Source organism: uncultured Rhodoblastus sp., assembly GCF_903903185.1.
Classification (GTDB): domain Bacteria; phylum Pseudomonadota; class Alphaproteobacteria; order Rhizobiales; family Beijerinckiaceae; genus Rhodoblastus.
On sequence record NZ_CAIUXT010000081.1, the window covers coordinates 1 to 57,671 of the forward strand.

The following is a 57,671-nucleotide window of genomic DNA, read 5'->3' on the forward strand; positions in this document are numbered from 1 at the left end:
CGCGACGATCGCCGCCTCGTCCAAAGCCTCTCGCATCACCAATCCCCCGATGCGCCGCCGCCGCCCGACCAGCCGCCGCCGCCGGAAAAACCTCCGCCGCCCCCAAAGCCGCCGCCGCCCAAGTTGCCCCCGCCGCCGCCGAAAGAGCCCGGGCCGGGCAGGATGATGAACGGGCCGCCGCCTCGCCTGCCTCGCCCGCCGCCACTTCCGCCGCCACGATTGCTCCAGATTATGAAAATGACGAAAGCGACAATGAGGAAAGGCAGAAGGGACTGAAAGACGGCGTCCGGATCGTCGGCGCGAACTTGCGGCTTCCTGGTCCATTCGTTGGCGTCGGTGGTCAGGATAGTGATGACGTCATCTACGCCGCGCGTGATCCCGCCGGGAAAGTCGCCTGCCTTGAATCGCGGCGCGATGGCGTGGGCGATGACAACTTTCGACAAAGCGTCGGTCAAAGTGCCCTCAAGGCCATAGCCGACCTCGATCCGCACTTTTCTTTCCTTGGGCGCGACCAGCAGCAGCACGCCATTGTTCTTGGCTTTTTCGCCCAGTAGCCAATGACGGAACAATTCATTGGCATAGGGTTCGATCTCCTGGCCCTGAAGGGAGGAGACCGTGGCGACGACGAATTGAATGCCGGATTTATCCTCGAGCGCCGCCAATTTTTGCTCCAGCGCCAGACGCGTGTCTGCGGGCAGGAGATTGGCCTGATCGACGACGCGCCCGGTCAGGGCGGGAAAGGTCAAGTCCTGGGCGAAGGCCGAGGCGGTGAGTGTCAAGGCCAGCGTCAGAAAAAGCCACAAAAAAGGCAGCCAGCGCCTCAAGGCGCCGGCTGCGAACCGGCCTGGGAATTGGGCTTGAGCCATCGGCGCGCCCGGAAACCTTTCAGAACTTGACGGCGGGCGGCGTCTGCGCGCCTTCGGCGGCGGTGAACGACGCCATCGGCTTCTTGCTGCGAAACACCGTGGAAGCCCAGAGGATCGATGGGAAGGTCTGCAGCGTCAGATTATAATCGCGCACCGACGCGATATAATCGCGCCGGGCGACGGCGATGCGGTTTTCGGTTCCCTCAAGTTGCGATTGCAGGGCCAGGAAGTTCTGATTCGACTTCAGATCCGGATAGTTTTCGCTGACCGCCAGCAACCGGCCGAGCGCGCCGGTAAGCTTGGACTGCGCATCCTGGAACTGCTTGATCTTGTCGGGATCGGTGAGGTCGGCGGCGTCCACATGGACCTGGGTCGCCTTGGCCCGCGCCTCGATGACGCCGGTCAGCACGTCTTTTTCCTGCTTGGCGTAGCCCTGGACGGTCGCCACCAGATTGGGAATGAGATCGGCGCGGCGCTGGTAATTATTCTCGACGTCGGCCCAGCGCGCCTTGGCGGTCTCCTCCGCGGTCGGAATGGTGTTGTAGCCGCAGGCCGACAGGCTCAGCCCGAGCAGGGCGACGGCAATGAAATTTCGCAGGCGATTCGGGAAAGCCATTGCAGCGCATCCTCAAATGGAGGGGGTTGCACGCGGCGCGGCACGCGCGCTGCGTGGGTAACGCCACAATTTAGGCAAGCTTTGGACGCTAAGCTAGAGCAAAAATGCGCTCACGGAATGGAAAGCAGAATTTTTCCCTGCGCCTTTCGGCTCTTGATCGCTTGCAACGCTTGCGCGACCTCGGCCAGCGGATAGACGCGATCGACATGGGCCGAAAGGATTTTCCGCGCCGTCCAGTCGAAAATCCAAGCCATGTTTTCAAGATGAAGCCGCGGCTCGCGCTGGACGAATTCGCCCCAATAGACGCCGATAATGGCGCAACCCTTCAGCAAAGTCAGGTTGAGCGGAATTTTCGGGATTTCGCCCGAGGCGAAGCCAACCACCAGAAAACGTCCCTTCCAGGCCATGGCGCGCAAGGCCGCTTCGCTCCACGCGCCTCCAATCGCGTCATAGACGCAATCGACGCCCTTGCCGCCGGTGCGCTGTTTCAGTCCTTCCTTCAGATCCTCGACCGAATAATCAAGCCCTTCGTCAGCGCCATAGCCTTGCGCGAAACGCAGCTTTTCGGGCGAGGAGGCGCAGGCGACGACATGGGCGCCCATGGCCTTGCCGATTTCCACCGCCGCCAGGCCGACGCCGCCGGAAGCGCCGAGTACTGCGAGGGTTTCGCCCTCTTTCAGATCGGCCCGCTGGCGCAGCGCATAAAGCGTTGTGCCATAGGTGATGAACAGGCCGGCCGCCCGGTCGTCGCTCAAGCCGTCTGGAACGGCCAGCAGGCTCGTCGCCGGGAGGACGAGTCGCGAGCGCGCGGCGCCAAAGGAGCAATAGCCGGCGACGCGTTGGCCGACGGCGAAATCCTGCACGCCCGCGCCCAAAGCGACGACGTGGCCGCAGAATTCACCGCCGGGCGAAAAGGGCAGGGACGGTTTGAGCTGATATTTGTTTTCGATGATCAGGGTGTCGAAAAAATTCAGCGCGACCTTCGATGGCGCGACCATGACCTCGCCGGGGCCGGGCGCGGGATCGGGCAATTCCCGCAAAACGAGGCTTTCGGGCGGACCAAATCGTTCACAAAGCAAAGCGATCATTGCGTTTTTTCCGTTTCAACGGCTATCTGACCTCTAGTCACGGCGACTATAATGCGCCGTCGCTTGTCTTGTCAGCGGTCCGATTTTCGCCGGGATCGAGGCATAATGGCATGCGGGGCCGCATTCCAGCCTGAGGCGGATTGGCGCTATTATCCGGGCGACGTGATTCGTTTCCTGTCCACTTGAACTCACGGTTGCTTCATGAATCCTCCTTCCGCCTCTCGCTTGCGCGCCGTCCTGACCGGCGTCGCCATGGCCGTCGTCTTCACCTTCGGGCCGATGGGCGGCGCATGGGCGCAAGCCGACGGCGCCAGATCCGACAAGGCCAAGGCGGACAAGAAGAAAGGACACGATGACGCCAAGACCAAGGACGCCAAGGCCGGGAAAGAGTCCGGCAAGGCTGCGTCGATCGGCACATTTGGCGATTGGGGCGTCTATGAGACCCAGGGCAAGGCGAAAACCTGCTATGCGCTCGCCCAGCCGAAAAACCGGGAGCCCGGCAAGGTGAAGCGCGACGCCGCCTATATTTTCATCTCCTATCGCCCGGCGGAAAACGTCAAGAACGAAATATCGATCATCATGGGCTTCGCCATGAAGGACGGCGGCGAAGCGCAGGCCACGATCGGCGATGACGAATTCGGCCTGATTTCGAAGGGCTCCAACGCCTGGATCAAGAATCCGGCCGAGGAAGGCCACTTCATCGAAGCGATGAAGAAAGGATCGAAGCTGGTCGTCAAGGCGGCCTCCACCAAGGGCAAGGTCACTACCGACACCTATCCCCTCGCCGGACTTTCCCAGGCCCTCGACAAGGCGCGCAAGCAATGCCAATGATGCGGGAGCTAGCCGCCAAGGGTTGCGCGCCCGGCGCCATTCCCCGCTTCAAGGTTTCCTTGCGGCCTCTGAGGAAGGCTTGAGCGAAAAAAACCTGCGGTTTGTTGTCTATTTGAGGGCTTCCCCCAAGGTCGCAGGACCAAAGTGTGACGCCGTGCCTGCTTGTGAGCCTTCGAGCCGTTGGGCCATAATGGTTTTAGATCAAACGGCGCGCGTTGCACGAAAGCAGCGGCGTCGATTTTGGCCGGGAGGAAGTAATGTCGGAAAAAATTTATCCCGTTCCGGCGGAGTGGGAAAAGCGCGCCTTTATCAACAACGCGAAATATAAGGAATTATATGCGCGGTCCGTTGCCGACCCGGAGGGTTTCTGGGCGGAGCAAGGCAAGCGCATCGACTGGATCAAGCCCTTCACCAAGGTGAAGCACACCTCGTTCGATCCGCATAATGTGTCGATCAAATGGTTCGAGGACGGCACGACCAACGTCTCGCTGAATTGCATCGATCGCCACCTCGCCACGCGCGGCGATCAGGTCGCGATCATCTGGGAAGGCGACGACCCGGCAGAGTCCAAGAAAATTACCTACAAGCAGCTGCACGAGGAAGTGTCCCGCTTCGCCAATGTGCTGAAGTCGAGGGGCATCGGCAAGGGCGACACCGTCACCATCTATATGCCGATGATTCCCGAGGCGGCCTACGCCATGCTGGCCTGCGCCCGTATCGGCGCCGTCCATTCGATCGTGTTCGGCGGCTTCTCGCCCGATTCGGTCGCCGGACGCATCGAGGGCTGCAAGTCCAAGGTTCTTATCACCGCCGATGAAGGTCTGCGCGGCGGCCGCAAGGTGCCGCTGAAAGTAAATGCCGACCTTGCCATCGAAAAGACCGGCGGCATCGTGCAAAGCCAGATCGTCGTCAAGCGCACCGGCGGCGATGTCGCCTGGAAAGAGGGTCGGGATTTCTGGTGGCATGAAGAAGTGGCGAAAGCCTCTCCCGACTGCCCGCCTACCGAGATGAACGCCGAGGATCCGCTTTTCATTCTCTATACCTCCGGTTCAACTGGCGCGCCCAAGGGCGTCGTCCATTGCACCGGCGGCTACCTCGTCTATGCGGCGATCACCCATCAGTATGTGTTCGACTATCACGACGGCGATATCTACTGGTGCACCGCCGACGTCGGCTGGGTGACCGGCCACAGCTATATCGTCTACGGCCCGCTCGCCAATGGCGCGACCACCCTGATGTTCGAGGGCATTCCGAATTACCCTTCGATCTCCCGCTTCTGGGAAGTTGTGGACAAGCATCAGGTCAATATTTTCTACACCGCGCCGACCGCGATCCGTTCGCTGATGGGCGCGGGCGCGGAGCCCGTCAAGAAGACCTCGCGTAAGAGCCTTCGCCTGCTCGGTTCGGTCGGCGAGCCGATCAATCCGGAAGCCTGGGAATGGTATCACCGGGTGGTCGGCGAGGACCGCTGCCCGATCGTCGACACCTGGTGGCAGACCGAGACCGGCGGCATTCTCATCACGCCGCTGCCCGGCGCGACGGCGCTGAAACCCGGTTCGGCCACCAACCCGTTCTTCGGTGTGCAGCCCCAGATCGTGGACGCCTCGGGCAATGTCATCGAAGGCGCCTGCGAAGGAAATCTGGTCATCGCCGATTCCTGGCCTGGACAGATGCGCACGGTCTATGGCGACCATGAGCGCTTCCAGCAGACCTATTTCTCGACCTATCCAGGCAAATACTTCACCGGCGACGGTTGCCGTCGCGACGCCGATGGCTATTACTGGATTACCGGTCGCGTCGATGACGTCATCAACGTTTCCGGTCATCGCATGGGCACTGCGGAAGTCGAAAGCGCGCTGGTCGCCCACGCCGCCGTTTCGGAGGCCGCTGTTGTCGGCTATCCGCACGACATCAAGGGCCAAGGCATTTATGCCTATGTCACGATCATGGAAGGCATCGAGCCGACCGAACAGTTGCGCAAGGAGCTGGTCGCCTGGGTCCGCAAGGAAATCGGCCCCATCGCCTCGCCGGACGTGATTCAGTTCTCGCCCGGCCTGCCGAAGACCCGGTCGGGCAAGATCATGCGCCGCATCCTGCGCAAGATCGCCGAAAACGATTTCGGATCGCTTGGCGACACGTCGACCCTTGCCGATCCGACCGTTGTCGAAGACCTGATCCAGAATCGCGGCGGCTGAACCCGCATCTTAGAAAATGAAATGCAAAAGCCGGGCGGAAAAATCCGCCCGGCTTTTTTTTGCGCCTGAAACAAATCAACGAGAAGTTTACCATTCGGGCGAATTTTGGGCGAGCTGTGGCGCCGTTACGCTAGTTTTGGAAAGTTTTTGCCGGCAATTTTGAAGCATCGCCGTCAGATGACGACGTTCTTCCGTCGGAGTAAGTTGTCGATGCGCAGTTTCAAGAACTTTCAAACCGGCGCGCTCATTGGCGCGTGCCTCTTCGGCCTGTCCGCTCCCATCGGTCCCGCCCAGGCCAATACCCACGTCGTGAACTTCCGCTCGGCCTATGACGCCGGGACGATCGTCATCAGCATGAGTCAGCGCAAACTCTATTATATTCTTTCGGATGGAACGGCCATCCAATATCCGGTCGCCGTCGCCAAACCGGGCAAGGAATGGCTGGGATCGGCCCATATCCAGGGGAAATATTTCCACCCCGACTGGACGCCGCCGGCCGTGGTCAAACACGATCACCCCGGATTGCCCAATTTGATCCGGGGCGGTTCGGCGCGCAATCCAATGGGCGTCGCCGCCATGACGCTCGATCGCGACCAGATCGCCATTCACGGCACGTCGCCGACCATGCGCGGCTCGATCGGCACCCGGGCCTCCTATGGCTGCATCCGCATGCTCAACGAGGACGTCACCGACCTTTACGGTCGCGTCAGCGTTGGCACGCATGTTGTCATGCAACCTTGAAATAAGACGCCTGATTGTTTTCGCGGGCAGGCCTTTCCGGCATGGGGGAGTCCTGTCCGTCGGTTTTTTCAAAAGTCCCGGCCCATCTCCAAAGCCAAGAACGCTCGCAAGGCCTCCGGCGTCGTTCCTTTGGCGCGCAACTCCCGCAGAGGGACCGCCGACTTGCTTTTCGCCAGTTTGCGTCCGTGTTCGTCGCGCACGAGCCGGTGGTGACGATAATCTGGCGTTCTCAAGCCAAGAAGAGCCTGCAGCAGCCGGTGCAGACCTGTCGCCGCCTCAAGATCGACCCCGCGCACCACGTCCGTGACCCCCTGGAGGTGATCGTCGAGTGTGCAGGCGAGGTGATAGGAAGTGGGCGCGTCGCGTCGTCCGATCGGCGCGTCGCCCCAAAGCGCCGGCGCCGCGCCGACGACTGCGCCGTCTGAACCTTCGTGGAATTCCCGATAGATCAGCGGCGCGGCGGCCTCCGCCAAGGCCTTCTCCATGTCGAGCCGCAGCGCGAACCGCGCGCCGCCAGCGATGCGGGACGCGCGCTCCGCCATCGACAAATGACGGCAGGCGCCCGGATAAAGTGGCGAAAAGTCGGGATCCAGCGGCCAATCCTTGCGGTCGGCGCAGGCCTCGGCGATCTCCTTGCGCGAGCAGAAACAAGGATAGGCGAGGCCGCGTCGCGTCAATTGGTCCAGCGCGGCGCGATAGTCGGACATATGCTCCGATTGCCGGCGCGGCGTCTGTTCCCAGGCGAGGCCGAGCCAGGCCAGATCTTCGATAATCGCCGCCTCGAAATGGGGGCGCGAGCGCTCAGGATCGATATCCTCGATGCGCAACAGCAGCCGGCCGCCGCTTTCCTCGGCGAGCCGCCGATTGAGCAAGGCCGAAAAGGCGTGGCCGAGATGAAGATAGCCATTGGGCGAGGGCGCGAAACGGAAAACCCGCCGCACGCCGGCCCTGGCCGAAGCGATGGTTCCCCGCGCCGGTTTGAGATCGGCCATTTTATGGTCCGCCAGCCTTCAAAAGTCGCTGGCTATGCCCTTGCGCTCCCAATCGCCATAGCGGATCGGCTCCGGACCCTTCGGGCCGTTGAATTCCGGCGGCAAGGCGGGAACCGGCGGGGCCTCGCGGCGACGTTCCTCGGCCTCGTCGAGCGCGCGTTGCGCCGGTGGGCTCAAGGTTTTGGTCAAGGTTTTGGCAACGGCCGTGGACCGGGCCTCGTTTTCGCTCTGGCTGTCGAGGCGATCTGATTGCGTCATGCCGGGGCCTTTTCCTGTTCGCGTTCGCTTCCCGCCGGGGCGCGCATGGCTAACGACGCTCCGCTGTGGTAAAAAAATTCACGCCGATTCATAATCGAAACCCGCGTGCGCGCAACTCCCACTTGATTACGGGGCGAATGACCCAGAATTTCGGCAAGTCGTCCGGCGGCAGGTCGTCCGGCGGCAAATCTGTCGGCCGCCCCGGCGGACCCGCGAAGCATGGATCGGCTGCGAGGCCCTATTCGCAAGAGCAAGCTTCGATCGAAGCCCTGGCCCATCCCGGCCTCGCCGCGCGGGTGGCCGCCGCCGCCGTGATTTCCGACGTGGTGCAGGGCGGCCACGCGCTTGACGAACGTTTCGCCGTCGAAGCGGCGCCTTCGCGCGTCAACGGCCTAGACGAACGCGATCGCGGTCTGGCGCGCTCTATCGCCACCGTCGCCTTGCGCCGCCTCGGCACCATTCGCCTCGCCCTGAGCCAATTGGTCGAAAAGGGCCTGCCGCGCAATTGCGGAGCGCTCGAATGGATTTTGATTGCGGCGAGCGCGCAAATTCTGTTTCTCGACGCGCCCGATCACGCCGCCGTCGATCTCGCCGTGCGCGCGACGCGGCTCGACTCCAAGAGCGCGCCCTTCGCCAATCTGGTCAATGGCGTGTTGCGCAATCTGATTCGCCGCCGCGAAGAATTTCTGGGTCAGTCCGACCCGCTCGAGGACGATACGCCGCATTGGCTTTCCGCCCGTTGGCGGCGAGTCTACGGCGAGGACCGCGCGCACGCCATCGCTACGGCCAATCGCGACGAGCCGACGCTCGACCTGACCGTCAAGGCCGATCCGGCGGGCTGGGCGGAAAAACTGGGAGGCCGCGTGCTGCCGACCGGCTCCGTTCGTTTGCAAACCCATGCGCCGATCCGCGAGCTGGAGGGCTATGAGGCCGGCGCGTGGTGGGTTCAGGACGCCGCCGCCGCTTTGCCGGCTCGCCTGCTTGAAGCGCGGCCCGGCGAGCGGGTGCTCGACATGTGCGCCGCGCCCGGCGGCAAGACCGCGCAACTCGCCGTCACCGGCGCCGATGTGACCGCGCTCGACCGCTCCGCCGAACGCCTGAAAATACTTTCGGCCAATCTTTCGCGGCTACGGCTCGAAACCGTCATCGCCGTCGGCGACGCCGCCAGCTTCAGGTCCGAGCCGTTCGACGCCATCCTGGTCGACGCGCCCTGTTCGGCGACCGGCACGGCGCGGCGCTGTCCCGACGTGGTCTGGACCAAGAAGCCCGGCGACATCGCCGCGCTCGCAGCCGTCCAGACGCGAATTCTCGACCGCGCCCTGAGCCTGCTCAAGCCGGGCGGCCGGCTGGTTTACGCCACCTGCTCGCTGGAGCCGGAGGAGGGCGAGGCGCAGATCGCCGCCATGCTTCGCAGAAATCCCGACATCATTCGCGAAAAGATCGATCCAGGCCCGCTGGGCTTGCCCGAGGAGGCGGCCACGCCGGAAGGCGACCTGCGTCTTCTGCCCTGTTTCCTGCCCCATGAAGACCCGCGCCAGCGCGGCCTCGACGGATTTTTCATCGCGCGCCTCAAGCGAGTTAATTAGCTGTTAATTAATAATGTTGAGCCATTCTCCCAAGGCTGGGGACGCCTTCGCGCCGAGGGCGGCCTGTTGCCGGGGCAGCGGAGAATGGGTCGCCATTGACGGTTTCAAGCTTCTCGCCTCTCGCCGAACGTCTGCAAATCTTCCGCCTGCTGGCCGCGCGCGGCGCCGTCAAATTGCGAGTGGGCCTGACGCGTCCCTTTCTGGCGCTCGGCCAGTGGCGCGCGCGCCAGCCGGAAAGACTGCTGATCGCGCCTCCGGACATTCGCACCGGCGATCCGACCACCGCAGCCGATATTTACGCCGGCTATTATGCTTTCGCCGGCAAGATCGTCAATTCGCATGGCCGCTCGCCTTTCTCGATCCATCCCCCGTCGCCGGAATGGGCGCGAATTCTCCACGGCTTCAGCTGGCTGCGGCATTTGCGCGCCGCCAATTCCGCCTTGGCGCGCGCCAACGCCCGATCCTTGGTGAAGGAATTCATCGCGACTTCGGGCAGATCCCGCGACTGGCCGGCCTGGGAGCCGGGCGTCGTGGCGCGGCGCACGCTCTCGTGGCTCAGCCAGTCGCCCATGTTGCTCGAAGGCGTCGATTACGACGATTACCGGCGTTTCATCCGCGTGCTTTCGCGCGGCTACTGGCTGTTGCGACGGCAGGCCCACGACGAGCTCGCCGGTGACTTGCAATTGACCGCCGCCATCGCCATGACCTCCTTCGCCCTTTGCGCACAGGGCGGCGCGCCGCTGCTCAAGGGCGCCGTTTCCGCGCTGAACGCGCAATTGCTAAGGCAGATTCTGCTCGACGGCGGGCCGATCGGCCGCAACCCACAGACGCTGGTCGACCTGCTGTTCGACCTCCTGCCCTTGCGCCAGGCCTTCGCGGCGCGCGGCATGTCGCCGCCGCCGGAACTGCTCAACGCAATCGACCGGATGACCCCGGCCTTGCGGCTGTTCCGCCATCCCGAAGGCGCCCTTGCCCTTTTCAACGGCATGGGCGTGACCGCGCCCGACCGAATCGCCATCGCCTTGTCCTATGATGACGCGCGCGGGCGGCCTGTTTTCAACGCGCGCTATTCCGGTTACCAGCGGATGGAGGCGGAGCAGGCGTTGGTCATCGTCGATACCGGGCCGCCGCCGCCGCCGCTGTTCTCAGGCGGCGCCCATGCCGGCTGCCTGTCCTTCGAGTTTTCGCTCGGCATTGAGCGGATTGTGGTAAATTGCGGCAGTCCCGGCCCGCGCCGCCCTGATCTTCGCGCCAGCGCCCGCACCACGGCGGCGCATTCGACCCTGACAATCAACGATGCCTCCTCCTGTCTATTCAGCGCCCGACTTGGCGTCGAGAGCTGGTTCGACGGTGAAATTCTGGCCGGTCCCGTCCATGTCCCGGTGACCCGGGTGGAAAACGCCGAAGGAACGACGGTCGGCGCTTCGCATGACGGCTACCAGCGCCGGTTCGGCGTGATCCACGAAAGAAGGTTGTCCTTGCCCGCCGAGGGCCAACGTTTGCTGGGCCGCGACCGGTTGGTCGCGCCGCGCGGCGGTGAAATGACGGACGTGAATTACGCCATCCGCTTTCACATCGCCCCCGGCGTCGCGTTGGCCCCGATCTGGGAGGGGCAGGGGGTGCTGCTGCGGACCGCCTCGGGCGCGACGCTGACTTTCGAGGCGGGCGGATTGCCAGTCGATATTGAGGAAAGCATCTATTTCGCGGCGCCCGAAGGCCCGCGCGCCTGCGAGCAGATCGTGGTTTATGGCGTCGCCGCTGACATTGATGAAGTCGCCTGGTCTTTTTGCGTCCCGCCCCCGCAACTCGCCGCCGCTCTGGCCGTCGAGCAGGCTCCTTGACTGCGGGCGCCCGGGCGACTTGTCACAATCTCGAAGAGTTCGACGAATCGAAAGGCGTCGAACAGGCATGGGCGCGCATTTCCGTTTTTCCTGAAACATGCTAAGGGCGGCGCGCATCCATACGCCTTGGCTGGTTTTCCGGCCATCCGGCGAACCGTCCTGCCTCGGAACCCTGCCGCCCCCGATCCTTCTTGCCTCCCATCCTCCTTGCCCCCGGCGAAGGGCGGCATGTTCCGGGGCCAAACCACAAGACCTCAAGAGTTCAAGCCATGTCCGATATACGCGCCCTCGAACGTGCGCTGCTTTCCGTTTCCGACAAGACCGGACTGATCGATTTCGCCCGCGCCCTTTCCCAGCGCGGCGTCGCGCTCGTTTCGACCGGCGGCACCCGCAAGGCCCTCGCAGACGCCGGACTTCCGGTGCTGGACGTCTCGGACCTGACCGGCTTTCCCGAAATGATGGATGGGCGAGTCAAGACGCTGCATCCGAAAGTGCACGGCGGCCTGCTGGCGATCCGCGAAAACCCGGAACATGAAGCGGCCATGCTGGCGCATGGGATCGAGCCGATCGATCTCCTCGTAGTCAATCTCTATCCCTTCGAGGCGACCATCGCCAAGGGCGCCGACTGGGACGAGGCAATCGAGAATATCGACATTGGCGGCCCGGCGATGATCCGGGCGGCGGCGAAAAACCATCAGGACGTAGCGGTTGTGGTCGATGTGGCCGATTATGCGACCATTCTGGAAGCGATGGACTCGAACGGCGGCGCGCTCGATCTACGTCTGCGCCGCAAACTCGCCCAGAAAGCCTATGCGCGCACCGCCGTCTACGACGCGACCATCTCGAACTGGCTGGCGCAGGAGATCGGCGCTGAGAATCCCGAATTCCGGGCCGTCGGCGGCAAACTCGCCGAATCCATGCGCTATGGCGAAAATCCGCATCAGACGGCGGGTTTCTACAAGACCGGCGATGAGCGGCCCGGCGTCGCCACCGCGCGGCAGGTCCAAGGCAAGCAACTCTCCTATAATAATGTCAACGATACCGACGCCGCCTTCGAACTCGTCGGCGAATTCGACCCTTCCCGCACAGCCGCCGTGGCGATCATCAAACACGCCAACCCCTGCGGCGTCGCGGAAGGCGCCGATCTAAAGCAAGCCTATCTGCGCGCCCAAGCCACCGATCCCGTCTCGGCCTTTGGCGGCATCGTCGCCCTGAACCGCAGGCTCGACGCCGCCGCCGCCGCCGAAATCGTCAAAATCTTCACCGAGGTCATTATCGCGCCCGACGCAGATGAAGAAGCCATCGCCCTGATCGCCGCGAAGAAAAATCTCCGGCTTTTGCTGACCGGCGGCCTGCCCGATCCGCGCTCGCGGGGCCTCGGCGTGCGTTCCGTCGCAGGCGGCCTGTTGTTCCAGTCGCGCGACAACGCCGTCGTCGATGACATGGCCCTCAAAGTGGTCACCCGCCGCGCCCCGAGCGAAAGGGAGCTCGCCGATCTCAAATTCGCCTTCCGCGTCGCCAAGCATGTCAAGTCCAACGCCATCGTCTACGTCAAGGATGGCGCGACGGTCGGGATCGGCGCCGGCCAGATGAGCCGCGTCGATTCGTCGCAAATCGCCGCCTGGAAAGCCGCCGAGGCGTCGAAAGCGGCGGGCGCCGCCGAAAGCTGGGCCAAGGGTTCGGTCGTCGCCTCCGACGCCTTTTTTCCCTTTGCCGACGGGCTTCTCGCCGCCGCCGAAGCGGGCGCCACCGCCGTCATCCAACCCGGCGGTTCGATGCGCGACGACGAGGTGATCAAGGCCGCAGACGAGGCCGGCCTCGCCATGGTGATGACCGGCTATCGCCACTTCCGCCACTGAGCCGGCGCAAAACTTTTCGGACGCGCCCGTCGCGCGGGCGACTCCCGGCGCTCATAGCGCGTGGAGATAATCGCTTTGCTCGGCCAGGCGCGCGAGGCGGATTTCCGGACGCGCGCCGAAATGCTGAATGATTTCGCTGGCCGCCAGGGCGCCGAGGCGCGCGCAACGGCCGAGCGGTTCGTTGCGGGTGTAGCCGGTCAGGAAGCCGGCGGCGAACAAGTCGCCCGCGCCGGTCGTGTCCACCAGTTTTTCGATCGGAGCCGCCGGCACTACGTGGGTTTCGGCGCCCTTGACGATAATGGCGCCCTTTTCGGATCTCGTCACCGCCGCGAGAATATTCTCCTGGCGCAAGGCGGCCAGCGCCACGTCGAAATCCGCCGTTTGATAGAGGGCGTGAAGCTCCGATTCATTGGCGAACAAAATATCGACGACGCCGTCGCGGATAAGGCTCAAGAATTCCTGCTGGTGGCGATCGACGCAGAACAGGTCGGAAAGCGTCAGCGCCACCTCGCGCCCGGCGTCATGGGCGATGCGCGCCGCCTCGACAAAAGCCTTTTTCGCTTCCGGCGGATCCCACAAATAACCTTCGAGATAGAGGATTTTCGAGGCCGCGACATCGGCGCCGTCTATATCTTCGCAGGTCAGGTTCTGGCAGGCGCCGAGAAAAGTATTCATCGTCCTTTGCCCGTCCGGCGTCACCAGAATGAGGCAGCGCGCCGTCGCGGGCCCCGCCGGGGTCGCCGGGGTCGCAAAATGCACGCCCGCCGCCTTGATGTCATGGGCGAAGGCGTGGCCGGCCTCGTCGGCGCGAACCTTGCCGACAAACGCGCCCCTGCCGCCGAAACTCGCCACTCCGGCGATTGTATTGGCGGCGGAGCCCCCGGAAACAATCGTCGTCGCGCCCATGGCGTCGTAAAGCGCCTCCGCCTGCGCCTCGTCGACCAGTTGCATGCCGCCCTTGCGAAGGCGGGCGGCGATCAAAAAATCCTCGTCGACCGGGGCGATGACATCGACAATCGCATTGCCGAGGCCCAGCACGTCAAATTTATACGCAGCCATGGGAGTCCCCCTGAATGGTCCGATCCGCCAAATGCCCGCAAGGGCCGATCCCGTCAAGACTTTCTTCAAACCGGCGGGCGCCGGCGCAATCGAACATAAAGCGCGCCCGATCCGCCGTGCGGCCGACCCGCCTCCTCGACGGACAGGACAATAGAGCGAAGCGAGGAATCGCGCAGCCAATGCGGCGCATGGCGGCGAAGCACGCCGGTTTCGCCGCCGTCGAAACCCGCACCCTGCATTTTTCCCTTGCCGGTGACGACCAGGACGATTTTCGCGCCCGATTCCGCCGCCCGCCACAGGAAGGTGTTCAACGCCCGGTGCGCCTGCGCCTGAGTCATGCCATGCAGATCGATCACGTCGTCGATTTCCGCCCTGCCTGAGGACAGACGTCTTTTCAGCCGGCGATCCAAAGGCGCGAGCGGCGCCGGGGTCGCCGGCGCTTTCGCCTGCCGCTGCGGCGCCGCGACGACGGCCGGCGAAGGGAATTTTCGCGCGGCTGCAGCCGGTGGAGATTTAGCGGCGAGCGGAGTTGGAAGCTCCGCTTGGGAATCGGGCCGGTTCTCTGGCGGAGCTTTCCTCCCCCGCGGCTTCACATCGGCGGTCGCGTGGCGCCACAGAGCGATCTCCTCCCATGACAGGAGCCGCTTGCGAGACGGGCGCTTGTTGTCGCCGTTTTTCATCGCCCTCGATCCATGGCGTCTCGTTGGCTTTCAATCCTTGGGCAGCAGCAGGAAGAACTGGCCATGATGGCGCAATTCGCCGGCGCGCGACCCGGCCTCGTCGCCCAGCCCGAAAAAAATATCCGCGCGCGCCGCCCCGACGATGGCCGATCCGGTGTCCTGCGCGATCGTCAGGCGCTGGAACGGCTCAAGCTCGACGCTGCGCCAGGGCAGGCGGGCGTCGATATAAAAAGGCAGGCCGTAGGGCCAGATATGGGCGTCGATGGCGATGGAGCGCAATGGCGACAGCCCTACGCCGCTTCCGCCCGCCGGTTGCCGGGCCGCGTCCTTGTCGATGCTTGCGTCGAAAAACACAAAGGACCGATTGAGCCGCAGCAGATCGTCTCCGGCCTGGCCGCGCTCCAGGCCGTTGCGGCGGAGCCAGTTCACGAGCCGCCGCATGGTCATTTCGGCGGGAGGCGCCACCCCACGCTGCACCAGAACGCGGGCGATCGCCGTGTAGGGCTGGCCGTTTCGCGCAGCGAAAGACAGATGCAGGATGCGCCCGTCGTTGAGCCGCACCCGAGCCGAACCCTGCACCTGCGTCAGAAACAGATCGGCCTTGTCACGCAGATAGACTAGTTTGCGCACGCTTGGCACATGATCCAGAGCGCCGTCCTCGATGGCGGCGCGATCCGGATAGGGCGTCAGGCCGCCATCGGGTCCGCGCCGCGCGGCGGTCAGTTCGGCCAGGGCGCCGACTCGCTTGCCCTCCGGCAGCGCCGTCAAATCCGGCGGCGGGGCGTAGACCGGCGTCGGAAACTCCGCGCTCTGGACCAGCGAGCCGGCAATCTCCGGCTGATAATAGCCGGTAAAAAAAGCCTCCGGCGTATTTTCGGCGACGATGCGGAAGGGCTGGAAATTTTGTTCGAAAAAGGCGCGGGGATTTGTCGCGCTTTCTTCCGACGCCGCCACAACGCAAGCGTTCTTAAGAGCGCCTGGCCGGAGAATGGAGGTCGCGGCCGCGCGATGCGCGGGCGCGGCGCAGGATTTTAAAAATGCCCGCAAGGCTTCGCCATGCCGGTCAGCGGCAAATCCCGGCAGCGCGGCGAAGCTTGATGCCTCCAGCCGGTAGCGGGTCTCCCCGGCCTTGCAGGGCGCGACCGAAATGGCGCCGACGAGGCCGAACAAGGCCCATAGGGGGGTGAAGGCGCCGGCTATCCGGACGCCCTTGGTCCTTGCGTTCAATTCTGGCCTGCGCCGCGCGATCATTGGGCCGGCGTCGTCGCAACCAGGGTCCAATTCGGTCCGCTCGCGTCGTTGCGCCGGGCGAAGGTCCAAATGTCAACGATGTTGGATGGCTGGGTCGGATCGCCTTCGATCACCGCGCCATTGGAGGCGCGCGTCACGGTGACGAATTGCGAATCGAAACGCACGGCGATGAGGGCGTTTGGCCGCTCCACCCGCGCCTCGACGAGTTTGACCGAATTGAAGCCGACGAACGTCGTCTCCATCGTTTCGCCGCGACGCGTCCGCTCTTCGAGCGCACCCTTGAAACTGTTGAAAACCTCCTCGCTGGCGAGGGAATGTAGAGCCGCTTCATCGCCGCGCGAAAAAGCCTGCACCACCATTTCATAGGCTGCGCAGGCGCCGTCGAGGAAGGAGCGCGGCGCAAAATCGGGCTGAGCGCGCGCAATATCGTCGAGGCCGGCCCAGACCGGGCTTCCGCGGTCCGCGAATTCGGTCCAGCGCGCGTCATTGGCCGACGGCGGCGAAAGCGGCGCGGGAATCGGCGACGGGCCCGGATCGCGCTGGCCCTCCAGGCCGGTTCGTTCGCCGAGGACCGAGCGAAGCTTCCAAAGCACAAAAATCGCCAGGAAAGCGAAAATGATCATGGCCGGGTCAAGTTGCATGTCGTCGCCTCGTATTGTGGTTGGGACCGCTATTGCGCGAAAGGTCCGATCCAACCATATTGTTTGCGTCGATGGGTAACATCGTCGCGTGGCGCCAGCAAGGACGGCGCTGCAACAGAGGCCTTGGGCAGGAATCGCCGGATGATTTTAACGTCTCGATTCATTTTCGGGTTTTTCGCCTGGCTGGGGCTGGAATTCGCCGCTTTCGTCGCCGTCGCCGAGAATATAGGCTTCAGCGGCGCTCTGTTGCTCGGGATGGCGACATCGCTGGCGGGATTTGTGCTGCTGCGCCAGACCGGACAAGGCGCCATAGAACACCTGCTCGCATCCATTTCCGGGGCGCGGCCGCGAAGGGGCGACATGGTCGACGGACTGATTCGCGCCCTCGCCGCTTTCTTGCTGATTATTCCCGGTTTCATTTCCGATCTGGTCGGCCTTGCCCTGGCCGCCCCCTCTGTCCGGCAGATTCTGGCGCGCCGGTTCGGCGGGGAAGGCTTGTCAGGCGCGCCCCGCCGTCGCGAAAGCCCCGGAATCATTGATCTGGCGCCGGAAGAATGGGTTTCTTGCGATCGGCCAGTAGAGACTTTGAGGCGTTAGCGCGAGGCAGAGACGGCGTCAGCAAGGCGATCTGGCTTTTGGACCCAGCTTGCGGATTGGTTTTAGGCCATGATCGGAGCAAGTCGCTCGTGCGTCACGGTAATGATCAAGCCGCTTCCTCCGAAGAGAATTGCCGCGCCCGAGCGCCGGCGCGGCTTGTTTTCAGGTGGTGTTTCGTGCTACCGGGCGTTCAGGTTGTTGTTCGGGTCGAACATGGTATTGGTTTGCGATTGCTCGCAAGCTGGCCTTGTCCGCCGCGATTTATGACGCCGCCATCCATTACAAAGCCGAGGCGGTCTTTCGGGCCGCCGACCGGAAGGTACTCAGGAGATTTTCATGACCGATACCAACGGCGGACAGGGTAACGCCGCGCCGGCGCTGAATTGTCTGGTGCAATATTGCAAGGATCTTTCGTTCGAAAATCCGAATGCGCCGCGTTCGCTCGGCCCGCAGGAGGCCGGTCCGAACATTTCGATCCAGGTCAATGTCAACGCCAAACAGTTGGCCGAACAGGAATTCGAGGTCGAACTGCTGCTCGAAGGCTCGGCCGGAGAAGCCCCCAACCTGCTGTTCAAGTTCGAGTTGACCTATTCGGGCGTGTTCCGACTGGTGAATATTCCCGCCGAGCAGACCCATCCGGTTGTGATGATCGAATGCCCGCGCCTGCTGTTTCCCTTCGCCCGCCAGATCGTGGCGGATTCGGTGCGCAACGGCGGCTTTCCGCCACTTTATCTCGATCCGATCGATTTCGCGGCGCTCTATACGCAGCGCGTTCAACAGGCTCAAGCCCAGCCGCCGCAGCATCTTTCCTGAGTTTGGCTGATCGGACACGAAAAACCCGCCTTCCGGCGGGTTTTTTTATTTGCGCTTCACGCGACTTTACATGGTAAATCTTCCGGCGCGCCAAAATATTCTATATATCGCCCTTCGATTTCCTGGATCGGCATGACGACGAAAACGTCGGTCACGCCGAATTGACGGTCGATCACCGCGCCTTCGCCAAATTTAGCGCCAACGCGCATGTAACCCTTGACGAGCGGCGGCAGGGCGGCCAGCGCCCTTTTAGCATCGACTTCGGCCGGCGCAAGCCGATCCATCGGGGTGAATCTACCCGGCAAGGGCCGCACCCGCCATTGCGGTTCGGCTTTGGCGTGATGAAAGAGAAAACTCAATTGCGGCGCCAGTTTCGCGGGATCGGTCCCCTCCAGACTGGCGCAGCCGATCATTGCGTCGATGCGGTAATGTTTGACATAAGCCCAGATGCCGCGCCACAGCATTTCGATGGTCCGCTTGCCCCGATAATCGGCCAGAACACAGGAACGACCCAGTTCGAGGAAACGGGACTGCGGGTGCTGCGCGAGCAAGGGTCCGATATCGAATTCCTGCGCGCTGTAAAAGCCGAAATTCGCCTGCGCCACCTCTTGACGCAATAACCTGTAGGCGCCCACCACGCGCGGTTTGATCTTGCCGAAACGATTGCGCGCCGCATGGTCGATGACCAGCAGATGGTCGCAGACCCGGTCGAAGCGGCAGATATCGCGTCGCACCAGCGCCGTCGCGCCGTCGGCCGCTGCGCCGCCCTCCTCGAAGAATACTTTGAAGCGCAGTTTCTGCGCCTTGCGGATTTCGGATTTCCTGGTGGCGAGCCGGAGCTCGAGGGAGCCCGACCTGCCCAGCGACGGGCCGAGGCCGGAATGTGAAATCTTCGGCGCCCAGCCGCCGAATGGCCGCGAATGGCGCGGAGCGCTTTCCCTGGACTTCTTGGGAAGCCAGTGAATCTTCGCCGACAGACCCGCAAGTACGGTCAATCCGCTCATGCAAACACTTCCTCGAAGAGTAAAAACCCTTGAACGCCGGTCCGTTGGTATGACGTTTAATGATCGTCATGTTCGGATAGGCCCTTTATAGGGGAATTTTGAGAAAATATAGCAATCTCGATACGAAAATATGACAAATGGTCGGGCGGGGAGGTCATGACCGGTGAAATCCCGACGGGCGCGAAAGCGGGCGACAGATTTTCGCGCGACTCGAGACTTTCGACTCGCTATTTGCGCGAGTGAAGGATTGCCCGATCGCGACGGGTCGCGATTTCCGGAACGATTGCGTGGACCATCGCCTCCAGATCGATTGGCTTGGTCAGGAAGTCGTCCAGTCCCGCGCCAAACGCCGCCTGCCTGTCTTCGTCGAAGGCATTGGCGGTCAGGGCGATCATCCGCATTGGCGGAGCGCCTGCCACGGCCTCGGCGGCGCGCACCAGCCGCGCCGCTTCAAGGCCATCGAGCTTCGGCATCCGGATGTCCATCAAGACCGCATCGAATCGCGCGGCTTTGCCTTGGATAGAATTGCAGGCGAGGGCGACCGCCTCGGCGCCGTCATGGGCGCGAAAAACTTCGGCGCCGGAAATGCGCAGGCGCCGTTCGACCAGAAGCGCATTCACGTCATTGTCTTCCGCCAGCAAAATTCGGAGGCCCGCGAGGCGACGACCGTCCTCGAAGCCCTGCAAGGATCCTTCGCACCGGCTCGCGCCGACGAACTTGGAATTCAGCCTGTTCGAGAGAGATTCGAGTCTTATCGGCTTGACCAGCCATCCGTCGAAATCCTGGACGATCGCCTCGCCGAAAGCCCGCCGTTCGAACGGGGAAAACAGCACAAAGCTTTTCTTCGCGCCGACCGCCCGCGCCGCCTCGGCGAGACGTTGCGCGGCCCCCTCGCCGAAAGCGCAATCCACGATCACCAGATCAGGCGCGTCGGCGCCAAATTTTTCGAGCGCCTGCACGGCGGCGGCCTCGACCTCGGCGCGAGTGACCTCCACACCCAACTCGGCCAGACGTTCGATCAGAAATGGAGCTCCGAAAGGCGAAGCGGAGATGACCAGCGCCGATTTCCCCCTCAGGTCGGTTGAAAAATCCCGCTTCCGTTGCGTGGGCGCGCGCGGCAAGTCGATAGCGAAGGCGAAGATCGAGCCTTCCTCGCCCGCCTGTTCGAGCCGCAATTCGCCGCCCATCAAATCGACGAGCCGGCGTGAAATCGCCAGACCCAGACCCGTGCCTTCATGCCGGCGCGACGACGAGCTGTCGGCCTGTTCGAATTCGAGAAAAATGGATTGTCGCCGTTCCAGCGGAATACCGGGCCCGGTGTCGGCGACCGAAAATCGCAGACTTCCGTCGGGGAGATAGCACAGACGCAGGCCAACACCGCCCTCTCGCGTGAATTTCACGGCATTGCCGGCGAGATTGAGCAGAACCTGGCCGAGGCGCACGGCATCGCCGACGACCAGGCGCGGCGCCCGCGGATCGACCCAACTCGCGATCTCGATTCCCTTGCCCTGGGCGCGCGGCGCCAATAATTCGGCGATTCCTTCGACCAGCGCCGGGAGATCGAAAGGCGCGAACTTCAGTTCGAGCTTGCCGGCTTCGATTTTCGAGAAATCCAGAATTTCATCGATCAGCGACGAGAGTGACGCGCCAGATAGGCGAATCGCCTCCAGATAGCACGATTGCTCGGCGGTCAGGGAGGTTGAGGCCAGGAGATCGGTCATGCCCAGAATGCCGTTCAACGGCGTGCGGAACTCATGGCTGACCGTGGCAAGAAACCGCGATTTCGCCTCGTTGGCCGCTTCAGCCCTGTCGAGCGCGCCTGCCGCCGATTTCAGTTCCCAGATTTCGTCGAGCAGGCGCTCCTGCTCGATTTCCGCGCGCTCTTGAGCCCGCCTGGCGCGGCGGACCCAAACCAACGACAAGCCCATCAGGCAGAGCGTCGCCGCCGCAAGTAGGAAACCGATTGCCGCCTTCGTAAACATCGAGAGGCCAAGCCTACCAGAAAAAGATCGGGAACGAATGTAGCGCTCAACCGCTGAATCTTTCGTTGTTCAAGCGGCCCGGTGGTGGCGGTCCGAGGCGGGGCGGTAGGAGAGCGCCTCCGCCAGATGCGGCCGCAGGACATTTTTCGCGCCCTGCAGGTCGGCGATGGTCCGCGCCAGTTTGAGGATACGATGAAAGCCTCGCGCGGAAAGGCGCAGCCGCTCCGATGCGTCGCGCACCAGATTGCGCCCGCCCTCGTCCAGCGCGACGACCTGCTCGACCAAAGCGGCGGGAGCGGCCGCGTTGCAGGTCACATTCGGCTGGCCAAAGCCTTGATAGCGTTCGCGCTGAATGTCCCGCGCGGCGGCGACGCGCGCCGCCACTTCCGAAGATCCTTCCGATGGCGCGGGCAGGATCAGATCGGAAGCGCGGATGGCGGCGACCTCGAGATGGAGGTCGATGCGATCGAGCAAAGGACCCGACAAACGCGTGTGGTAAGCTTGGGCGCAGTTTTTCGGGTCGCCGCGCCGGCAGGAATATCCGGGCTCGAGCGCATGGCCGCAGCGGCAGGGATTCATCGCGGCAATCAGCTGGAACCGCGCAGGATAAACGCAGCGATGGTTGGCGCGGGCGATAGCGACCTCTCCCGTTTCCAGCGGCTGACGCAGCGCATCAAGCGCCTGCGCCTGAAATTCGGGCAGTTCGTCGAGAAACAGCACGCCATTATGCGCCAGAGAAATCTCGCCCGGTCGCGCATGGGAGCCGCCCCCGACCAGCGCGGGCATGGAGGCGGAATGATGCGGCGAGCGGAATGGACGCCGGTCGGTGAGCTGGCCTCCCGCGAGAGCCCCGGCGACCGAATGAATCATCGAAACTTCCAGCAATTCGCGGGGTGTCAGCGGCGGCAGAATGGACGGCAGGCGGGCGGCGAGCATGCTTTTGCCGGCGCCGGGCGGTCCATTGAACAACAGGTTGTGGCCGCCGGCCGCCGCGATCTCCAACGCGCGCTTGGCGCTTTCCTGCCCCTTGATGTCGCGCAGGTCCGCCAGTTCCGCGGTTGCGGCGCGGATGGCGGGCAAGGGACGCGAAAGAACCTGGGTTCCGTGAAAATGATTGGCCAGCTGAAGCAGCGATCGCGGGGCCAAAATCGGAATCTCGCCCGACGCCCAGGCGGCCTCGGGTCCACATTCGGCCGGACAGATCAAGCCACGTCCGCGCGCATTGGCCGCCACCGCGGCGGGCAGCACGCCGGCCACCGGGCTGAGCGTGCCATCGAGCGCCAGTTCGCCGAGAACCGTGAATCCATCCAGTGCGTCAAAGGGAATGGCCCCGATCGCCGCCATCACACCGAGGGCGATGGGCAAATCGTAATGACTGCCCTCCTTCGGCAGATCGGCCGGCGCGAGATTGACGGTAATGCGCTTGGGGGGGAGGGCGAGGCCCGAAGCGACCAGAGCGGAGCGGACGCGTTCGCGCGATTCGGCCACCGCCTTGTCGCCGAGGCCAACCACGTTGAAAACGACATTGCCGTTGGAAATCTGGACCTGGACATCGACGGGCCGCGCTTCAACGCCCTCGAAAGCCACCGTCGCCACGCGTACGACCATCGTCCCTCTCCCGACCGTAAGCGTAAGCTTACCCAAGGTCATTCAGGCAGGCAAGAACGTTTAACGAACATGTTTTCCGCTTGTCGGGTCATGAATTGGTTTCGCGTGGCGCGACGGGTCGTTAGGATAACCACGGAAACGTCACAAATCGAGGACGCCAATGACCGCCGGAATTCCCGCTCTTGCCCATTCTCCGCGACATATGTTCGCGGCGATCGGGCTCTTGGCGTTGCTTGCCGGGCACCCCGCCCGCGCGGCGGAGTGCGGTCGCGACGCGGCGGGATTTGACGGCTTCCTGAGCCAGATTCGCCAGGAGGCCGCCTCAGCCGGCGTGTCGCAAAGCGCGATCGATTCGGGTCTCTCCGGCGTCTCCTACAACCTTTCGGTCATTTCCCACGATCGCGGCCAGAAGGTTTTCCATCAATCTTTCGAGGAATTCTCGGGCCGGATGGTCAATGCCTTCCGCCTGCACAAAGGGGCGCAGCTATTGAGCCAGAATGCCGCGCTGTTTTCAAAAATCGAGGAAAAATATGGCGTTCCCGGTCCGGTTCTAGTCGCCATCTGGGGTCTGGAAACCGATTTCGGCGCCTATATGGGCAATTTTCCGACCATCGAATCTCTGGCGACCCTGGCCTGGGATTGTCGCCGTTCGGCGCAGTTTCGCGGCGAATTGATCGACGCGCTCAAGCTCGTCGAGCGTGGCGACATCGACCCGGTCGCCGCGCGAGGGGCCTGGGCGGGGGAAATCGGGCAGACCCAGTTCATGCCCTCGTCCTATCTGAAATACGCTGTGGATTTCGATGGCGACGGCGCCTCCGATCTCATCCACGACAAGGCCGACGTGCTCGCTTCGACCGCCAACTTTCTCCAGCAGAACGGTTGGCAAAAGGGCCAGCCCTGGGGCGAGGGAAGCGCGAATATGGAGGCCCTCCGCGCCTGGAACAAATCGTCGATCTATTCGAGGACCATCGGCTATTTTGCAGAGAAATTGACCGCCAGCCGTTGAAAATGATTTTGACCAATTCAGCGCTCTGACCCTGAGCGTCTCCGGTTGTGAAAATGTCATATTATTGTCGCGCGCGTTCGGCTATCGAGAAGCCGCAGGTCAACAGCTTCCGCCGCAATACGCCCTGGTCTGGTCTTCCCTGCCCTCGTGTGCCCCGCTTTTGAATGCAAGGACAAGCGCTTGTGCCGAACCGCGCGCCACCGACCGCCCTGGGCCGAGCTCTTGCCCCCAATCTTTTCGACCTTGCGGCGCTGGCGCTGGTGGTCGGAATCCTGGTGATCGTCGCCTACGGCGCCCATCAGGCCGACGCGCCGCTGACGGTTCTCGATTCGACGCCGATCTCGCTGGATCCTCGTAGTCTGCCGGAATACGCCTTGCGCACGACCCTGCGGATGCTTGCCGCGATCGTCGCTTCGCTCCTCTTCACCTTTGTCTATGCGACGCTCGCCGCCAAAAGCCGTCGAGCGGAAATGGTTCTGATTCCGGTGCTCGACATTCTCCAGTCGGTTCCGATTCTCGGCTTTCTGACCTTTACCGTCGTGTTTTTTATGAATCTGTTTCCAGGCCGCGTCATCGGCGCGGAACTGGCTTCGGTGTTCGCCATCTTTACCAGCCAAGCGTGGAACATGACCTTTAGCATGTACCAGTCGCTGCGCAATGTGCCCAAGGATCTGGAAGAGGCGACGCAGAGCTTCCACCTGTCGTGGTGGCGGCGTTTCTGGCGCCTCGACGTCCCCTTCGCCATGCCCGGCCTGGTATGGAACACGATGATGTCGATGTCGGGCGGCTGGTTTTTCGTCGTCGCATCGGAAGCGATCACGGTCGGCGACACCACCGTAACCCTGCCCGGAGTCGGCGCCTATGTGGCCACCGCCATCAAGGAGCAGAACCTCCCGGCGGTCGGCTATGCCGTCCTCGCCATGCTCGTCGTCATCATCATATACGATCAATTGTTGTTTCGCCCGATTGTCGCCTGGGCCGACAAGTTCCGATTCGAACAGACCGCCTCGGCGGAAGCGCCAACCTCCTGGCTACTCAATCTGTTCCGACAGACGCGTTTCCTAAGGACGCTGGCGTCGAGAATATCCGGCGCGGTCGAATCGACCACCCGCATTCGCCTGCCGCTACCCGATTTTTCGCGGCTGAAATTCAACTTCAACCTGTCCCCCCGGCTGATCGACGCCATCTGGATCGCTATGATTTTCGGAGGCGCCCTCTGGCTGGGCCTCATTGTCGTCCAGTTCATCGGGGAGACCCTGCACTGGTCCGACGTCCAGACCGCCCTCATCGACGGCTTTTACACCCTGATTCGCGTGACGGTCCTGATCGCCATCGCTTCCGCGATCTGGGTGCCGATCGGCGTCTGGATCGGCCTGCGGCCCGCAGTGGCGGAAAAAGTCCAGCCGATCGCGCAGTTCCTGGCCGCCTTTCCGGCCAATATCCTGTTCCCGGCCGCCGTGGTGCTGATCGTCCATTACGGCCTGAACGCCAATATCTGGCTCAGTCCGCTGATGGTTCTAGGCACGCAATGGTATATATTGTTCAATGTCATCGCCGGCGCGACGGCCTTTCCCGGCGATTTGAAGGAAGCGGCCACGAGCTTTCACCTGCGCGGCTGGAAATGGTGGCGCTATGTCATCCTGCCGGGAATTTTCCCTTATTACATCACCGGCGCGATCACGGCTTCGGGCGGCTCGTGGAACGCGGCCATTGTCGCGGAAGTCGCCAGTTGGGGCGACATCAAGCTCCATGCGGTGGGGCTCGGCTCCTATATCGCCAAGGCGACCGAAGACGGCGATTTCCAGCGCGTCGTGCTCGGCATCGTCGTGATGTCGATCTATGTCACCCTGTTCAATCGCCTGCTTTGGCGACCACTTTACGCTTACGCTGAAAACCGCCTGCGCCTGGGTTGAACCCCGGCTTCGGAGATCCTCATGCTCGACGTCGTCAACCCCAGCGCCAATGCGGCGCTGATCGACCTGAAAAACGTCAACCGCAGCTTCGCCAAGGCCAATGGCGACGAATTGGTCGTTCTCGAAAACGTCAATCTCACCATCAAATCCGGCGAGATCGTCGGTCTGCTCGGCCGCTCCGGCTCCGGCAAATCGACCCTGCTACGCATCATCGCCGGCCTGGTGAAGCCGTCCTCCGGCGACGCCGTCTGTCGCGGCGAGGCCATCGACGGTCCGCCGCGCGGCATCGCCATGGTCTTCCAGTCTTTTGCGCTCTTTCCCTGGCTGACCGTGCTGGAAAACGTCGAACTCGGCCTAGACGCGCTCGGGGTGGCCAAACCGGAACAGCGCAAGCGCGCCATTGCCGCGATCGACTTGATCGGCCTCGACGGTTTCGAATCGGCCTATCCCAAGGAATTGTCGGGCGGCATGCGCCAGCGCGTCGGCTTCGCCCGCGCGCTGGTCGTCCATCCCGATCTGTTGCTGATGGACGAACCCTTTTCGGCGCTCGACGTCCTGACCGCAGAAACGCTGCGCACCGACATTATCGATCTGTGGGTCGAAGGCCGCCTGCCGATGAAATCCGTGCTGATGGTCACGCATAATATCGAGGAGGCGGTGCTGATGTGCGACCGCATCCTCGTTTTTTCGTCCAATCCGGGCCGTATCGCCGCCGAATTGAAGGTCGATCTGCCGCATCCGCGCAAACGTCTCGATCCGCCCTTCCGGGCGCTGGTGGACAGCATTTACGCCCGCATGACGCAAAGGGCGGAGCCGCGTCCTTCTTCGAGCGAAGGCATTCCAGGAACCGGCGTCGGCATGGTGCTGCACCCGGTCTCCACCAATATTCTCGCCGGCCTGATCGAGGCCGTCGCCGCCGCGCCGTTCAATGGCCGCGCCGACCTGCCGGTCCTCGCCGACCGCCTGCAAATGGAGGCGGATGAATTGTTCCACCTCTCCGAAGCCTTGCAATTGCTGCGTTTCGGCATTTTGAGCGAAGGCGATTTTCTGCTGTCGGAGGCGGGTCGGGCCTTCGCCGATCTCGACACGGACGCGCGCAAGAGGATGTTTTCGCAGCATTTGATCAATTACGTGCCGATCATCAGCCTGATCCGGCGCGTCCTCGACGAGCGTCCGAGCCATTCGGCGCCGGCGGCGCGATTCCGCAATGAGCTCGAAGATTACATGTCGGAAGATTACGCCGAACTGACTCTGGAGACCGTCATTTCCTGGGCGCGCTACGCCGAGCTTTTCGCCTATGACGAAAAAGCGGAAATGTTCAGCCTCGAAAACCCGAATTGATTCGGGCCTTCAGGGGTAATTATCACTGTGGCATAGTTGTCGCCGATGGTTGGGATTTGACGCGCGCTGGCATTTTAACGAATTGCTACCGGCAGTGTTTGAGATAGGATGCGCGAGTGCGGCCCCCGCGACGAATCGGGAACCGCACTCCTGGGTGCGCCAGCTAGGGTCACCTAATGGTAACTGAGCGGGGCGGGTCTCTTTGGTAGGGGTGCCCGCCTCGTCCCATTCGTCGGCCTAACGGGGCAAGAATGTGTGATTCGGGGACAAGAGTCTCGAATTTTTGGAGGTCAATTCCACCACGTGAGCATTCGTCCACACTATCCACAATAGCTGGGGATTAATGTGAAAAACGGGGATGAAATTAAAAAAGTACTTGCCAAAGATGATGTACTTGCATCGTCAAGTCTTTTTCACGATTCGGCGGCTTTTTTCAGTGCATAAAGCGCATCCAGCGCGGCGCGCGGCGTCATTTCGTCGGGATTGAGCGCGTCGAGCGCGGCGCGCACCGAGTCGGGTTTCGCCGGCACCGGAACGCGCGGCTCCGGAACGGCGAACAGCGGCAGATCGGCGACGAGTCGCTCGACCGGCGCACGGCGGTCGGTCTGCTCCAGTTCGGCCAGAATATGGCGGGCGCGCTCGACGACATTTGGCGGCAGCCCGGCAAGCCGCGCCACCTGCACGCCATAGGAACGGTCCGCGGCGCCTTTCGCCACTTCATGCAGGAAGACCACTTCGCCATTCCAGTCGGTCACGCGCATGCAGAGATTGGCGAGGCGGGGCAGGCGCTCGCCGAGATGAGTCAATTCGTGAAAATGGGTGGCGAAAAGCGCCCTGGCGCGATTGGATTCGTGCAGATGCTCCATCACCGCCCAGGCGATGGAAAGGCCGTCATAGGTCGCCGTGCCGCGCCCGATTTCGTCGAGGATGACGAGCGATCTTTCACTCGCCTGATTGAGAATGGAGGCGGTTTCGACCATTTCGACCATGAAGGTCGAGCGTCCGCGCGCCAGATCGTCCGACGCGCCGACACGCGAGAACAGCCGGTCGATCGCGCCGATCCGCGCCTTTTTCGCCGGGACGAAGGAGCCGATCTGCGCAAGCACCGCGATCAGCGCGTTCTGGCGTAAAAACGTCGATTTTCCCGCCATGTTCGGTCCGGTGACGACGGCGATCTTGCCGCCGGATCGGGCTCGATCCTTGCCAATTTTTCCCGTCAGATCGCAATCGTTGGGCACGAAGGCCACGCCGCGCGAACGCAAGGCCTCCTCGACCACCGGATGCCTGCCGCCGATAATCTCGAAATCGAGACTTTCATCGACTTTGGGCCGAACCCAGTCCGCGTCGGCGGCGGTTTCGGCGAGCGCGGCGAGCACGTCGACGGCCGCCAGCGCCTTGGCCACTGCCTCGATTTCCGCCGCGCGAGCCTGCGATTGCGCCGCCAGGAGATCGAACAGCGACCGTTCCAGCGCGAGCGCCTCGCCGGCGGCATTGGCGATTTTTCCCGCCAGCTCCGCCAGTTCGCTCGTCGAGAAGCGCATGGCGTCGGCCATGGTCTGGCGGTGAATAAAGGTCGCATCGAGCGGCGGCCGCAACAGTTTCTCGCCCTGCGCCTGCGCGACCTCGATGAAATAGCCGAGGAAATTATTGTGTTTGATCTTGAGCTGGCGGGTTTCCGCCAACTCGCAATATTTGCCTTGCAAGGCCGCGACAACGCGACGGCTTTCGTCGCGCAGCGCCCGGATCTCATCGAGCCGGGCCTCGAAAACGGCGCGGATGAAACCCCCGTCGCGCCGGTCCAGCGGCAATTGGTCGGCGAGCGCCGCGCCAAGGTTTTGCGGCAGGGTCAGATCGACGCCGGCCTGAAAACCCGACGCCTTGGCCAGCAGATAGGGCGGATTTTTCGCCTGCAATCGAAGCCCGCAATCGCGCGCGGCAAACAGGCCGTCGCGCAAGGCCGCGAGATCGCGCGGACCGCCGCGCTCCAGAGCCAGCCGCCCCAAGGCCCGCATCATGTCCGGAACGCCCTTCAGACTTTGCCTTATATCGTTTCGCAGAATCGGGTCCTCGACAAAAAAGGCGACGGCGTCCTGCCTTGCGACGATTTTCGCGCTGTCGCGCAAAGGCGCCGCCAGCCATTCGGCCAGCAGGCGGGCGCCGGGTGGCGTCGCCGTGCGGTCGAGCGTGGCGAGCAGCGAACCGGCGCGCTGGCCGGCAAGCGTGCGCGCCAGTTCGAGACTGGCGCGCGTCGCGGCGTCGATTTGCATGGTCTGCTGGATTTGCGCGCGACTGGGATGCGACAGGCGGGGACGCGCCGAAAACTGCGTTCGCTCGACATAGGCGACGGCGAGACCGGCGGCGTTGATTTCGGCGCGGGTCAGCGGACCGAAACCGTCGAGAGTCGCCACGCCGTAAAACGCGAGCAGACGCCGTTCCGCGACCGCGCCTTCGCCGCTCGCGCGGCCGAGCGGCGTGATCGAGGCGCCCGTCTCCTTGAGGAGCCGCGCCAGGCCTTCGTCGGCGAGCAGCGCGTCCTGGGCGACGATTTCGCGGGGCTCCAGCCGAGCCAGCAAGGCCGCGAGGCCGCTGACATCCGTCTCGAAAACCTCGAACACGCCGGTCGAAATATCGACGGCGGCGAGGCCGAACAGCCAGTTGGCCTCATTGAGGCGCTGGCGGGAGAGCGCCACGAACAGATTGGCGCGGCCCGGTTCGAGCAGCCTTTCCTCGGTCAAGGTGCCGGGCGTCACCAGCCGGACGACATCGCGGCGCACCACCGATTTGGGTCCGCGTTTGCGCGCCTCGGCGGGGTCCTCGACCTGTTCGCAGACGGCGACGCGATGACCCGAGGCGATCAGGCGTTGCAGATAATCGTCCGACCGCTCGATCGGAACCCCGCACATCGGAATGTCCTCGCCGAGATGCTTTCCCCTTTTTGTCAGCACGATGCCCAGACTGCGCGACGCGATTTCGGCGTCCTCGAAAAAAAGCTCGTAAAAGTCACCCATGCGGTAAAACAGCAGACAGCGCGGATTGGCGGCCTTGATTTCGAGATATTGCGCCATCATCGGCGTCACGCGCTCGCCGGGGTCGGCTTTTTGTTTTGCCAACTCCTTGTCTTTCGACCGCAGAGGGGTTTTAACGACGCCATCCGGTCGTTCTGACTCGCCATCCGTCGCCACGTCGGGCCTGTCCATGTCGCTCATCTTTTCCCCGATCCGCGCTGAGGAACGAAGCTAGCAAAGCCGCGCCCGCCCCGCATCCCGCATCCTTCATGACCGCCCGGTTTTCCCAAGTCTTTCCGACTTGGCTGGGGAAAGCGACAGCGCAAAGTCATGAGAGTCCGCCATTTTATCTAAAGGACTGCTTGTGAACTGCCGCATGGCGCGGCTAAGTTCGCGTCTTACATTCGAGCCAAATTGAGATCGCCCATGTCCGACATCCTGCCGAACCGCAGCGCGCGGCCGACCTTTACGGATCAGGAAGCGCTGCTATTCCATTCCCGTGGCAGGCCTGGCAAATTTCAGATCGCGCCAACCAAGCCGATGGCGACTCAACGCGACCTTTCGCTGGCCTATTCACCGGGGGTCGCCGTGCCGGTGCACGCCATCGCCGAGGATCCTTCCAAGGCCTATGACTACACCGTCAAGGGCAATCTGGTCGCCGTGATCACCAATGGCACGGCGATTCTGGGGTTGGGCAATCTCGGCGCGCTGGCCTCCAAACCGGTAATGGAGGGCAAATCGGTCCTGTTCAAGCGGTTTGCCGACGTCGATTCAATCGATCTCGAACTGGATACGGAAGACCCGGACGAATTCATCAACGCCGTCCGCTTCCTTGGGCCGACCTTCGGCGGCATCAACCTCGAAGACATCAAGGCGCCGGAATGTTTCATCATTGAGGAGCGCTTGCGCGAATTGATGGACATTCCCGTCTTTCACGACGACCAGCACGGGACCGCAATCATCGCCGCCGCCGGCATGATCAACGCCATACATCTCACCGGCCGCGACATCCGCAAGACCAAACTGGTCTGCAACGGCGCTGGCGCGGCGGGCATCGCTTGCCTCGACCTGATCAAGGCCATCGGCTTCGCGCCGGAAAACGTCACCCTTTGCGACACCAAGGGCGTGGTCTATCGGGGTCGCGCCGAAGGCATGAACCAATGGAAATCGGCCCATGCCGTCGAGACCGACCGGCGCACCCTCGCCGAGGCGATGGAGGACGCGGATATTTTCTTCGGCCTTTCCGCCAAAGGCGCTCTTACGCAGGACATGGTCCGGTCGATGGCCGCCAATCCGATCATTTTCGCGATGGCCAATCCCGATCCGGAGATCACGCCGGAGGACGCCCATGCGGTGCGTCCCGACGCCATCGTCGCCACCGGACGGTCGGATTATCCCAACCAGGTCAATAATGTCCTCGGCTTTCCCTATATTTTTCGTGGCGCGCTCGACGTGCGGGCCAAGACCATCAACATGGAGATGAAGATCGCGGCGGCGCACGCCCTCGCCCAACTCGCGCGCGAGGACGTGCCCGACGACGTAGCCCGCGCCTATCAAGGGGAACGTCCCCGGTTCGGCCGGGATTATCTGATCCCGGTACCCTTCGACCCCCGGCTGATCTCCGTGGTGCCGCCGGCCATCGCCCAGGCCGCAATGGATACGGGCGTGGCGCAAAAGCCGATCGTCGACATGCAAGCCTATCGCGCCGAACTCTCGGCGCGGCGCGATCCGGTCGCCGGCCTGATGCAATCGATCATGGACCGGGTGAAGCGCAATCCCAAGCGCGTGGTTTTCGCCGAAGGCGAGGAAGAACAGGTCATTCGCGCCGCCCTGACCTTTGTCAACCAGGGGCTCGGATCGGCCCTTCTGGTCGGACGCGTGACGCGCGTGACCGAAGCCGCCGCGCGGGCCGGTCTCGAACTCGACGAAAAACTCATCGAAATTCACAACGCCCGCATTTCCCCGCACACCAATGCCTATGCGCAGACGCTTTACGAGCGCCTGCAACGCAGAGGCTTTCTGGTTCGCGATTGCCAGCGCATCATCAACAACGATCGCAACCATTTTGCCGCGGCCATGGTCGCCGCCGGCGACGCCGACGCCATGGTGACCGGCGTCACCCGCAATTTTTCGATCACGCTCGAAGAAGTCCAGCGTGTGATCGACACCAGGCCCGGTCGTCGGCTGATCGGCGTGTCGCTGATTCTGGCGCGTGGTCGCCCGATCTTCGTCGCCGACACCGCCATCACCGAAATGCCGGAAGCCGAGGATCTCGCCGAAATCGCGATCGAGGCCGCCGGCTTCGCCCGCAGCCTCGGCTATGAGCCGCGAGTAGCTCTATTGGCCTTTTCCAACTTTGGCCATCCGCCAGGCGATCGTTCGAAAAGGGTCAAGGACGCCGTTCGGCTGCTCGACCAACGCCGCGTCGACTTCGAATATGACGGCGAAATGGCCGCCGACGTGGCGCTCAACAAGGAGGCCATGGCGCTCTATCCTTTTTGCCGCCTGACCGACACCGCCAATGTCCTGATCATGCCGGCCTATCATTCGGCTTCGATTGCGACCAAAATGCTGCTGGAGCTTGGGGGAGCGACCGTCATCGGACCCATGCTGGTCGGCCTCGACAAGTCCGTCCAGGTCGTCCAGCTCGGCGGCAAGGATTCGGACATCGTCAATATGGCGGCCCTCGCGGCCTTCAACGCAGAAGCTTGATTTCTCCGTATTTTTTTTGGGCCGTTCCGACCCATAGACCCGGCGGGCTTGCGCCTTGAGCGCGTGCGCCTATAGTCGCGCCGATTTTTCCAGTGGATCCCAAGCCCCATGCTGAAACCCGAAAACTGTGTCAAACGAGTCGTCCTCGCCTATTCCGGCGGCCTCGACACCTCGATCATCCTGAAATGGCTGCAGACGACCTATGGCTGCGAGGTGGTCACTTTCACCGCCGATCTCGGGCAGGGCGAGGAACTGGAGCCGGCCCGCCAAAAGGCGGAATTGCTGGGCATCAAGCCGGAAAATATTTTCATTGAGGATCTGCGCGAGGAATTCGTGCGCGACTACGTCTTTCCGATGTTTCGCGCCAACGCACAATATGAAGGACTGTATCTGCTCGGCACGTCCATCGCGCGCCCGCTGATTTCCAAACGCCAGATCGAAATCGCGCGCGAAGTCGGGGCCGACGCGGTCTGCCATGGCGCCACCGGCAAGGGCAATGACCAGGTCCGGTTCGAACTCGCCTATTATGCGCTGGAGCCCGACATCAAGGTCATCGCGCCCTGGCGCGAGTGGAATCTGACCTCGCGCACCGCCCTGATCGACTTCGCGGAAAAGCATCAGATTCCAATTTCGAAAGACAAGCGCGGCGAATCGCCGTTCTCGACCGACGCCAATCTTCTGCACACGTCTTCGGAGGGCAAGGTGCTGGAAGACCCGGCGCAGGAGACGCCCGATTATGTCTATTCGCGCTCGGTCGATCCCGAACAGGCGCCTGACAAGGCGACCTATATCTCGATCGATTTCGAAAGCGGCGATCCGGTCGCCATCGACGGCGAAAGGCTTTCCCCCGCCCAACTCCTGACAAGGCTCAACGAACTCGGCCGAATCAATGGCGTCGGCCGTCTCGATCTGGTCGAAAACCGTTTCGTCGGCATGAAATCGCGCGGCATGTATGAAACGCCAGGAGGAACCATCCTCTATTTCGCCCATCGCGGCATCGAATCGATCACGCTCGACAGGGGCGCGGCGCATCTCAAGGATGAGCTTATGCCCAAATATGCCGAGCTCATCTACAACGGTTTCTGGTTTTCGCCCGAACGCGAACTGCTGCAGGGCCTGATCGACAAAAGCCAGGAAAAGGTCTGCGGCCGGGTGCGCGTGAAACTCTACAAGGGCAATGTCGCGGTGGTGGGCCGCGAAAGCGCCTATTCGCTCTACGATCAGGATCTCGTGACCTTCGAGGAGGGCGCCGTCGCCTATGATCATCGCGACGCAGCCGGCTTCATCAAGCTCAATGCGCTGCGGTTGCGCACGCTGGCGAAGCGCGAGCGCAAGCTTTCGAAAATTTGATGGACGCCGGCTGCGTCGCCGGGATGCAACGGCTTCGGCGACGCCGCAATATTGACGCGAGTCCCTGATTTTTTGCTCCCCGAAAGACTTTCGCACGCGAGGAGCAATGCGCCGCATTCAGCTTTTGCTCATAGCCCTGGGAACCGGATTGGCGGCGTTAACCACGGTCGGTCTCTATTTTTATGAGCGGCCGACTGTTTTGACGGTTGCAGTCCCGCGCGGCGGGGAGTCGCAGAAGCTTTTCGTGGCGCTCAATCAGGAAATGATCAAGACGCGCGCCGATCTTCGTTTTCGTCTGGTCCCGGCGATTGATGTGCGGGCTGCGGCCAAGGCAATGGCGGAGGGCGGCGTCGATCTCGCCGTTGTGCGTTCCGACGTCGCCATGCCGACCAATGCCGCGACAGCGTTGATCCTTTCCCACCAATTCGCGATGATCGCCGCCCCTCATGGCGCGGGCTTTGCCAACTTCTCCGATCTCAAAGGCAAGCGCGTCGCCATCGTCGCGTCGGAAAATTCGGGAGACGCCAATCAAAAATTGCTTGAAACGATCGAAATGCAATATTCGCTTCCGCCTGACGCCATCGACCGGAAATTGGTGGATCTCGCCGGTTTGCCCGAATTGCTTCATGCCGGGGAAATCGACGCGGTCCTCGCCTTTGGAGCTTTCGATTCGCCTCAAATAGCAGAAATCATTCAGCTTTTATCGAACCATGCAACGCCGCCGCATGCGCCCGACTTCATTCCCATTCACGAAGCCGCCGCCATCGCCAAACGCTTTCCAGGTTTGGAAGCGACGGAAATCTTGCGCGGCGCTTTCGGCGGCTCGCCTTCCCGTCCGATGGAAAATGTCGAAACCATTGGAGGGACGCTCCGCCTCGTCGCGAGCAACGACCTCGCCAATGCGACGGTCAGCGACCTCACCAGTCTCATTCTCGCCAACAGGGCGGCGGCGGCGACGACCGCGCCCCTCGCCAATCGGATCGAAGCGCCCGAAACCGACAAGGGTGGGGTTTTGCCGACCCATCCCGGCTCCGCAGCCTTTCTCGATGGCGAACAGGAGACCTTTTTCGAGAAATACAGCGACATGATCTATATTGGCGCGATGATCGGCAGCGTGCTGATCTCGAGCTTGGCGGCGCTTGCCAGCCGCATGACGGTGCGCGGCTATGCGCGTTTCGACCTGCTGATGGAGCAGGCCCTCACCATATTGAAGGCGGGACGCGAAGCCACGGATGCGGAAACCTTGAATCGCCTGGAGCTGGAAATCGATGAAATTCTGACGCACTCGCTCGCCGCAGCGCAAATGCCGAAGCTCGACGGACATCAGCTGGCTGCCTTGACTTTGGCGGTGCAACAGGCGCGACTGGCGATCGCCGACCGTCGCGTCGAGCTCGCACGGCGTTTGCTGGAAACCAACGCCAAACTTCGGCCTGAAGCGTAACATTTTCAAATTCGACGTCGCAGCCCTTTCGCTGCGCGGGTTTTCAAATTGGCCCTTTTCGTATAGAGCAAGCCGCAGCTGTTCTTCGTCGCGCAAATTGCCGTCATGGTCGTGTCATGGACTAACCGTCTTTGACGACAACGACTTTTTCGCGTGGCGGCATTTGGCGCGGCGCGCTTTTCGCCAGAGCCTTTCTTTCCCAAGCCAATCCGGGACGGAAACCTCTCACCTTTTTTCAACGCCTATCCAATCCGGAAAGCTTGCTTCTTTTCGCGGGTAAGCACCAAAAGTCCAGGCTCCCATGAAGCTTCGCAACATCGCCATCATCGCCCACGTCGACCACGGCAAAACCACCCTCGTCGATCAATTGCTGCGCCAGTCGGGCGCGTTCCGCGACAACCAGCGCGTCGTCGAACGCGTCATGGACTCCAATGACCTCGAAAAAGAACGCGGCATCACCATTCTGGCCAAGGCGACTTCGATCGTCTGGAAAGACACCCGCATCAATATCGTCGATACGCCCGGCCATGCCGATTTCGGCGGCGAAGTCGAACGCATTCTATCGATGGTCGATGGCGCCATCGTTCTCGTCGATGCCGCCGAAGGACCGATGCCGCAGACCAAATTCGTCGTCGGCAAGGCGCTGAAGATTGGCTTGCGCCCGATTGTGGCGATCAACAAGGTCGATAAGCCCGACGCGCGGCCGAGCGAAGTCATCAACGAGGTTTTCGATCTTTTCGCCGCCCTCGACGCCGACGACGAACAACTCGATTTCCCGATTCTCTATGGTTCATCGAAACAGGGCTGGATGGCGGAAAGCCCCGACCGTCCTACAGAAGACATGGCGACCTTGTTCGATCTCGTGCTCAAACATGTGCCCGCGCCAACCGTCCAGGAGGGAGGCTTTCGCATGCTCGGCACCTTGCTTGAAGCCAATCCCTACCTTGGCCGCATAGTCACGGGTCGCGTCTTCGCCGGCTCGGTCAAGCCGAACCAGGCGGTGAAAGTGCTAGATCGCAAGGGTAATGTCGTCGAACAGGGCCGGGTTTCGAAAATTCTCGCCTTCCGCGGCATTGAACGCCAGCCCATCGACGAAGCCGAAGCCGGCGACATCGTCGCCATCGCCGGTCTCGAAAAATTCAACGTCGCCGACACACTTTGCGCCACCGACGTCACCGAGCCGCTTCAGGCGCAGCCGATCGACCCGCCAACCCTGTCGATGACTTTCCTGGTCAATGATTCGCCATTGGCGGGCACCGAAGGCGACAAGGTGACCAGCCGCGTCATCCGCGACCGCCTATACAAGGAAGCCGAAGGCAATGTCGCGCTCAAGATCGAGGATTCTCCGGGATCGGATTCGTTCATCGTTTCCGGCCGCGGCGAATTGCAGCTCGCGATTTTGATCGAGACCATGCGCCGCGAAGGCTTCGAACTCGGCATTTCCCGTCCCCGCGTCGTCTTCCAGAAAGCCGAGGACGGCTCGCGGCTTGAGCCGATCGAAGAAGTGGTGATCGACGTCGATGAAGAGTTCTCCGGCGTCGTCGTGCAGAAAATGTCGGAACGCAAGGCGGATATGATCGAAATGCGCCCGTCGGGCGGCAATCGCCTGCGGCTGGTCTTCCATGCCCCGACGCGCGGACTGCTGGGTTATCAAGGTGAATTGCTTACCGATACGCGCGGCACTGCGATCATGAACCGGTTGTTTCATGATTACGCGCCCTACAAGGGCGACATCCAGGGCCGGCGCAATGGCGTCCTGATCTCCAATGACGCCGGCGAATCCGTAGCCTACGCCATGTGGAACCTCGAAGATCGCGGTCCGATGATGATCGATCCGGGATCGAAGGTCTATGCCGGAATGATCATCGGCCAGCACACGCGCGAAAACGACCTTGAAGTCAACGTGCTGAAAGGCAAGAAGTTGACCAACGTTCGCGCGGCGGGCAAGGATGAGGCGGTCAAGCTGACGCCTCCGATCCGGATGACACTGGAAAAGTCGCTCGCCTATATCGAGGATAATGAATTGGTCGAGGTCACGCCGAAGTCGATACGCCTCCGCAAGACCATTCTCGATCCCAACGATCGCAAGCGCGCCGACAGGTCGAAAGAGCAAATCGCCTGAGGTTTGGGGCCGCAAGGGGAAAACATCGGCTGTGGCGAAGATTCAGCCCTTTCGTCGCCCCGGCCGCCAAAACCAGGTCATATTCCAAAGAAAATGCGTTAATTTTCGGAAATGAACAGGCGGTCAAAAAAGGCTTCAGGCCTCTCGCTGTTTCCAGGAAACAACAAGGGGCCCGAAGAAGCAAAATGGAAACAAGCGCTTACACGACGCAATTTGGGCAGGACGCCCGCCGGCTGCGCATTGATACTTTATCGAGACTGCGCTGGCTGGCCTTGTGCGGGCAATTGGCGACGGTGCTCGCAACCTCCATGGTGTTGCAATTTCCGGTTCCGCTTGCGCTCTGTCTCAGCGTCATCGGCATTTCAGCGCTGCTAAACTTGGCGTTTAATTTTCTGGCGCCCAAGAGCCTGCGATTGGCCGACGCTCCGGCGACCGCTCTGCTGGTTTTCGACGTCTTGCAATTGGCCGCTTTGCTTTATCTCACGGGAGGGCTTGAAAATCCCTTCGCCATTCTTTTCCTCGCCCCAGTCACCATCGCCGCAGTCTCGCTGCCTCCCCGAAAAATCGTGCTGATTGCGGTTCTGACCGCGCTTGCTGCGAGCATCCTGGCCCTCCAGCACCTGCCCTTGCCCTGGTACAGCGGCCAAAAGATCGATTTGCCCCGGCTTTACCGACTGGGTCTATGGTTGGCGCTGATGGTCGCTTGCGCCTTCATCTGCGTTTACGCATCGCGCGTCGCGGGGGAGGCCCGCTCTCTGAGCCACGCTTTGACAGCGGCGGAGCTGGTTTTGGAGCGTCAAAACCATCTTTCCCAGATCGATGGCCTCGCCGCCGCCGCTGCTCATGAACTGGGCACGCCCTTGGCGACGATTACGCTGGTGACGCGGGAGTTGACCCGCGCTTCCCTGCCGCCGGAATTCACGGATGATCTCGCGCTGCTCACGCAGGAGGTCCAGCGGTGCCGGGAAATTCTGGGACGGCTGACTTCGCTCGCAGCCGAAGAGCCCGGGCATTTCGGCCAGACAAGATTAAGCCTGCTGCTCGAACAAATCGTCGCGCCGTATCGGCGCGGTCCCGTCGAAATTTTCATCGACGCGAAGGGAGAAGGAAACGAGCCTTCGATCGCCCATAGTCCTGCGATCACCTACGGAATCGGCAATTTCCTCGAGAACGCCGTCGATTTCGCGAGGAAAACCGTGACCATCGACGCCCGATGGACTCAATCGTTCGTGCAAATCGTCATCCTCGACGATGGCCCGGGCTTTTCCTCCGAAATCGTCGGCCGCATCGGCGACCCTTATGTCACCAGCGGCGCCGACCGGCGCCAGAAATCAGAAGAAGGCTCGGGCCTCGGCCTGGGCGTATTCATCGCCAAAACCCTGCTGGAGCGAACCGGCGCGGAAATTAGATTTTCCAACCGCGAAATGGGCGGAGCGAGCGTGCAACTCGAATGGCGTCACGGTCGTTTCGAAAACTGGACTCTGTAGACCGATGCGCAAAACGACCGGTTGTTCGCCGTCGAAATCGGACTTCAAATTCATAACCGGTCGTTAGAACTGAAAAATTTGCATCCGCTGTGATAGTCACGGGTCCAAATGGACCCAAACGGGGCGCCTTATGGACGAATTGTCGGAAACTTTCAGCGGATCCAGCGAAGCCGAGCTTCTGTTCGAGAAAGACAAGACGTTGCTGATCGTCGACGACGACAAGCCTTTTTTGAATCGTCTCGCCAAAGCCATGACCCTGCGCGGCTTTCAGGTCATAGCGGTGGAAACGGTGATCGAAGGCCTTGCGGCTGTGCAAAAGGCGCCGCCCGCTTTCGCCGTCATCGATATGCGGCTCGGCGATGGCAATGGTCTCGACGTCATTGGCGAGTTGAAGTCGCGACGCCCGGAAGCGCGAGGCATCATATTGACGGGCTATGGCAATATTTCGTCGGCGGTCATCGCGATAAAACGCGGCGCCTTCGATTACCTCGCCAAGCCCGCCGACGCCGATGAAATATTCCACGCGCTGCTGAACTCCAATCGAACCGTAACTGGCGATGCTCCCGAAAACCCGATGTCCGCCGAACGCGTGCGATGGGAGCACATACATAGAATTTACGAACTCTGCCAACGTAATGTTTCAGAAACTGCGCGTCGTCTCAATATGCATAGGCGCACCTTGCAACGTATACTTTCAAAACGCGCGCCAAGATAATTTAAATTCTAAAAAATAGGTTTGACGATTACCATGATGACGATAAAAATCATCATGATCGTCGGGATTTCATTCCAAATTCGGAAATATCGCGAGGAATGACGATTGTCGTCACGTTCGAAATTCTGTCGCAACCCTGCGAAATGCCAATGCGCCGCAGTTAACCCCAGCACCAAAGCCAGTTTCACATGAAACCACGGATCCTTGAAAAAAGCCGCTTCGCTCGCCAACCATAGGCCTGTCGCCCAGGCGGCGATCATGGCCGGGGTCATGATCGCCTTGAGCAACCGACGTTCCATGATTTTGAAGGTTTCCGATTGAACGCCGCCGGTTTCGGCGGCGCAATGATAAACAAATAATCTTGGCAGGTAGAGAAGGCCGGCCATCCAGGAGATGATCGCAACGACATGCACGACCTTGACCCATAGGTACATTCAACCCTCCCAATAGCGAATCTGGCGAATCAGCCCCTCGACGTGCGCGATAGGCGTCTGCGGCAAGATCCCGTGGCCGAGATTGAAAATATGGGACCGGTCGCGATAGGCGGTCAGGATTTCCCGGACGGCGGCTTGTTGCGCCGCGCCGCCGGCGATCAGAACCAGCGGATCGAGATGACCCTGAAGTACGACGTCCGGCGGGATATATTTTTTCGCCCAACTCGGGTCCACAGCGGTATCGAGACCGATGGCGTTGGCGCCGGTGCTGAGCGCGAAAGACGGGATGTGGGAAGCTGCCCCACGCGGAAAAGCAATGATTCGCGCGAGAGGATGACGCGACCGTACGCCCCGGATGATTTTTGCGACCGGCAGCAGGCACCATTTTTCAAATTCCGCGGCCGGCAGGACGCCTGCCCAGGAATCGAAAATTTGCACCGCCTCGACGCCAGTTTCTATCTGGCGTGACAGATAGGCGATCGACGCCTCGACCAGTTTGTCGATCAGCAACTGGAACGCTTCCGGATATTGATAGGCGAAAATCCGGGCCGGGGCCTGGTCGGGGGTGCCTCGTCCGGCGACCATATAGCTCGCCACCGTCCAGGGAGCGCCACAGAAGCCGATAAAGGATGTCTCCGGCGGAAGAGCGCTTTTGACCCGGTCAATCGTCTCGAAGACAGGCGCCAAACGATCGAACGACAATTCGGAAAGCCCTTTGATGGCGTCGGGATCGGTCAGAGCGTCAAGTCGGGGGCCCTCGCCGGTCTCGAAGGAAACCCGTTGGCCGAGAGCGTCTGGAACGACAAGGATGTCGCTGAAAAGGATGGCTGCGTCGAAACCAAACCGACGAATCGGCTGCAGAGTGGCTTCGGTCGCCAGCGCCGGCGTGTAGCAAAAATCGAGAAAGCTTTTGGCGGTGGCGCGGATGGCGCGGTATTCGGGGAGATATCTTCCTGCCTGGCGCATGAGCCATATAGGCGGTTTACCGGTTGAGCGGCCGTCCAATGCCGTCAGAAAGGGTTTTTGCGACTTTGGGGATTCGTTGGTGGAGAGACTCGGCGACACGGCGGGATCCTAAAAAAGAAAGATTCCTAGACTCTTTTTTCTTTTTATTGACCCCTGCAATAGCCTTATTCCGATTGATTCACAACGCGTCCCCAGTTGGCGAAAATAATTTGCGGGTTGGGGCCGAAGGATGAAAAAGCCGTTTGTTAAGGATTAATTAACCATTTATCGGGCGGTGCGGGCCCTGCGTCGATCGCTCGCCGACAGCTTTATCCCCATAATTCCCGGATTGCGCCGCTTCCCGCTGGTTTTTATCGACATGATCTCGCCTGTTGAGAAAATGACGAAAAATGACCAAATTGGCGCGAGGAGAGAGACATTTTTGATTCAGCGCGCGATAATCCACAGGGCCTGTGCAAAAGGCCGAGGCGTACCCCGGTCGGGCGTTGAGGCTGGAGACTCGCTGCGAAGGAAACAAAGGCCGGTTCGGATAAAACCAATATCGGCGTCAGAGAAAAACCATGGGTGTATCGAGCGGACGGGCGTAGAATAAAAAAGGGCAGCGTCGATCGGATTGAAATTTAAAAGCCACTGAAAAATCTCGTGTTTGGGAGCGCCTCTTGGCCGAAAGTCGCAATTATTTTCATCTGCACCTGGTTTCGGATTCGACGGGGGAGACGCTGATCGCTGTCAGCCGCGCGGCGGCGGCGCAATATCAGGGCGTGGCCTCGATAGAACATGTCTATCCTCTGGTTCGCAACGGCGAGCAACTCGAAAGGGTGATTGCCGAAATCCAGTCTTCGCCGGGCATAGTGCTTTTCACCCTGGTCGATCCGGAACTTGCCGAGAGGCTGGAGACGGCCTGTTTCGATTCCGGCTCGCCGGCCTTGTCGGTGCTTGCCCCTATTCTGGAGGCATTTCAATCCTATCTCGGGCCAGCTTCGACGCCTCGGCCCGGCGCCCAGCACTCATTGAACTCGGACTATTTCAAGCGCATCGACGCCCTGAACTACACGATGATGCATGACGACGGGCAATTGCCGTCTGATCTGGAAACGGCCGATGTCGTGCTCCTGGGCGTCAGCCGGACATCGAAGACGCCGACCAGCATTTATCTGGCGAACAGGGGCATCAAGACGGTGAATATTCCACTGGTTCCCGGCGTTCCGCTTCCGCCGGCCGTGCAAAATCTCAAGCGGCCCTTGATAGTGGGATTATTTGCTTCGCCCGATCGGATTGTGCAAATTAGGCAAAATCGGCTGCTGGCGCTCAATGCGGCGCAGGATTCGCCCTATGTAGACCGGGAATCGGTCGCCGACGAAATTAGTCGGTCCCGACGGCTTTTTGCAGAACGCGGCTGGCCGGTGATCGATGTCTCGAGGCGATCCATCGAGGAAACCGCGGCCGGCATTCTCGATCTTTATCGCGCGCATGCAATGAGGTTCATTGCCCAGGCCTGAGGGCGATGTGGTTCCAATCCCGCCGGCGGCGCCAAGATCTGGAGGATAAAACCCTTAAGGCTTGATCGGGCGATCGCAAAACCGTCGGGAGATGGGAGTCATTCGGGCATCCTCGGGAAGTTCTGAGCGAGACGTCTGGACGCTGGCGAGTCGCGATCAGGCAAAATTTTGCTAGCGACATAATCGAATTATCAGAATAATGATTTTCAACGAACATATAACGGATTGGCTGAAATTGGGGGCGGTTGTTTGAGCGATTTCCGGAAATCTTGTGTTATCGGCTGGCCCGTCAATCATAGTCGCTCCCCGCTCATTCATCGATTTTGGTTAGATAAATATAATTTGTCAGGAGATTACACGAGAGAATCGGTGAACGCAGAAAATTTTCCCGGCTTTGTAAGAAAACTGAGTGAATTTGGGTATTGCGGAGCCAATGTAACCTTGCCGTATAAGGAAAAGGCTTTGGCGCTTTGTGATTCTACCACCGAGTTGGCGACCCGTTTGGGAGCGGTGAATACTTTGTGGTTTGAGGGCCCTTGCCTTCGCGGCGACAATACCGACGTCGGCGGATTTCTCGCTAATCTCGACGAGCAGGCGCCCGGGTGGGATCGCAAAGGCGGGCCGGCGGTGGTTCTGGGCGCCGGCGGGGCCGCCCGCGCCGTTCTGGCTGGACTGGCCGCGCGGAAAATAGCCTGTGTCACCTTGTTGAATCGTTCGACGGAACGCGCACTCGAATTGGTGGACGAGGCCAGCAGCTGGGGATTTGAACGGCTGGCGGCGGAGGCTCTCGATCCGTGCGGGCGGAGTTTGGAAAAGGTCGATCTGTTGATCAATTCGACCTCGCTGGGAATGGCGGGACAGCCAAAACTCGAACTTGACCTTTCGTTTTTGCCCGATACGGCGCTGGTGAGCGATATTGTTTACACTCCGTTGGAAACCGAACTGCTCAAAGCCGCTCGAAGGCGCGGACTGCCGACGTCGTCGGGCCTCGGAATGTTGCTCCACCAGGCGGCGCCGGGGTTTGAACATTGGTTCGGCGTGAAGCCGGAAGTGACGCCGCAGTTGCGGGCGCTGATCGAGGCGGACGTCCGGCGGGGCGAGACATGATCGTGCTGGGTTTGACTGGATCGATCGGCATGGGCAAATCGACGGCCGCCGGAATTTTTCGTCGCCTGGGCGCCGCAGTTTTTGACGCCGATCGGTGTGTGCACGATCTCTATGAGGGACCCGTGGCGGACCTCCTCGATTCGGCCTTTCCCGGCGTGAAACAGCAGGGCCGCGTCGACAGGAACGCGCTGGCGGAGCGGATTTTACGCGATCCCAAAGCGATGGCGCAGCTTGAATCGCTCATTCATCCGCTGGTTCTCGAAAAAAGGCGGGAATTTCTTTCGCGGATGCGCGATCGGGGAGCAAGGTTGGTTGTGCTGGACCTGCCGCTGTTGTTCGAAACAGGTTCGGAAAAAGACGTCGACGCGATTGCCGTGGTTTCGGCGTCGGCGTCGATTCAGGCCGCGCGCGTTCTGGCCCGTCGCGGCATGAGCGCCGACAAGCTGGCCGCCATCCTGGCTCGGCAAACCCCCGATGCGGCAAAACGGCGTTCCTGCCACTTCATCGTCCAATCAGATTGTGGATTGATGTCAGCGGAACGCCAGATAAAATCGATCATGGCGGCGCTGAGTCCTTGCGAATAGCGCAGCTGAAAAACCGCGAAATCATCGCGATAGCGTCCTCAGGCGGAGCGGGCGCTTGTTCCCCAAAAAGGAAACACGCAAGAACCGGAAACGAAAACCTGCATCGGATTCAACCGAAACGCAGATGACTCTGGCGGGAACTGTCGATGAGGGAAATCATTTTGGATACGGAAACGACGGGGCTCGATCCCGCCGGAGGGGACCGCATCGTCGAAATCGCGGCGTTGGAACTGTTCAACGGATCGATAACGCAAAACAGATTTCACGTTTACATCAATCCAGAAAGAGACATGCCCGATTCAGCCTTCAAAGTGCATGGCCTATCGCAGGAATTCCTGAGCGATAAGCCAACATTCGGTCTAATCGTGGATTCATTTGTCGATTTTATCGCCAGTGACCCCATCGTTGCGCATAATGCCGAATTTGACGTTCGTTTTCTCAATTGCGAGCTTGAACGGCTTGGCCGTTCGCCGATCGATAACGGACGCGTCATCGATACGTTGCTGCTGGCGCGGCGCAAACATCCGGGAACGTCAAATTCGCTCGACGCTTTGTGTGCGCGCTATGGGATTGACCGGAGTCGTCGGAGCAAACATGGCGCGGTGATCGACTCGGAAATCCTTGCCGAAGTTTATATGGAATTGAAAGGGGGCCGGCAGACGTCGCTTTCCTTTGCAACTGGGAGGGACGCTCCGAGGTTGCGTCCGGTCACGAGATTGGCGCCGCGACGGGAAACCTGGCCTTCGTATCTGACGGACGATGAAGTGGAGCGGCACCAGGCGTTCGTCGAAAAAAAATGCTGTCGGTCGCTATGGTTGCATTATGCGCCCGCGCAAAATGTGCCCAGCGCGTGAGGACGACGCGCATCGTCTAACATTCCGATCCTGCGCTGGAGTCGCTCCAGGACAAGAAAAATTTATGACACCGATTACCACTGATCAAACAACCTCCTTAAATAACAATATGTTGTGTGCAAAGAGGGGATTGTCGCGCGCTCATGGGAGCTTGACAGACGCGCGATCCGATATCGAATCGCCGAGACGATAAAAAAACCAAAGCGCGGTCGAACAGCGCGTTCTGGAACGCCTTGCTCGGACTCAAGCCTTTCTCAAGCTAATGAGCCAGGCGAGGGCCGGAGCGGGGCGATTATCGGGTACAGATCGCGCAGGAATCTGGGGCGGCGGATATTGCGCGGCCGGGACGGTCTGTGTATGGTCTCAATCGTCGCCGCGTGAATGCAGGGCGCTGAAAATCTACAATATCGATTCACGTCAACAGCTTGCCTTAGAATAAGAAAAGATATGACTAGGGGAAGAAAAATAATCCAGAATTCGGTGATCGTTATTCGTGAATAGCTTTTAAACGGCTACGGGAACTCTGGAATTATTTAGAAAAACGCCGATTAGAAGGAAGACGAGAGGCTATTTGTCTCTTTTGGTAAGGGGGGACGTTATGAATTCTGCATGCCTTGATTGTAATCGGTGCGCCCACGACCGCGTTGTTTTGTTTGGCTCTCCTGCGGGTTGACGAGCTGGACTCCCGTTGCCGCCGTCAAATAGTCATCTGACTTCGTCGCCCGGCGCGCCGGCCTTGTTAGGGCCATTTTGACTGGCTGCTTCAGGCCATTCACACTTTAGATGCTGTCAATGAGCTCTTGCGCTTCCGGGCGCAAACCTGCGGTTTTTTGCCGCAAGAAGAGAATAATATGTCCAAGACGCAGGTTCATAGAGAGTTAAATACGCCAGAACAGGTGAAAATCGCGCCTGAAGTCTGGGCTCGTTTTTGTGCGCGTCTTCGCACGGAAGTTGGCGATGCCGTCTATACGTCATGGTTCACGCGGTTAGAACTTGATCGCATCGACGATGGCTGCGCTGTGTTATCGGTTCCGACCAAGTTTCTTAAGAGCTGGATTCAGGCACATTATCTTGAGAAACTGCGAGGGGCCCTGATCGCCGAAATTCCGCAAGCCCATGAGATCGCCTTGGATCTGCGGGGAACCGGTCGTATCGTTGCGCGAGGCATGGATCGCACCGATTCTTTCGTCTCAAAGGTAGGCGAAGCGGGTGACCGGGCGGTGGAACCGACTCCCGACCGTGGAGGTTCATCGAAGGGTTTCGTCGGCGGATTTGAAGGCTCGGCCCTGGATCGTCGGATGAATTTCGCGACTTTTCTGGTCGGGCAGTCGAATCAGTTGGCCCATGCGGCAGCCTTGCAGGCAAGCCGGGCGCCGCTGGGCGCCGCAACCATGTTCAATCCTCTTTATGTTTATTCAAGCGTCGGGCTTGGAAAGACACATTTGATTCAGGCAGTCGCTCACGCTTCCGCGGAGGCGGGGCGGCGAGTCATCTATCTGACGGCCGAAAAGTTCATGTATGGTTTCGTGACGGCGCTGAAAGCGCAAAACTCGATTGCTTTCAAGGAAAGATTGCGGGCGATCGATGTTCTGGTTATCGACGACGTGCAGTTTTTGCAGGGGAAGTCGATCCAACACGAATTTTGTCACACTTTAAACGCTCTGATCGATGCGGGACGACAGGTGGTGATCGCCGGCGACCGTATGCCGGGAGACCTCGAAAGTCTGGACGAGCGTGTGCGTTCGCGATTTGCGGGCGGTCTTTGCGTCGAAATGAATGCTCTCGACGAAGCTTTGCGGACTCGCATTTTGGAAGCGCGAATCGCCGTCGCCAAGGCGGCGGCCCCCGGTTTCGATGTCGCCAAGGCGGTGGTCGCGATGGTGGCGCGGTCGATTCCAACCAATGGACGCGACCTGGACGGCGCTGTCAATCGCCTCCTCGCGCATACTACCCTGGCCGGATCGACTTTGACCCTGGAGGCGGCGGAGGCCGCTATTCGCGATCTTGTGCGGATACGCGATCCAAAACGGGTCAAGATCGAAGACATTCAAAAGCTCGTGGCGACGCATTTTAACGTCAGTCGCGCGGATATTCTGTCTTCTCGCAGAACGGCCAATGTCGTTCGTCCCCGGCAGATCGCAATGTATCTGTCGAAAACCATGACCTTGCGCTCTTTGCCCGAAATCGGTCGCCGCTTCGGTGGGAGAGATCATACGACGGTTTTGCACGCCGTTCGTAAAATTGAGGGTCTCGTATCGACGGATGCGGCTCTGAGCGAGGAGCTTGAGTCTTTCAAACGGCTATTGAGCGAATAGAGCGAGCGCCTTTTGTCAAGAATCTTGAATCGACCGCGAATCGGTCAATTTTAATCAATCGTCGATTTTCCGGAAAGGTGGCGACCCCGCAGCGCCGGAAAAGAGGAATCGCGGCATGACCCATTTGATTCTTGGGGGAGCTCGGTCCGGCAAGACGGCTTTTGCACTTTCCGTTGCGGAAAAAACCGGATTTCAGAAATGCATGATCGTGACCGCCACAGCGGACGATCCGGAAATGCTGGATAGAATTGCCCTGCACCGCGCTGAGAGAAGCGCGGATTGGCTGGTGGTGGAGGAAGCCCAGGATCTTTGCGGCGCTTTGAGGAGTCTGGTGCGGTCCGACCGGGTTGTCGTTGTCGATTGTCTGACTCTATGGTTGTCGAATCTGTTTTTTGTGCAAAAGGATTGGATGGCGGAAACCGTCGGTCTGGCGACCATTGTCAAGCGTCCCGGCGGCAGGATCATCCTTGTTTCCAATGAAATCGGTTTTGGCCTGGCGCCAGTCAACGACTTGGGTCGGGCTTTTCGCGACGCGCATGGACGGATGAACCAGATTGTGGCCAAGGCTTGCGATGAAGCGACAATGGTTGTGGCCGGACTGCCCATCGCGCTGAAATCAGGCAGGAATTGACCGAAGCGCATGGAGGGTTGTCAAGCTTTGGACCGACCGATTCGCGTTCTGCCGCGTTTTTCCATAGCCAGCTTGTGGTTGTGGTCAAAAGGCGCTACTCTCTGATTCCCTCCTTAATTGTGATCGCTTGTCATTTGCAGCCGAGATCGGCGCGCTGGGCAACAGGGCCGTTGGGCTCAGCGATCAATCTTTTCCTCATTGCAGAAGGGCGCCCTGCCCAATGTCAGATATCGAAAAAATCGTGACCGAAGACCGGATGCGCGAAATCAAGCTTCAGGACTTGAAAGCCAAGTCGGCGACGGAACTTCTGGCTTTCGCCGAGGAGCACGAAGTCGAAAACGCGTCGATCATGCGCAAGCAGGAATTGATGTTCGCCATCCTCAAGCAGCTCGCGCTGCGGGAGATCGAAATCATCGGCGAAGGCGTGGTCGAGGTCTTGCAGGATGGATTCGGGTTTTTACGCGCGCCCGACGCCAACTACCTTGCGGGGCCGGATGATATTTATGTTTCGCCGTCGCAGATCCGGCGATTTGGTTTGCGTACGGGCGATACGGTCGAGGGACTGATTCGCAGTCCCAAAGAGGGCGAGCGCTATTTCGCCCTTCTCAAGGTCAATTTGATTAATTTCGAAGATCCTGAAAAGGTTCGCCACAAGGTTCATTTCGACAATCTCACGCCGCTTTATCCCAATGACAGGTTGAAGCTCGAAATCGACGATCCAACGCGCAAGGATTTTTCCGCTCGGGTCATTGATATTGTTTCGCCAATTGGTAAGGGCCAGCGCGCGCTGATCGTCGCGCCGCCGCGCACCGGCAAAACGGTGATCCTGCAAAATATTGCGCAATCGATCACCACCAACCATCCCGAATGCTACCTGATCGTCCTGCTGATTGATGAAAGGCCGGAAGAGGTCACGGATATGCAACGATCGGTCAAAGGCGAAGTCGTTTCCTCCACCTTTGACGAACCGGCTGTCCGCCATGTCCAAGTTGCGGAAATGGTCATCGAAAAAGCCAAGCGACTGGTCGAACATGGGCGCGATGTCGTCATATTGCTGGATTCGATCACGCGTCTTGGCCGCGCCTATAATACGGTTGTGCCTTCTTCCGGCAAGGTCTTGACCGGCGGCGTCGACGCCAATGCCTTGCAGAGGCCGAAGAGGTTTTTTGGCGCCGCGCGTAATATTGAAGAAGGCGGCTCGCTGACGATCATTGCAACGGCGCTGATCGAAACCGGGTCGCGCATGGACGAAGTGATTTTCGAGGAGTTCAAGGGCACCGGCAATTCAGAACTCATTCTGGATCGCAAGGTCGCGGATAAGAGGGTCTTTCCGGCGATCGACATTACCCGCTCCGGCACCCGCAAGGAGGAACTGCTGGTTCCGGCGGATATTCTCAAAAAAATGTACGTCTTGCGGCGAATCCTCAATCCGATGGGCACCATCGACGCCATCGAGTTCCTGCTCGGCAAATTGCGCGAGACGCCAAAAGGCAATTCGAGCTTCTTCGATTCGATGAATACCTGAGATCTGGATGGGGCAGTCGGAAGCCCGCTTGGGAGGTGTTTCACGTGAAACATCTCCAGAGCAAGGGGTGAGGAAGCGGAATGGCCTATGGCCTGGATGATCGCCGCACCATTTTCGCTCTGGCGACCGGCATAGGAAAATCCGCCATTGCCGTTATCCGTATTTCCGGCCCGAATTCTGGGCGGGCCGTCGAATCGCTGATTGGGCGTTTGCCGGCGCCACGGCGGGCAGTTCTCAGAACGATCGCGGAGCCTTCAACCCAGAATATTCTTGACCGGGGCCTTGTGCTCTGGCTGCCCGGCCCGGATTCATTCACCGGTGAAGATAGCGCCGAACTTCATGTTCATGGCGCGCGTGGGGTCGTCGCCGCGATTTTGCGTGTGCTCGGCGAATTGGAAGGTTTGCGTCCGGCTCTGGCCGGTGAATTCGCTCGTCGCAGCCTGGAAAACGGCAAATCCAATTTAATCGCCGTCGAGGCTTTGGGCGATTTGATCGAGGCGGAAACGGAACAGCAGCGCCGTATGGCCATGGCACAGGCCTCCGGCGATTTGCACTTGGCGGCGGAGCAATGGCGGAATAGTCTGATAGACGCCCTCGCCACTATTGAAAGCGAACTCGATTTTTCGGATGAATCCGAGGCGCATCGCGCGTCGCATCATGAGTCGAAGGCGATAATAACAGATATATTGACAACGATGGCGCCGCTCACGGTTGGAAACGCCAGGGTTGAACGTATCCGGGAGGGCTTGACGGTCCTCATCGCGGGTCCGCCGAACGCCGGCAAATCGACGCTGTTGAATGCCATCGCCCGGCGTGACGTGGCGATTGTTTCGGAGCGGGCGGGGACGACGCGCGACTTGATCGAGGTCAAGCTCGATCTCGCCGGCTTCCCGGTTAATCTGATCGATACGGCGGGCATTCAGGCGACCGACGATCCGGTCGAGCAGGAGGGTATCCGGCGTGCGCTGCGCAAGAGCGCCGATGCCGATCTAATTCTTTGGCTTACGTCGGCGGAAGACGGCTCTTTTCTTCCGCCGAAGGAGTTCGCGGGTCGGCCGATATGGCATATAATCACCAAGTTGGACCGGCATGACGCGGAGGAACAAAGCGCCGCAGGCGATGCTGAGGCCGATTTGACCGATGGGCCCCGCCCCACCTGCAAACTGGCGATCTCCGCGCGAACCGGCAAAAACCTTGAGAAACTGATTGGCAGGCTCGAGAACCATGCGAGCGAAACGATGTCGGTCGAGGGATCGATGCTTGTCGCCAATGAGCGCCAAAGGTTCGCCATCGTTATGGCGCAAGAGGCTTTGTCGGCTGGACTCGACGAAAATGCGCCGCTGGAAGTCGTGGCGGACGAGTTGCGTCGAGCTTGTTTTGCGCTCGAGAGCCTGATGGGGAAAGTCGGCGTCGAAGATGTTCTTGACCGGCTTTTTTCCCGATTCTGCATCGGAAAGTAATCGGATTTGATATGGAAGCGCGCGAAACGAGTTTTGACGTCATCGTTATTGGGGGCGGTCATGCCGGTTGCGAAGCCGCGAGCGCTGCGGCGCGCTGTGGCGCCCTTACGGCCCTGGTCACTCACAAGCTTTCGACAATCGGCGAAATGTCCTGCAATCCGGCGATCGGTGGACTTGGCAAGGGTCATTTGGTCCGCGAGATTGACGCCTTGGACGGCATTATGGGACGCGCAGCGGACAGGGCGGCGATTCAGTTCAGGCTGCTCAATAGGTCGAAAGGGCCGGCGGTTCGCGGGCCGCGCGTCCAGGCGGACCGCAGGCTTTACAAACAGGCGGTCCGGGACCTTTTGCAAGCTACCGAAAATCTGACGATTATCGAGGGTGGCGTCGAGGGTTTTGGGTCTTTCGGCGCGGGCGGTGGGTTTCTTCTTCGACTTCATGACCAATCCACTTTGGTCGCGAAATCGGTCGCGCTCACCAGCGGCACTTTCTTGAATGGCGTCATCCATGTCGGTCTCCACTCGGAGCCTGCAGGGAGGGCGGGTGATGGTCCTGCTTTGCATTTGAGCGAACAGCTTAACGCTTTAGGACTTGGTCTTGGTCGTTTAAAGACGGGGACGCCGGCCCGGCTGTCACGCAAATCGATCGATTGGGAAGGGCTGCCACAGCAATTTGGCGATGAGGAGCCGGCCTTTTTTTCGGCCTTCACCAACCGCGTGGTCAATCCTCAGCTCCCTTGCGCGATCACCCATACGACGCGCGCTGGCCACGAGGTCATTCTGCGCAATATCGATCGCGCGCCGATCTACTCGGGCCGGATTTCCGGGCGCGGTCCACGCTATTGTCCTTCGATCGAGGACAAGGTGATTCGTTTCGGGGACCGGGACAGTCACCAGATTTTTCTGGAGCCGGAAGGACTGGATGACGACACCATCTATCCGAACGGGATTTCAACCTCGCTGCCGGTCGATGTTCAGGAGGAGTTTCTGCGCACCATTCCCGGCCTGAATCGCGTCGAAATCCTGCGTCCCGGCTATGCGGTGGAATATGACTATGTCGATCCGCGGGAACTGAAATCGACTTTGGAACTCAAGAAGCTTCCGGGATTTTTTCTCGCCGGTCAGATCAACGGAACGACGGGTTATGAAGAGGCGGCGGCCCAGGGGCTGGTCGCCGGTCTCAACGCGGCGGCTTTTTCCGGCGGGAGGCCGGAAATATCGTTTGATCGGAGCGAAGCCTATATTGGCGTGATGATCGACGATCTCGTCACCCAGGGCGTTTCGGAACCCTATCGGATGTTCACTTCGCGGGCGGAGTTCCGGCTTTCGCTTCGCTGCGACAATGCCGACATCAGGCTGACGCCGCGAGGGCTGGCGATTGGCTGCATTGGTTATGAAAGGAGCAGATTATTTGCCGAGCGCGCGCGGCAACTGGCCTCATTGACCGACAAATTGCATGCACTGAGCATGACGCCGGCGGAAGCTGGAAAAAACGGCATGCAACTCAATGGGGATGGTATCAGGCGTTCGGCCTTTACGCTCCTGTCCTATCCAGACATCGGCTTTGACAGCCTTGTGCCGATCTGGCCGGAATTGGCCGCCTTCGGTCGGGCGACGGCCGAGCAGGTCGAGATTGACGCCAAATATGCGGTTTATCTGGAGCGGCAATCCCTGGCGGTATCGGCTTTAAAGCGGGATGAAGGCGTTCGGCTGGGGCCTCAACTGGACTATGATCTCATTCCGGGTCTTTCGAATGAAGTTCGCGCCAGGCTGAAAAGCGCGATGCCCGACAATCTTGGCCAGGCGGGGCGCATCGAGGGGATTACGCCGGCGGCGTTGACACTGATTCTCGGCTGGGTGAAAAGGAATGCTGCAATCGATTCGTCAACGATCGGCGTGCGGAATGGATTGCGATGAGGTCTGGCGTAAAAGCGGCGATGGATACGGATTGCGAGCGCAAGTTGGCGATTTACGCCACACTCTTATTGAAGTGGCAAAAAAAAATCAATCTTGTTGGGTCTTCGACGATTGGCGATCTTCGGGCGCGCCATTTTGACGATTCGTTGCAATTGTTGCCGTTGGCGGGCGCATGGCGCAATTGGTTGGATTTGGGCTCTGGAGCCGGATTTCCCGGAATGGTGATCGCCATCGCCGCCGGAAACCACGAGAGAAAGGTCCATCTGGTCGAATCGGATAAGAGGAAGGCGGCGTTTCTTCGGGATGTTTCACGTGAAACACTTAGCAATGTCGAAATTCATGCCGATCGGATCGAGCGGGTTCTGCCGGATTTAATTTCGACAATTCAATTCGATATCATTTCGGCAAGGGCGCTTGCGTCGCTCGAAAGATTGATCTTCTATGCCCGTCCAATTCTTGAAAAAGGGGGCGTTGGGCTGTTTTTGAAGGGGAAAGGTCTGTCGAGCGAATTGACCCCGGCGGTGACGGACGGTAGCGTAATACTCGATTTTATCGACAGCCGAACCGACATCGACGCAAAAATTGTCGTCGTTCGCGGGTACAACTCCCAAACGAATACCGTTTAAGGGTGTTAAAATGGAAAATCAGGACCAGATGCGCGTCCTTGTTGTCGCCAACCAAAAGGGCGGCGTCGGTAAAACCACAACCGCAATCAATCTTGGGACGGCGCTCGCGGCGATCGGAGAAACCGTCTTGATCATCGATCTCGACCCGCAGGGCAACGCCTCGACCGGGTTGGGAATAGATCGCAAGCATCGGAAAGTTTCGACCTTTGAGGTAATGACCGGGGAGCGGACGCTTGACGCCGCGATTCAGGCCACGGCGGTGCCGCGCCTTTATGTGGCGCCCTCGACTTTGGACCTGTTGGGCGTCGAATTGGCGATAGCCAACGAGAAGGACCGCAATTACCGGTTGAGAAACGCGCTGCGGGCCATGGCCGGTCGAAATGCGCTGCCGAATGGCGAGCGCATAACCTATGTGCTGGTGGACTGCCCGCCTTCGCTGAATCTCCTCACGATCAATGCTCTTGCGGCGAGTGACAGCGTTCTTGTTCCGCTTCAGTGCGAGTTTTTTGCTCTGGAGGGCTTGTCGCAGTTGTTGTCGACCGTCGAGCAAGTGAAGCGGAGCTTGAATCCCGGCTTGACGATTCATGGTGTTGTCTTGACCATGTATGATTCGCGAAACAACCTGGCGGGCCAAGTGGTCGCGGATGTGCGCGCTTTTCTCGGCGACAAGGTCTATGAGACGGTCATCCCGCGAAATGTCCGTGTTTCGGAGGCCCCGTCGTATGGGAAGCCAGTGCTGCTTTACGATTTGAAATGTAATGGGTCGCAAGCCTATCTCAAGTTGGCTTCCGAGGTCATCCAGCGTGAGCGAAACCTCCGGGCCGCTTGACCGAAACAGCGGAAACGGTAGACCAGCCGGCCGGTGGCGCTGGCTGCGTGTCTGGCGGATCATCATTGGAAGAGGGTTGGAAATGGCGGAAGAGGCGCGCACGCGACTGGGACGTGGATTGGCGATGCTGATCGGCGATACGCCTTCGCTGGAACAGGATGCGCAGGGTTACGCCCAAACGAAGGCGCCGATCGAATTCCTTCGGCCAAATCCCCGAAATCCTCGCCAGTCCTTCGATGAAGCTGAATTGCAGGAACTGGCCGAATCGATCCGCGAACGCGGCATTATCCAACCCATTCTCGTGCGTCATCTCGTCGGGATGACCAATGTTTATGAAATTATCGCCGGGGAGCGTCGCTGGCGGGCCGCCCAGCGCGTGGGTTTGCATGAGGTCCCCATCGTCGTCGTCGAAGCGGACGACCGGCAATCGCTCGAATTCGCTATTATAGAAAATGTTCAGCGCTCGGATTTGAACGCGCTTGAAGAGGCGATGGGTTACGAGCGCCTGACGGCGGAGTTTTCCTATAATCAGACCGATCTCGCCAAGATCATCGGCAAAAGCCGAAGCCATGTGGCGAATACGATCCGACTCCTGAAATTGCCGGAAGAAGCGAAGAAATATCTGGTCGACGGCAGCATTTCGGCCGGACACGCGCGCGCCTTGCTGTCCGTAGAGAATCCCGAAAGAATGGCGCGTCAGATTGTCGACGAAGGTTTGACGGTTCGGGATGTCGAGCGCCTGGTGCAGGAACGCGCGGCGCCGCCGGAAAACAAGGCGCCCGCAAAAGCGCCGCAGGAAAAAGACGCGGACACCCGTGCGCTGGAAAAGTTGCTCACCGACCTTTTGGGTTTGACCGTAAAAATTAACCACAAGGGCGAAACCGGCGACGTCCGCATCCAGTACAAGTCATTGGAGCAGCTAGATCTTTTGTGTAAGCGTCTGCAGGGGTAAGTAAAACAAAGCAGATCCCGCATAGGAGCGCCTGGCTTGATTTGAAATGGGATAAGTTCTATTGGCCGGTCGTTAGCCTTGATCGACAGGCGTAGCGGACATAATTTCAATTGCGTTTGAGCGATGCGGCAAATGCGAGAAACAGTCGGGCGACGTATTCCTCGCCAAGATAATTGGCCTGCCGAGTTCTTTTCACCAGATCTTGCAAAGCCTTGATAATCGTTTCTATTTTGACGCGCGACGCGTTCCTCAAATGCGAGGTGATCTCCGCCTTACGATTATAGGCGTTGAATTGTCGGAGCACGATTTGCAGCGCGCCGTCAAAAGAGCCGCCATTTTCGGTTTCGACCAGGCCGCGATGCAGCGCCAGCGCATAGCGTGTCGTTTGCCCGAGCAGGGCGTTGGCGTCGATGCCGCTCCGCAGCGCTTTGTTGACGAGCTCAACCGTTAGGGCTGGGCGGCCAGAAAAAAGCGCGAAAATCGCCGCATCGATATTCATGGCGGAAGCGTCATTCAAAATTTCGTCAATATGGGCGAGGGTGATCGCGCCTTGCCCGTGGGCGTAAAGAACCAGCTTGCCGAGTTCCGAGCGGGTCGACAACCGGTCTTCGCCCAGCATGGCGCCTAGCGCGTCGCGGGCGTCGGGTTCGATGGTAAGATTGGCTGCCTTGAGTTCGGCGTCGATCAGCCGTTGAATATCCTTGGCGTCGTCGCCAAGGCATTCGATCGAAGCGGCAAAGGTTTGTTTATCGATCCATTTCCGTATTGGCGCGTCACGTTTCAGTTCGCCGGCTTCGACGACGATGAGGCAATCCACTGGCGGCGCTTGAGCGATCCATTCGAGGGCGGGCAAAAGAGATTTGCCGCCAAGCGAAATTCTGATGACGCGATCGGCGCTGCCAAACAGCCCGATGGAATTAGCTTCGTCGATCAATGTCAGGGGATCGGCGGCGATCTGATCCCCGGCCAATGCGACCAATTGCAGGGATTCGCGGCTGTCGCCGATGACGGAGCGCAGGAGTGTCCGGCAACGTTCGGCAACGAGTCCCGGGTCCGCCCCGAAAATCAGAAAGAGAAAGTGGTCGGGGTTGCGTCGCAGCAAATAACGATCGGCTTCATGATGCGAAACGATCGCCATCTTCAGTCGCGGGTAGCCAAGACAGCGGCAATTCGCGTCCGGATTTGATCCGCTAGCACCTTGGCGTTGCGAATTTCAGCGTCACGCGCGGCGCGTACATTCGATAGTCGCTGGGTCGAACGATCGTAGACGACGAATTGCGTGACATTTCCCGAAGCGATCGGCTGGCCGTCTCCGGCGATTGGCAGAAGCTTGTATTGCGCGTCGATATTGACGTCGCCGGCTTCGGCGTGTCCGGTAAAGGTATTGACGACAGGCGTAGTCATCCTTTCTTGAAGGGTGACGATCAGCCGGTATTTGGGCGCGGGCGATGAGCCAGTACCATTGAAGGCAAAAATCAGTTCATTTTCAACGTAATGACCGAGGCGCTCGGGAATGGGTTCGATCTTGACCGCCTGCAATTCCGACGCCACGGAACTGCCGCCTGCGGTCGGTCCGTAGAGCGGCTGGATGCATCCGGCGAGGCCAATAGCCAGACCTGCGACTGCTGCGCCGGCAAAGATTGTTCGAATCATGCCCGGCTCAGGCTTGGCGCTAGATGACGACATTGACGATCCTCTGCGACACGACAATAATTTTCTTTGGGAGTCTGCCGTCCAAGGCGCGCTGAATGGCTTCTAGCTCCAGCACGGCCGCTTCTATTTCAGCCTGGCTGGCCTCCCGGGCGATAGTCAGGTCGGCGCGCTTCTTGCCGTTGATCTGCACGGGAAGGGATATCACGTTATCGACGACAAGAGAACGATCGGCGTTGGGCCAGGGCGACTCGGCGATGGGAATTTCGCCGCCGAGCAGCGCCCAGCATTCCTCACCGAGATGCGGCATCATTGGCGCGAACAGATGGGTCAGGATCCGACCGGCTTCGCGGAACGCGCAACGCAGATCGTCGCCTCCCTTCTCGCTCTCGACATTCGCCAGATGGGCCGTCAATTGATTGGCCAGGTCATAGACCTGCGCGACGCAACGGTTGAAGCGAAGGCGCGCCAGATCCTCCTCGACCTTCAGCAGCGCCGAATGGGCGGACTTGCGGACGGCCTGGGCGGCGTCGCCAAAAGATGAAACGCATGGCGCGTCGCGGCTGAAGTCGGCGATCTCGCCGATGAGGCGCCACAGGCGCTGCACGAATTTCGCCGCCCCCTGCACCCCCTCTTCGGTCCAGATGACATCTCGATCGGGGGGCGAATCGGAGAGCATGAACCAGCGCGCGGTATCGGCGCCGTGGCTCGCGATAATGTCGT

Annotated in this window: 47 protein-coding genes (1 of these 47 running past the window's edge); 29 read left to right on the forward strand and 18 right to left on the reverse strand. The window is 60.5% G+C overall.

The features are described from left to right. Positions 1-35: 35 nt before the first annotated feature. From QZY01_RS07835 to QZY01_RS07845, 3 genes are all read right to left on the reverse strand, one after another. Positions 36-866 (reverse strand): TPM domain-containing protein, encoded by an 831-nt coding sequence (locus tag QZY01_RS07835; protein WP_294535507.1) that lies wholly within the window; start codon positions 864-866, stop codon positions 36-38. Positions 867-885: 19 nt separating this feature from the next. Then, positions 886-1,482: a LemA family protein gene (locus tag QZY01_RS07840; protein WP_294535510.1), complete on the reverse strand. Its 597-nt coding sequence runs from the start codon at positions 1,480-1,482 to the stop codon at positions 886-888. Positions 1,483-1,592: 110 nt separating this feature from the next. Further along, entirely contained in the window at positions 1,593-2,570 is a 978-nt protein-coding gene (locus QZY01_RS07845) for an NADPH:quinone oxidoreductase family protein (protein ID WP_294535513.1), read from the reverse strand. 201 nt (positions 2,571-2,771) lie between these two features. On the opposite strand from QZY01_RS07845, the gene QZY01_RS07850 reads away from it, so the two are divergent. The 3 genes from QZY01_RS07850 (at position 2,772) to QZY01_RS07860 (ending at position 6,337) form a co-directional block, all read left to right on the forward strand. After that, a complete protein-coding gene (locus tag QZY01_RS07850; RefSeq protein WP_294535516.1) occupies positions 2,772-3,401 on the forward strand; it encodes an invasion associated locus B family protein in 630 nt (209 codons plus the stop codon). A 257-nt stretch (positions 3,402-3,658) separates the two neighbouring features. Beyond that, positions 3,659-5,596: an acetate--CoA ligase gene (acs, locus tag QZY01_RS07855; protein ID WP_294535518.1), complete on the forward strand. Its 1,938-nt coding sequence runs from the start codon at positions 3,659-3,661 to the stop codon at positions 5,594-5,596. A 210-nt stretch (positions 5,597-5,806) separates the two neighbouring features. Further along, positions 5,807-6,337, forward strand: coding sequence for a L,D-transpeptidase (locus tag QZY01_RS07860; protein WP_294535521.1), 531 nt, complete (start codon positions 5,807-5,809; stop codon positions 6,335-6,337). 68 nt (positions 6,338-6,405) lie between these two features. Here the strand turns inward: QZY01_RS07860 and gluQRS are convergent, their stop codons facing one another. Beyond that, complete coding sequence (gene gluQRS, locus QZY01_RS07865) at positions 6,406-7,329, reverse strand: tRNA glutamyl-Q(34) synthetase GluQRS (RefSeq protein WP_294535523.1); 924 nt, start codon at positions 7,327-7,329, stop codon at positions 6,406-6,408. Positions 7,330-7,347: 18 nt separating this feature from the next. Continuing rightward, positions 7,348-7,587, reverse strand: coding sequence for a DUF1674 domain-containing protein (locus tag QZY01_RS07870; protein ID WP_294535526.1), 240 nt, complete (start codon positions 7,585-7,587; stop codon positions 7,348-7,350). A gap of 137 nt (positions 7,588-7,724) precedes the next feature. Here QZY01_RS07870 and QZY01_RS07875 point away from each other — a divergent pair, with 137 nt between their 5' ends. The 3 genes from QZY01_RS07875 (at position 7,725) to purH (ending at position 12,873) form a co-directional block, all read left to right on the forward strand. After that, a complete protein-coding gene (locus QZY01_RS07875) occupies positions 7,725-9,173 on the forward strand; it encodes an RsmB/NOP family class I SAM-dependent RNA methyltransferase (RefSeq protein ID WP_294535529.1) in 1,449 nt (482 codons plus the stop codon). A 95-nt stretch (positions 9,174-9,268) separates the two neighbouring features. Continuing rightward, a complete protein-coding gene (locus QZY01_RS07880; protein ID WP_294535533.1) occupies positions 9,269-11,014 on the forward strand; it encodes a heparinase II/III family protein in 1,746 nt (581 codons plus the stop codon). 269 nt (positions 11,015-11,283) lie between these two features. Next, the gene (purH, locus tag QZY01_RS07885) at positions 11,284-12,873 is read left to right on the forward strand and encodes a bifunctional phosphoribosylaminoimidazolecarboxamide formyltransferase/IMP cyclohydrolase (protein ID WP_294535536.1); all 1,590 of its coding nucleotides are present in this window, start codon (positions 11,284-11,286) and stop codon (positions 12,871-12,873) included. Positions 12,874-12,924: 51 nt separating this feature from the next. Here the strand turns inward: purH and QZY01_RS07890 are convergent, their stop codons facing one another. The 4 genes from QZY01_RS07890 to QZY01_RS07905 all read right to left on the reverse strand — a co-directional run bounded on the left by QZY01_RS07890 (position 12,925) and on the right by QZY01_RS07905 (position 16,504). Then, complete coding sequence (locus QZY01_RS07890) at positions 12,925-13,932, reverse strand: adenosine kinase (RefSeq protein ID WP_294535539.1); 1,008 nt, start codon at positions 13,930-13,932, stop codon at positions 12,925-12,927. 65 nt (positions 13,933-13,997) lie between these two features. Further along, a complete protein-coding gene (locus QZY01_RS07895; RefSeq protein WP_294535542.1) occupies positions 13,998-14,612 on the reverse strand; it encodes a Smr/MutS family protein in 615 nt (204 codons plus the stop codon). Positions 14,613-14,642: 30 nt separating this feature from the next. Beyond that, entirely contained in the window at positions 14,643-15,839 is a 1,197-nt protein-coding gene (locus QZY01_RS07900; protein WP_294535543.1) for a murein transglycosylase A, read from the reverse strand. Between the two features lie 20 nt (positions 15,840-15,859). Continuing rightward, on the reverse strand, positions 15,860-16,504 hold the full coding sequence (locus QZY01_RS07905; RefSeq protein ID WP_294535546.1) for a Tim44/TimA family putative adaptor protein: 645 nt from the start codon (positions 16,502-16,504) through the stop codon (positions 15,860-15,862). Between the two features lie 141 nt (positions 16,505-16,645). On the opposite strand from QZY01_RS07905, the gene QZY01_RS07910 reads away from it, so the two are divergent. After that, positions 16,646-17,101, forward strand: a complete 456-nt coding sequence (locus tag QZY01_RS07910; RefSeq protein WP_294535549.1) for an FxsA family protein — start codon at positions 16,646-16,648, stop codon at positions 17,099-17,101. A gap of 336 nt (positions 17,102-17,437) precedes the next feature. Beyond that, the gene (secB, locus tag QZY01_RS07915; protein WP_294535551.1) at positions 17,438-17,914 is read left to right on the forward strand and encodes a protein-export chaperone SecB; all 477 of its coding nucleotides are present in this window, start codon (positions 17,438-17,440) and stop codon (positions 17,912-17,914) included. Positions 17,915-17,970: 56 nt separating this feature from the next. Here secB and QZY01_RS07920 read toward each other — a convergent pair whose 3' ends face one another. The 3 genes from QZY01_RS07920 to QZY01_RS07930 form a co-directional block, all read right to left on the reverse strand. After that, positions 17,971-18,918 carry a GNAT family N-acyltransferase gene (locus QZY01_RS07920; protein ID WP_294535554.1) on the reverse strand — a complete coding sequence of 316 codons (948 nt, stop codon included), beginning with the start codon at positions 18,916-18,918 and terminating at the stop codon, positions 17,971-17,973. A gap of 227 nt (positions 18,919-19,145) precedes the next feature. Beyond that, complete coding sequence (locus tag QZY01_RS07925) at positions 19,146-20,900, reverse strand: ATP-binding protein (protein WP_294535558.1); 1,755 nt, start codon at positions 20,898-20,900, stop codon at positions 19,146-19,148. A 69-nt stretch (positions 20,901-20,969) separates the two neighbouring features. Further along, positions 20,970-22,508 (reverse strand): YifB family Mg chelatase-like AAA ATPase, encoded by a 1,539-nt coding sequence (locus QZY01_RS07930; RefSeq protein WP_294535561.1) that lies wholly within the window; start codon positions 22,506-22,508, stop codon positions 20,970-20,972. Between the two features lie 160 nt (positions 22,509-22,668). Here QZY01_RS07930 and QZY01_RS07935 point away from each other — a divergent pair, with 160 nt between their 5' ends. The 3 genes from QZY01_RS07935 (at position 22,669) to QZY01_RS07945 (ending at position 26,768) form a co-directional block, all read left to right on the forward strand. Then, positions 22,669-23,514 (forward strand): lytic murein transglycosylase, encoded by an 846-nt coding sequence (locus QZY01_RS07935; protein ID WP_294535563.1) that lies wholly within the window; start codon positions 22,669-22,671, stop codon positions 23,512-23,514. A gap of 182 nt (positions 23,515-23,696) precedes the next feature. Continuing rightward, positions 23,697-25,427: an ABC transporter permease subunit gene (locus QZY01_RS07940; RefSeq protein WP_294535566.1), complete on the forward strand. Its 1,731-nt coding sequence runs from the start codon at positions 23,697-23,699 to the stop codon at positions 25,425-25,427. A 21-nt stretch (positions 25,428-25,448) separates the two neighbouring features. Continuing rightward, complete coding sequence (locus QZY01_RS07945) at positions 25,449-26,768, forward strand: nitrate/sulfonate/bicarbonate ABC transporter ATP-binding protein (protein ID WP_294535569.1); 1,320 nt, start codon at positions 25,449-25,451, stop codon at positions 26,766-26,768. A gap of 413 nt (positions 26,769-27,181) precedes the next feature. Here the strand turns inward: QZY01_RS07945 and mutS are convergent, their stop codons facing one another. After that, a complete protein-coding gene (mutS, locus tag QZY01_RS07950; protein WP_294535630.1) occupies positions 27,182-29,836 on the reverse strand; it encodes a DNA mismatch repair protein MutS in 2,655 nt (884 codons plus the stop codon). Between the two features lie 363 nt (positions 29,837-30,199). Between mutS and QZY01_RS07955 the strand changes: the two genes are divergently transcribed. The 6 genes from QZY01_RS07955 to QZY01_RS07980 all read left to right on the forward strand — a co-directional run bounded on the left by QZY01_RS07955 (position 30,200) and on the right by QZY01_RS07980 (position 39,600). Then, on the forward strand, positions 30,200-32,485 hold the full coding sequence (locus tag QZY01_RS07955; protein ID WP_294535572.1) for an NADP-dependent malic enzyme: 2,286 nt from the start codon (positions 30,200-30,202) through the stop codon (positions 32,483-32,485). A 108-nt stretch (positions 32,486-32,593) separates the two neighbouring features. After that, positions 32,594-33,835, forward strand: a complete 1,242-nt coding sequence (locus tag QZY01_RS07960; protein WP_294535574.1) for an argininosuccinate synthase — start codon at positions 32,594-32,596, stop codon at positions 33,833-33,835. A 106-nt stretch (positions 33,836-33,941) separates the two neighbouring features. After that, entirely contained in the window at positions 33,942-35,276 is a 1,335-nt protein-coding gene (locus tag QZY01_RS07965; protein ID WP_294535576.1) for a TAXI family TRAP transporter solute-binding subunit, read from the forward strand. Between the two features lie 301 nt (positions 35,277-35,577). Next, on the forward strand, positions 35,578-37,398 hold the full coding sequence (gene typA / locus QZY01_RS07970) for a translational GTPase TypA (protein WP_294535578.1): 1,821 nt from the start codon (positions 35,578-35,580) through the stop codon (positions 37,396-37,398). Between the two features lie 185 nt (positions 37,399-37,583). After that, the gene (locus QZY01_RS07975; protein WP_294535581.1) at positions 37,584-38,885 is read left to right on the forward strand and encodes an ActS/PrrB/RegB family redox-sensitive histidine kinase; all 1,302 of its coding nucleotides are present in this window, start codon (positions 37,584-37,586) and stop codon (positions 38,883-38,885) included. A gap of 130 nt (positions 38,886-39,015) precedes the next feature. After that, positions 39,016-39,600 (forward strand): ActR/PrrA/RegA family redox response regulator transcription factor, encoded by a 585-nt coding sequence (locus QZY01_RS07980; protein ID WP_294535583.1) that lies wholly within the window; start codon positions 39,016-39,018, stop codon positions 39,598-39,600. 8 nt (positions 39,601-39,608) lie between these two features. Here the strand turns inward: QZY01_RS07980 and hemJ are convergent, their stop codons facing one another. Then, on the reverse strand, positions 39,609-40,034 hold the full coding sequence (gene hemJ / locus QZY01_RS07985; protein ID WP_294535585.1) for a protoporphyrinogen oxidase HemJ: 426 nt from the start codon (positions 40,032-40,034) through the stop codon (positions 39,609-39,611). Further along, complete coding sequence (gene hemE, locus QZY01_RS07990; protein WP_294535588.1) at positions 40,035-41,099, reverse strand: uroporphyrinogen decarboxylase; 1,065 nt, start codon at positions 41,097-41,099, stop codon at positions 40,035-40,037. A gap of 560 nt (positions 41,100-41,659) precedes the next feature. On the opposite strand from hemE, the gene QZY01_RS07995 reads away from it, so the two are divergent. The 12 genes from QZY01_RS07995 (at position 41,660) to QZY01_RS08050 (ending at position 55,298) form a co-directional block, all read left to right on the forward strand. Beyond that, entirely contained in the window at positions 41,660-42,499 is an 840-nt protein-coding gene (locus QZY01_RS07995; RefSeq protein ID WP_294535590.1) for a pyruvate, water dikinase regulatory protein, read from the forward strand. Positions 42,500-42,748: 249 nt separating this feature from the next. After that, positions 42,749-43,606, forward strand: coding sequence for a shikimate dehydrogenase (locus QZY01_RS08000; RefSeq protein ID WP_294535593.1), 858 nt, complete (start codon positions 42,749-42,751; stop codon positions 43,604-43,606). Next, positions 43,603-44,190 (forward strand): dephospho-CoA kinase, encoded by a 588-nt coding sequence (gene coaE, locus QZY01_RS08005; RefSeq protein ID WP_294535594.1) that lies wholly within the window; start codon positions 43,603-43,605, stop codon positions 44,188-44,190. The genes QZY01_RS08000 and coaE overlap by 4 nt, the downstream gene beginning before the upstream one ends. Positions 44,191-44,336: 146 nt before the next feature. Further along, positions 44,337-45,044 (forward strand): DNA polymerase III subunit epsilon, encoded by a 708-nt coding sequence (dnaQ, locus tag QZY01_RS08010; protein WP_294535597.1) that lies wholly within the window; start codon positions 44,337-44,339, stop codon positions 45,042-45,044. 851 nt (positions 45,045-45,895) lie between these two features. Next, positions 45,896-47,359 (forward strand): chromosomal replication initiator protein DnaA, encoded by a 1,464-nt coding sequence (dnaA, locus tag QZY01_RS08015; protein WP_294535600.1) that lies wholly within the window; start codon positions 45,896-45,898, stop codon positions 47,357-47,359. Positions 47,360-47,474: 115 nt separating this feature from the next. Beyond that, the gene (gene cobU, locus QZY01_RS08020; protein ID WP_294535603.1) at positions 47,475-47,990 is read left to right on the forward strand and encodes a bifunctional adenosylcobinamide kinase/adenosylcobinamide-phosphate guanylyltransferase; all 516 of its coding nucleotides are present in this window, start codon (positions 47,475-47,477) and stop codon (positions 47,988-47,990) included. 256 nt (positions 47,991-48,246) lie between these two features. Continuing rightward, the gene (gene rho / locus QZY01_RS08025) at positions 48,247-49,515 is read left to right on the forward strand and encodes a transcription termination factor Rho (protein ID WP_294535633.1); all 1,269 of its coding nucleotides are present in this window, start codon (positions 48,247-48,249) and stop codon (positions 49,513-49,515) included. Positions 49,516-49,595: 80 nt separating this feature from the next. Then, the gene (gene mnmE, locus QZY01_RS08030) at positions 49,596-50,975 is read left to right on the forward strand and encodes a tRNA uridine-5-carboxymethylaminomethyl(34) synthesis GTPase MnmE (RefSeq protein ID WP_294535605.1); all 1,380 of its coding nucleotides are present in this window, start codon (positions 49,596-49,598) and stop codon (positions 50,973-50,975) included. An 11-nt stretch (positions 50,976-50,986) separates the two neighbouring features. Beyond that, positions 50,987-52,891 carry a tRNA uridine-5-carboxymethylaminomethyl(34) synthesis enzyme MnmG gene (gene mnmG, locus QZY01_RS08035; protein WP_294535607.1) on the forward strand — a complete coding sequence of 635 codons (1,905 nt, stop codon included), beginning with the start codon at positions 50,987-50,989 and terminating at the stop codon, positions 52,889-52,891. Continuing rightward, on the forward strand, positions 52,888-53,517 hold the full coding sequence (gene rsmG, locus QZY01_RS08040; protein ID WP_294535610.1) for a 16S rRNA (guanine(527)-N(7))-methyltransferase RsmG: 630 nt from the start codon (positions 52,888-52,890) through the stop codon (positions 53,515-53,517). Before mnmG ends, rsmG begins: the two co-directional genes overlap by 4 nt. A gap of 10 nt (positions 53,518-53,527) precedes the next feature. Further along, complete coding sequence (locus QZY01_RS08045) at positions 53,528-54,346, forward strand: ParA family protein (RefSeq protein ID WP_294535635.1); 819 nt, start codon at positions 53,528-53,530, stop codon at positions 54,344-54,346. An 82-nt stretch (positions 54,347-54,428) separates the two neighbouring features. Further along, the gene (locus QZY01_RS08050) at positions 54,429-55,298 is read left to right on the forward strand and encodes a ParB/RepB/Spo0J family partition protein (protein ID WP_294535638.1); all 870 of its coding nucleotides are present in this window, start codon (positions 54,429-54,431) and stop codon (positions 55,296-55,298) included. A 106-nt stretch (positions 55,299-55,404) separates the two neighbouring features. On the opposite strand, the gene holA is transcribed toward QZY01_RS08050, so the two are convergent. The 3 genes from holA to leuS form a co-directional block, all read right to left on the reverse strand. Next, on the reverse strand, positions 55,405-56,436 hold the full coding sequence (gene holA, locus QZY01_RS08055; protein ID WP_294535613.1) for a DNA polymerase III subunit delta: 1,032 nt from the start codon (positions 56,434-56,436) through the stop codon (positions 55,405-55,407). 2 nt (positions 56,437-56,438) lie between these two features. After that, positions 56,439-56,837 (reverse strand): LPS assembly lipoprotein LptE, encoded by a 399-nt coding sequence (gene lptE, locus QZY01_RS08060; protein WP_294535616.1) that lies wholly within the window; start codon positions 56,835-56,837, stop codon positions 56,439-56,441. 133 nt (positions 56,838-56,970) lie between these two features. Beyond that, on the reverse strand, positions 56,971-57,671 hold the 3' end of the coding sequence (gene leuS / locus QZY01_RS08065; RefSeq protein WP_294535618.1) for a leucine--tRNA ligase. It continues 1,906 nt past the right edge of the window; 701 of the gene's 2,607 nt are visible here — the last part of the coding sequence; its start codon lies off the right edge, out of view; it ends in the stop codon at positions 56,971-56,973.

Bases quoted from the DNA above. Each gene is read 5' to 3' on its own strand.
- QZY01_RS07835 (WP_294535507.1), bottom strand. From the start codon at position 866: ATGGCTCAAGCCCAATTCCCAGGCCGGTTCGCAGCCGGCGCCTTGAGG.
- QZY01_RS07840 (WP_294535510.1), bottom strand. From the start codon at position 1,482: ATGGCTTTCCCGAATCGCCTGCGAAATTTCATTGCCGTCGCCCTGCTC.
- QZY01_RS07845 (WP_294535513.1), bottom strand. From the start codon at position 2,570: ATGATCGCTTTGCTTTGTGAACGATTTGGTCCGCCCGAAAGCCTCGTT.
- QZY01_RS07850 (WP_294535516.1), top strand. From the start codon at position 2,772: ATGAATCCTCCTTCCGCCTCTCGCTTGCGCGCCGTCCTGACCGGCGTC.
- acs (WP_294535518.1), top strand. From the start codon at position 3,659: ATGTCGGAAAAAATTTATCCCGTTCCGGCGGAGTGGGAAAAGCGCGCC.
- QZY01_RS07860 (WP_294535521.1), top strand. From the start codon at position 5,807: ATGCGCAGTTTCAAGAACTTTCAAACCGGCGCGCTCATTGGCGCGTGC.
- gluQRS (WP_294535523.1), bottom strand. From the start codon at position 7,329: ATGGCCGATCTCAAACCGGCGCGGGGAACCATCGCTTCGGCCAGGGCC.
- QZY01_RS07870 (WP_294535526.1), bottom strand. From the start codon at position 7,587: ATGACGCAATCAGATCGCCTCGACAGCCAGAGCGAAAACGAGGCCCGG.
- QZY01_RS07875 (WP_294535529.1), top strand. From the start codon at position 7,725: ATGACCCAGAATTTCGGCAAGTCGTCCGGCGGCAGGTCGTCCGGCGGC.
- purH (WP_294535536.1), top strand. From the start codon at position 11,284: ATGTCCGATATACGCGCCCTCGAACGTGCGCTGCTTTCCGTTTCCGAC.
- QZY01_RS07890 (WP_294535539.1), bottom strand. From the start codon at position 13,932: ATGGCTGCGTATAAATTTGACGTGCTGGGCCTCGGCAATGCGATTGTC.
- QZY01_RS07895 (WP_294535542.1), bottom strand. From the start codon at position 14,612: ATGAAAAACGGCGACAACAAGCGCCCGTCTCGCAAGCGGCTCCTGTCA.
- QZY01_RS07905 (WP_294535546.1), bottom strand. From the start codon at position 16,504: ATGCAACTTGACCCGGCCATGATCATTTTCGCTTTCCTGGCGATTTTT.
- QZY01_RS07910 (WP_294535549.1), top strand. From the start codon at position 16,646: ATGATTTTAACGTCTCGATTCATTTTCGGGTTTTTCGCCTGGCTGGGG.
- secB (WP_294535551.1), top strand. From the start codon at position 17,438: ATGACCGATACCAACGGCGGACAGGGTAACGCCGCGCCGGCGCTGAAT.
- QZY01_RS07920 (WP_294535554.1), bottom strand. From the start codon at position 18,918: ATGAGCGGATTGACCGTACTTGCGGGTCTGTCGGCGAAGATTCACTGG.
- QZY01_RS07925 (WP_294535558.1), bottom strand. From the start codon at position 20,900: ATGTTTACGAAGGCGGCAATCGGTTTCCTACTTGCGGCGGCGACGCTC.
- QZY01_RS07930 (WP_294535561.1), bottom strand. From the start codon at position 22,508: ATGGTCGTACGCGTGGCGACGGTGGCTTTCGAGGGCGTTGAAGCGCGG.
- QZY01_RS07935 (WP_294535563.1), top strand. From the start codon at position 22,669: ATGACCGCCGGAATTCCCGCTCTTGCCCATTCTCCGCGACATATGTTC.
- QZY01_RS07945 (WP_294535569.1), top strand. From the start codon at position 25,449: ATGCTCGACGTCGTCAACCCCAGCGCCAATGCGGCGCTGATCGACCTG.
- mutS (WP_294535630.1), bottom strand. From the start codon at position 29,836: ATGATGGCGCAATATCTCGAAATCAAGGCCGCCAATCCGCGCTGTCTG.
- QZY01_RS07955 (WP_294535572.1), top strand. From the start codon at position 30,200: ATGTCCGACATCCTGCCGAACCGCAGCGCGCGGCCGACCTTTACGGAT.
- QZY01_RS07960 (WP_294535574.1), top strand. From the start codon at position 32,594: ATGCTGAAACCCGAAAACTGTGTCAAACGAGTCGTCCTCGCCTATTCC.
- QZY01_RS07965 (WP_294535576.1), top strand. From the start codon at position 33,942: ATGCGCCGCATTCAGCTTTTGCTCATAGCCCTGGGAACCGGATTGGCG.
- typA (WP_294535578.1), top strand. From the start codon at position 35,578: ATGAAGCTTCGCAACATCGCCATCATCGCCCACGTCGACCACGGCAAA.
- QZY01_RS07975 (WP_294535581.1), top strand. From the start codon at position 37,584: ATGGAAACAAGCGCTTACACGACGCAATTTGGGCAGGACGCCCGCCGG.
- QZY01_RS07980 (WP_294535583.1), top strand. From the start codon at position 39,016: ATGGACGAATTGTCGGAAACTTTCAGCGGATCCAGCGAAGCCGAGCTT.
- hemJ (WP_294535585.1), bottom strand. From the start codon at position 40,034: ATGTACCTATGGGTCAAGGTCGTGCATGTCGTTGCGATCATCTCCTGG.
- coaE (WP_294535594.1), top strand. From the start codon at position 43,603: ATGATCGTGCTGGGTTTGACTGGATCGATCGGCATGGGCAAATCGACG.
- dnaQ (WP_294535597.1), top strand. From the start codon at position 44,337: ATGAGGGAAATCATTTTGGATACGGAAACGACGGGGCTCGATCCCGCC.
- dnaA (WP_294535600.1), top strand. From the start codon at position 45,896: ATGTCCAAGACGCAGGTTCATAGAGAGTTAAATACGCCAGAACAGGTG.
- cobU (WP_294535603.1), top strand. From the start codon at position 47,475: ATGACCCATTTGATTCTTGGGGGAGCTCGGTCCGGCAAGACGGCTTTT.
- rho (WP_294535633.1), top strand. From the start codon at position 48,247: ATGCGCGAAATCAAGCTTCAGGACTTGAAAGCCAAGTCGGCGACGGAA.
- mnmE (WP_294535605.1), top strand. From the start codon at position 49,596: ATGGCCTATGGCCTGGATGATCGCCGCACCATTTTCGCTCTGGCGACC.
- mnmG (WP_294535607.1), top strand. From the start codon at position 50,987: ATGGAAGCGCGCGAAACGAGTTTTGACGTCATCGTTATTGGGGGCGGT.
- rsmG (WP_294535610.1), top strand. From the start codon at position 52,888: ATGAGGTCTGGCGTAAAAGCGGCGATGGATACGGATTGCGAGCGCAAG.
- QZY01_RS08045 (WP_294535635.1), top strand. From the start codon at position 53,528: ATGGAAAATCAGGACCAGATGCGCGTCCTTGTTGTCGCCAACCAAAAG.
- QZY01_RS08050 (WP_294535638.1), top strand. From the start codon at position 54,429: ATGGCGGAAGAGGCGCGCACGCGACTGGGACGTGGATTGGCGATGCTG.
- holA (WP_294535613.1), bottom strand. From the start codon at position 56,436: ATGGCGATCGTTTCGCATCATGAAGCCGATCGTTATTTGCTGCGACGC.